This is a genomic window from Pseudomonas sp. SDO5271_S396 (assembly GCF_054071795.1).
The window spans coordinates 1-56,070 of record NZ_JBSVWB010000035.1 but is presented as its reverse complement, the minus strand read 5'-3'; the positions used below and the strand labels follow the sequence as shown (position 1 = coordinate 56,070).

48 protein-coding genes and 1 pseudogene are annotated in these 56,070 nt (G+C 62.2%); 30 read left to right on the top strand and 19 right to left on the bottom strand.

Annotated features, from left to right (window positions below; genetic code table 11):
* Positions 1–204 precede the first annotated feature (204 nt).
* Entirely contained in the window at positions 205–1,254 is a 1,050-nt protein-coding gene (locus ACW9IN_RS21525; RefSeq protein WP_457367715.1) for a DUF6515 family protein, read from the top strand.
* On the opposite strand, the gene ACW9IN_RS21520 is transcribed toward ACW9IN_RS21525, so the two are convergent.
* Both ACW9IN_RS21520 and ACW9IN_RS21515 read right to left on the bottom strand, forming a co-directional pair.
* Positions 1,251–2,144 carry a cation diffusion facilitator family transporter gene (locus ACW9IN_RS21520; RefSeq protein WP_457367714.1) on the bottom strand — a complete coding sequence of 298 codons (894 nt, stop codon included), beginning with the start codon at positions 2,142–2,144 and terminating at the stop codon, positions 1,251–1,253. The two genes, ACW9IN_RS21525 and ACW9IN_RS21520, sit on opposite strands and share 4 nt — an antisense overlap.
* Before the next feature lie 15 nt (positions 2,145–2,159).
* A complete protein-coding gene (locus ACW9IN_RS21515) occupies positions 2,160–2,579 on the bottom strand; it encodes a polyribonucleotide nucleotidyltransferase (protein WP_457367713.1) in 420 nt (139 codons plus the stop codon).
* 174 nt (positions 2,580–2,753) lie between these two features.
* Between ACW9IN_RS21515 and hrpB the strand changes: the two genes are divergently transcribed.
* Positions 2,754–5,261: an ATP-dependent helicase HrpB gene (gene hrpB, locus ACW9IN_RS21510; protein WP_457367712.1), complete on the top strand. Its 2,508-nt coding sequence runs from the start codon at positions 2,754–2,756 to the stop codon at positions 5,259–5,261.
* A 120-nt stretch (positions 5,262–5,381) separates the two neighbouring features.
* On the opposite strand, the gene ACW9IN_RS21505 is transcribed toward hrpB, so the two are convergent.
* Both ACW9IN_RS21505 and ACW9IN_RS21500 read right to left on the bottom strand, forming a co-directional pair.
* Positions 5,382–6,470 (bottom strand): endonuclease/exonuclease/phosphatase family protein, encoded by a 1,089-nt coding sequence (locus tag ACW9IN_RS21505; RefSeq protein WP_457367711.1) that lies wholly within the window; start codon positions 6,468–6,470, stop codon positions 5,382–5,384.
* A 40-nt stretch (positions 6,471–6,510) separates the two neighbouring features.
* Positions 6,511–7,173 carry a YciC family protein gene (locus tag ACW9IN_RS21500; RefSeq protein WP_457367710.1) on the bottom strand — a complete coding sequence of 221 codons (663 nt, stop codon included), beginning with the start codon at positions 7,171–7,173 and terminating at the stop codon, positions 6,511–6,513.
* 191 nt (positions 7,174–7,364) lie between these two features.
* Here ACW9IN_RS21500 and ACW9IN_RS21495 point away from each other — a divergent pair, with 191 nt between their 5' ends.
* The 3 genes from ACW9IN_RS21495 to ACW9IN_RS21485 all read left to right on the top strand — a co-directional run bounded on the left by ACW9IN_RS21495 (position 7,365) and on the right by ACW9IN_RS21485 (position 9,349).
* The gene (locus ACW9IN_RS21495) at positions 7,365–8,108 is read left to right on the top strand and encodes a DUF2076 domain-containing protein (RefSeq protein WP_457367709.1); all 744 of its coding nucleotides are present in this window, start codon (positions 7,365–7,367) and stop codon (positions 8,106–8,108) included.
* Positions 8,109–8,236: 128 nt separating this feature from the next.
* On the top strand, positions 8,237–8,713 hold the full coding sequence (locus ACW9IN_RS21490) for a LabA-like NYN domain-containing protein (protein ID WP_457367708.1): 477 nt from the start codon (positions 8,237–8,239) through the stop codon (positions 8,711–8,713).
* A gap of 24 nt (positions 8,714–8,737) precedes the next feature.
* The gene (locus ACW9IN_RS21485; protein WP_457367707.1) at positions 8,738–9,349 is read left to right on the top strand and encodes a 3'-5' exonuclease; all 612 of its coding nucleotides are present in this window, start codon (positions 8,738–8,740) and stop codon (positions 9,347–9,349) included.
* Between the two features lie 155 nt (positions 9,350–9,504).
* Here ACW9IN_RS21485 and ACW9IN_RS21480 read toward each other — a convergent pair whose 3' ends face one another.
* On the bottom strand, positions 9,505–10,197 hold the full coding sequence (locus tag ACW9IN_RS21480; RefSeq protein WP_457367706.1) for a cyclase family protein: 693 nt from the start codon (positions 10,195–10,197) through the stop codon (positions 9,505–9,507).
* Positions 10,187–10,642, bottom strand: a complete 456-nt coding sequence (locus ACW9IN_RS21475; RefSeq protein WP_457367705.1) for an Lrp/AsnC family transcriptional regulator — start codon at positions 10,640–10,642, stop codon at positions 10,187–10,189. The genes ACW9IN_RS21480 and ACW9IN_RS21475 overlap by 11 nt, the downstream gene beginning before the upstream one ends.
* Positions 10,643–10,802: 160 nt before the next feature.
* Here ACW9IN_RS21475 and yedA point away from each other — a divergent pair, with 160 nt between their 5' ends.
* From yedA to ACW9IN_RS21460, 3 genes are all read left to right on the top strand, one after another.
* Entirely contained in the window at positions 10,803–11,699 is an 897-nt protein-coding gene (yedA, locus tag ACW9IN_RS21470) for a drug/metabolite exporter YedA (RefSeq protein WP_457367704.1), read from the top strand.
* A gap of 48 nt (positions 11,700–11,747) precedes the next feature.
* The gene (locus ACW9IN_RS21465; protein ID WP_457367703.1) at positions 11,748–13,082 is read left to right on the top strand and encodes a DEAD/DEAH box helicase; all 1,335 of its coding nucleotides are present in this window, start codon (positions 11,748–11,750) and stop codon (positions 13,080–13,082) included.
* 317 nt (positions 13,083–13,399) lie between these two features.
* The gene (locus tag ACW9IN_RS21460; protein ID WP_457367702.1) at positions 13,400–13,975 is read left to right on the top strand and encodes a hypothetical protein; all 576 of its coding nucleotides are present in this window, start codon (positions 13,400–13,402) and stop codon (positions 13,973–13,975) included.
* Positions 13,976–13,997: 22 nt separating this feature from the next.
* Here ACW9IN_RS21460 and ACW9IN_RS21455 read toward each other — a convergent pair whose 3' ends face one another.
* From ACW9IN_RS21455 to ACW9IN_RS21445, 3 genes are all read right to left on the bottom strand, one after another.
* Positions 13,998–15,251, bottom strand: a complete 1,254-nt coding sequence (locus tag ACW9IN_RS21455; RefSeq protein ID WP_457367701.1) for a TIGR03862 family flavoprotein — start codon at positions 15,249–15,251, stop codon at positions 13,998–14,000.
* Positions 15,252–15,413: 162 nt separating this feature from the next.
* On the bottom strand, positions 15,414–18,773 hold the full coding sequence (locus ACW9IN_RS21450; RefSeq protein ID WP_457367700.1) for a type III effector HrpK domain-containing protein: 3,360 nt from the start codon (positions 18,771–18,773) through the stop codon (positions 15,414–15,416).
* Between the two features lie 229 nt (positions 18,774–19,002).
* The gene (locus tag ACW9IN_RS21445) at positions 19,003–19,923 is read right to left on the bottom strand and encodes a histone deacetylase family protein (RefSeq protein WP_457367699.1); all 921 of its coding nucleotides are present in this window, start codon (positions 19,921–19,923) and stop codon (positions 19,003–19,005) included.
* 76 nt (positions 19,924–19,999) lie between these two features.
* On the opposite strand from ACW9IN_RS21445, the gene ACW9IN_RS21440 reads away from it, so the two are divergent.
* Genes ACW9IN_RS21440 through ACW9IN_RS21430 form a run of 3 tightly spaced genes read left to right on the top strand, consistent with a single transcriptional unit; the run spans position 20,000 to position 22,061 of the window.
* Positions 20,000–20,569, top strand: coding sequence for a GNAT family N-acetyltransferase (locus ACW9IN_RS21440; RefSeq protein WP_457367698.1), 570 nt, complete (start codon positions 20,000–20,002; stop codon positions 20,567–20,569).
* A 38-nt stretch (positions 20,570–20,607) separates the two neighbouring features.
* Positions 20,608–21,477: an acyl-CoA thioesterase II gene (tesB, locus tag ACW9IN_RS21435; RefSeq protein ID WP_457367697.1), complete on the top strand. Its 870-nt coding sequence runs from the start codon at positions 20,608–20,610 to the stop codon at positions 21,475–21,477.
* Complete coding sequence (locus tag ACW9IN_RS21430) at positions 21,474–22,061, top strand: HAD family hydrolase (RefSeq protein WP_457367696.1); 588 nt, start codon at positions 21,474–21,476, stop codon at positions 22,059–22,061. The genes tesB and ACW9IN_RS21430 overlap by 4 nt, the downstream gene beginning before the upstream one ends.
* A 148-nt stretch (positions 22,062–22,209) precedes the next feature.
* Here ACW9IN_RS21430 and ACW9IN_RS21425 read toward each other — a convergent pair whose 3' ends face one another.
* From ACW9IN_RS21425 to ACW9IN_RS21415, 3 genes are all read right to left on the bottom strand, one after another.
* Positions 22,210–23,196, bottom strand: a complete 987-nt coding sequence (locus ACW9IN_RS21425) for an alpha/beta hydrolase (RefSeq protein ID WP_457367695.1) — start codon at positions 23,194–23,196, stop codon at positions 22,210–22,212.
* Complete coding sequence (gene ypfJ / locus ACW9IN_RS21420; protein ID WP_457367694.1) at positions 23,197–24,078, bottom strand: KPN_02809 family neutral zinc metallopeptidase; 882 nt, start codon at positions 24,076–24,078, stop codon at positions 23,197–23,199.
* 170 nt (positions 24,079–24,248) lie between these two features.
* Positions 24,249–24,662 (bottom strand): hypothetical protein, encoded by a 414-nt coding sequence (locus ACW9IN_RS21415; protein ID WP_457367693.1) that lies wholly within the window; start codon positions 24,660–24,662, stop codon positions 24,249–24,251.
* A 183-nt stretch (positions 24,663–24,845) separates the two neighbouring features.
* On the opposite strand from ACW9IN_RS21415, the gene ACW9IN_RS21410 reads away from it, so the two are divergent.
* Positions 24,846–25,724, top strand: a complete 879-nt coding sequence (locus ACW9IN_RS21410; protein WP_457367692.1) for a DMT family transporter — start codon at positions 24,846–24,848, stop codon at positions 25,722–25,724.
* 1 nt (position 25,725) lies between these two features.
* Here the strand turns inward: ACW9IN_RS21410 and ACW9IN_RS21405 are convergent, their stop codons facing one another.
* Complete coding sequence (locus ACW9IN_RS21405; protein ID WP_457367691.1) at positions 25,726–27,060, bottom strand: MFS transporter; 1,335 nt, start codon at positions 27,058–27,060, stop codon at positions 25,726–25,728.
* 211 nt (positions 27,061–27,271) lie between these two features.
* On the opposite strand from ACW9IN_RS21405, the gene quiC reads away from it, so the two are divergent.
* Complete coding sequence (quiC, locus tag ACW9IN_RS21400) at positions 27,272–29,173, top strand: 3-dehydroshikimate dehydratase QuiC (protein WP_457367690.1); 1,902 nt, start codon at positions 27,272–27,274, stop codon at positions 29,171–29,173.
* Between the two features lie 77 nt (positions 29,174–29,250).
* The gene (locus ACW9IN_RS21395) at positions 29,251–29,892 is read left to right on the top strand and encodes a TetR/AcrR family transcriptional regulator (protein ID WP_457367689.1); all 642 of its coding nucleotides are present in this window, start codon (positions 29,251–29,253) and stop codon (positions 29,890–29,892) included.
* 135 nt (positions 29,893–30,027) lie between these two features.
* Here the strand turns inward: ACW9IN_RS21395 and ACW9IN_RS21390 are convergent, their stop codons facing one another.
* Together ACW9IN_RS21390 and aroQ are read right to left on the bottom strand one after the other, a co-directional pair.
* The gene (locus ACW9IN_RS21390; protein WP_457367688.1) at positions 30,028–30,876 is read right to left on the bottom strand and encodes a shikimate dehydrogenase; all 849 of its coding nucleotides are present in this window, start codon (positions 30,874–30,876) and stop codon (positions 30,028–30,030) included.
* A gap of 5 nt (positions 30,877–30,881) precedes the next feature.
* Positions 30,882–31,322 (bottom strand): type II 3-dehydroquinate dehydratase, encoded by a 441-nt coding sequence (aroQ, locus tag ACW9IN_RS21385; protein WP_457367687.1) that lies wholly within the window; start codon positions 31,320–31,322, stop codon positions 30,882–30,884.
* Positions 31,323–31,538: 216 nt separating this feature from the next.
* Here aroQ and ACW9IN_RS21380 point away from each other — a divergent pair, with 216 nt between their 5' ends.
* The 9 genes from ACW9IN_RS21380 (at position 31,539) to ACW9IN_RS21340 (ending at position 42,357) form a co-directional block, all read left to right on the top strand.
* The gene (locus ACW9IN_RS21380; protein ID WP_457367686.1) at positions 31,539–32,060 is read left to right on the top strand and encodes an RNA polymerase sigma factor; all 522 of its coding nucleotides are present in this window, start codon (positions 31,539–31,541) and stop codon (positions 32,058–32,060) included.
* A gap of 63 nt (positions 32,061–32,123) precedes the next feature.
* Entirely contained in the window at positions 32,124–33,122 is a 999-nt protein-coding gene (locus ACW9IN_RS21375; protein ID WP_457367685.1) for a FecR family protein, read from the top strand.
* A gap of 159 nt (positions 33,123–33,281) precedes the next feature.
* Positions 33,282–36,038: a TonB-dependent hemoglobin/transferrin/lactoferrin family receptor gene (locus tag ACW9IN_RS21370; RefSeq protein WP_457367684.1), complete on the top strand. Its 2,757-nt coding sequence runs from the start codon at positions 33,282–33,284 to the stop codon at positions 36,036–36,038.
* 103 nt (positions 36,039–36,141) lie between these two features.
* Positions 36,142–36,771, top strand: a complete 630-nt coding sequence (locus tag ACW9IN_RS21365) for a heme acquisition protein HasA (RefSeq protein ID WP_457367683.1) — start codon at positions 36,142–36,144, stop codon at positions 36,769–36,771.
* A gap of 168 nt (positions 36,772–36,939) precedes the next feature.
* Complete coding sequence (locus tag ACW9IN_RS21360) at positions 36,940–38,682, top strand: type I secretion system permease/ATPase (protein WP_457367682.1); 1,743 nt, start codon at positions 36,940–36,942, stop codon at positions 38,680–38,682.
* Positions 38,679–40,004, top strand: coding sequence for an HlyD family type I secretion periplasmic adaptor subunit (locus ACW9IN_RS21355; protein WP_457367681.1), 1,326 nt, complete (start codon positions 38,679–38,681; stop codon positions 40,002–40,004). Before ACW9IN_RS21360 ends, ACW9IN_RS21355 begins: the two co-directional genes overlap by 4 nt.
* The gene (locus ACW9IN_RS21350) at positions 40,001–41,329 is read left to right on the top strand and encodes a TolC family outer membrane protein (protein WP_457367680.1); all 1,329 of its coding nucleotides are present in this window, start codon (positions 40,001–40,003) and stop codon (positions 41,327–41,329) included. Before ACW9IN_RS21355 ends, ACW9IN_RS21350 begins: the two co-directional genes overlap by 4 nt.
* Before the next feature lie 135 nt (positions 41,330–41,464).
* On the top strand, positions 41,465–41,893 hold the full coding sequence (locus ACW9IN_RS21345; RefSeq protein ID WP_457367679.1) for a DUF4160 domain-containing protein: 429 nt from the start codon (positions 41,465–41,467) through the stop codon (positions 41,891–41,893).
* Complete coding sequence (locus tag ACW9IN_RS21340) at positions 41,890–42,357, top strand: DUF2442 domain-containing protein (protein ID WP_457367678.1); 468 nt, start codon at positions 41,890–41,892, stop codon at positions 42,355–42,357. Before ACW9IN_RS21345 ends, ACW9IN_RS21340 begins: the two co-directional genes overlap by 4 nt.
* Here the strand turns inward: ACW9IN_RS21340 and trmA are convergent.
* Both trmA and ACW9IN_RS21330 read right to left on the bottom strand, forming a co-directional pair.
* Complete coding sequence (trmA, locus tag ACW9IN_RS21335; protein WP_457367677.1) at positions 42,340–43,419, bottom strand: tRNA (uridine(54)-C5)-methyltransferase TrmA; 1,080 nt, start codon at positions 43,417–43,419, stop codon at positions 42,340–42,342. The genes ACW9IN_RS21340 and trmA overlap by 18 nt on opposite strands.
* Complete coding sequence (locus tag ACW9IN_RS21330; protein WP_457367676.1) at positions 43,416–44,711, bottom strand: NCS2 family permease; 1,296 nt, start codon at positions 44,709–44,711, stop codon at positions 43,416–43,418. Before ACW9IN_RS21330 ends, trmA begins: the two co-directional genes overlap by 4 nt.
* A gap of 173 nt (positions 44,712–44,884) precedes the next feature.
* On the opposite strand from ACW9IN_RS21330, the gene ACW9IN_RS21325 reads away from it, so the two are divergent.
* The 4 genes and pseudogenes from ACW9IN_RS21325 (at position 44,885) to ACW9IN_RS21310 (ending at position 49,099) form a co-directional block, all read left to right on the top strand.
* Positions 44,885–45,331, top strand: a complete 447-nt coding sequence (locus ACW9IN_RS21325) for a DUF4879 domain-containing protein (RefSeq protein WP_457367675.1) — start codon at positions 44,885–44,887, stop codon at positions 45,329–45,331.
* A gap of 96 nt (positions 45,332–45,427) precedes the next feature.
* Positions 45,428–45,934, top strand: a complete 507-nt coding sequence (locus tag ACW9IN_RS21320; RefSeq protein WP_457367674.1) for a (2Fe-2S)-binding protein — start codon at positions 45,428–45,430, stop codon at positions 45,932–45,934.
* Positions 45,931–46,919, top strand: a pseudogene (locus ACW9IN_RS21315) (FAD binding domain-containing protein). Before ACW9IN_RS21320 ends, ACW9IN_RS21315 begins: the two are co-directional and overlap by 4 nt.
* On the top strand, positions 46,916–49,099 hold the full coding sequence (locus ACW9IN_RS21310) for a xanthine dehydrogenase family protein molybdopterin-binding subunit (protein WP_457367673.1): 2,184 nt from the start codon (positions 46,916–46,918) through the stop codon (positions 49,097–49,099). Before ACW9IN_RS21315 ends, ACW9IN_RS21310 begins: the two are co-directional and overlap by 4 nt.
* 77 nt (positions 49,100–49,176) lie before the next feature.
* Here the strand turns inward: ACW9IN_RS21310 and ACW9IN_RS21305 are convergent, their stop codons facing one another.
* Positions 49,177–51,648 (bottom strand): dermonecrotic toxin domain-containing protein, encoded by a 2,472-nt coding sequence (locus ACW9IN_RS21305; RefSeq protein WP_457367672.1) that lies wholly within the window; start codon positions 51,646–51,648, stop codon positions 49,177–49,179.
* Positions 51,649–51,785: 137 nt separating this feature from the next.
* On the bottom strand, positions 51,786–53,024 hold the full coding sequence (locus ACW9IN_RS21300; protein ID WP_457367671.1) for an MFS transporter: 1,239 nt from the start codon (positions 53,022–53,024) through the stop codon (positions 51,786–51,788).
* Between the two features lie 318 nt (positions 53,025–53,342).
* On the opposite strand from ACW9IN_RS21300, the gene ACW9IN_RS21295 reads away from it, so the two are divergent.
* From ACW9IN_RS21295 to ACW9IN_RS21285, 3 genes are read left to right on the top strand one after another with little or no spacing between them, the layout of a single operon-like run.
* Positions 53,343–54,776, top strand: coding sequence for a cytochrome ubiquinol oxidase subunit I (locus ACW9IN_RS21295; protein ID WP_457367670.1), 1,434 nt, complete (start codon positions 53,343–53,345; stop codon positions 54,774–54,776).
* 1 nt (position 54,777) lies between these two features.
* Positions 54,778–55,785, top strand: coding sequence for a cytochrome d ubiquinol oxidase subunit II (gene cydB / locus ACW9IN_RS21290; RefSeq protein ID WP_457367669.1), 1,008 nt, complete (start codon positions 54,778–54,780; stop codon positions 55,783–55,785).
* 12 nt (positions 55,786–55,797) lie between these two features.
* On the top strand, positions 55,798–55,965 hold the full coding sequence (locus tag ACW9IN_RS21285) for a DUF2474 domain-containing protein (RefSeq protein WP_457367668.1): 168 nt from the start codon (positions 55,798–55,800) through the stop codon (positions 55,963–55,965).
* Positions 55,966–56,070 lie beyond the last annotated feature (105 nt).

The window sequence follows — 56,070 nt, the reverse complement described above, 5'->3', positions numbered from 1 at the left end:
CAGGGTCGAGCCGGCCTCCAGGCTGCACACTGTCTATCCGACGGCGTGAGGTGAGCCAACGTCAAAAGCGTTGAGCCAGGACGAAGTTCTCAAGGGGCGGCCGACGGGTCGCCCCTTTTCTTTTGCTGGCTGATAACCTGTCCGAGAACCGGGCCGCGCTTTCCCAGTCTCATGGACAGGCCCTAATCCGCAGTGAGGAATAGCATGAAGCGCATCTGGCGTTTGGCAGGTGTAGGTGTGTTGATGGTGGCCGTGGGCGCCCAGGCCGTGGCCGATGAGCGGGATAACTCCCCGCGCCCTGACGGCGGTGGTCAGCATGAACGAGGGCCGGAGGGCGGACGGCCCGGTGGCAATGAACAACCGCGCCCGCAGAACCCGCATTTCGAGAATAACCAGCCGCGTCCGCAGAACCCGCATTTCGAGCGCACCGACCAGCCGCCACGCGGCCAGTGGCAGGGGCGCCCGCAGAACGCCGAGCAACCACGCCCGGCCCCGGCCCCGCAACCTGCGAACAACCTGCCGATCCAGAGCCGCCCCGACACCGTGCGCCAGACCCAGGAACCGCGCCAGGGTTATTACCGCGACATTCCCCGACGCAACGACGGCAACCCGCACTGGGACGCCGGCGGCCCGGGCCCGCGTCCCGGCAACAACGGCGGCTACAACAATCACCCCGGTGATACCCGCTGGCCGGGGCGTCCCGATGGGCACGGCAACGGCTGGGGCCCCGGCCCGCAGCACCGCCCCGGGTACGTGATCGACCGCTTCCCCGACCGTAATTACCGGGTGCCTTACCGGGGCCAGGATTACTTCTTTTCCGGCGGCTACTGGTACCGCCCGCAAGGCCCGCGCTATGTGGTGGTGACGCCACCGTACGGCATCCGTGTGCATTACCTGCCGGACTACGCGCGGGAAGTGTGGGTGGGCAGCGCGTTGTTCTTCCTCGCGGCGGGGGCGTATTACACCTACGAAAGCAGTTCCCAGCAGTATGTGGTGGTGGCCCCGCCGACTGCCGTCCCGGCGCCGCAGCCTGCGCCCCAGGGCAACGGTTATGACGTAGTGGCCTATCCCGCCAACGGTCAGTCCCCGGCCCAGGTGCAGCAGGACGGTTATGACTGTTATCGCTGGGCGGTGCAGCAAAGCGGTTTCGATCCGCAGCAAGTGACCTACGCCCCTGACCCGGCAGTGGTGCAAACCTACCGCCAGGCCCAGGGCAACTGCCTGAGCAGTCGCGGCTATCAGGTGCAGTACTAGGCCTTGTTGCCCGTGACCACTTCCTGCGGGTCGGCGTGCACCAGCACTTCGGCGCGCGGGTACGCCTGGTGAATGGCATCGGCGGCCTGGTCGCTGATGCCGTGGGCAACTGACAGCGTCAACTCTCCCGGCAGTTCCAGGTGCAATTGCACGAACCAGTGACTGCCGGAAATCCGCGTGCGCAAATCATGGGCGCCCAATACGCCCGGCACACCTCGGGCCAGTTCGAGCATGTGCTGGCTGACGTCGGCAGGCAGTTCCTCATCCATCAGCACCGCAAAGCTCTCCCGGGCGATCTGGATCGCGCTCCACAAAATGTACGCGGCGATCCCCAGGCCGAACCAGGCGTCGACCTGATTGAAGCCGAAGCCTGCGAGCACCAGCGCCACCAGGATACTGGCGTTGAGCATCAGGTCCGAGCGGTAGTGCAAGGAGTCCGCGCGCACCGCGTTGGAGCCGGTTTCGCGGATCACCCGGTGTTGCAGCATCAGCAGCGCCGCGGTCAGCGCCAGGGAAAACACGATCACGCCAATGCTCAGCCAAGGTGCACCCACGGGCTCGGGGTGTTTCAGCCGGTCATAGGCCTGGAGCGCAATCAGCACCGCACTGCCGCCGATAAACAGCGCCTGGGCCATGCCGGCCAGGGATTCCGCCTTGCCATGCCCGTAACGGTGGTCATCATCGGCCGGGCGCAGGGCGTAATGCACCGCCAGCAGGTTCAGCAGCGAGGTCACGCCATCGAGCAGCGAGTCGGTCAGGCCGGCGAGCATGCTCACCGAGCCGCTGAGCCACCATGCGATGGCCTTGGTGATAATCAGCACACAGGCCACGCCCACCGAGGCGCGGGTGGCCAGGCGCAGGAGCCTGGCGTGTTCGGGGCTGCTGGTCATAGGCGCATCGAATCCTCAGGCGGCGGGTTTCAAGCCCAGGCTGGCGAGCTGCTGCACGCTGCCTTTGAACTGGATCAGGCGCGGGTCGTCCAGCGGCAGGCTGCGGCCGGTTTCTTTCTGGATGATGGTCTGCAGCTTGGCGTTGTCGACCTTGCCGTCGGCGCCAATCGCCTCATGGAGTTTTTCCGGCGCCACGTGGGCGGTCTTGCCAGGCTCGAAGTAGATGGCGCCGGTGGCGAAGTCCACCCCAAAGGCGATCAGGCCCGGGATGATGTAGAACAGCAGGCCGATGGCGTCGAGCGCGGCGATGGCCGGGTCGATCTTGCCGTCGATCTGGCCACGGCGGTCGGGGTAGAAAATCGAACCGCAGGCCGTCAACTGGCTCAGCAAGCTGATGGCGAGGACACCGCCGATGACACGGGAAGCGATACGCATGGACTATCTCCTGAACACAATCAATACGGGACTATAAGCGACGAAAATCCAATGTGGGAGCGGGCTTGCTCCCACATTTGACCATGTTGCCAAGTCAATCGGGTGGTGCGTGTGAGACCACCATCGGCACACGGCAGTTCGCCGTTATACTCGCCGCTCTGCTTTGGAGCCAGTATGAATTCGTTGCCGATCGATGATGTTTTACCTGCCCTGCGTGACGCCTTGGCGAAACGCCATGAAGCCGTGCTGGAAGCGCCGCCCGGCGCCGGTAAAACCACCCGCGTGCCGTTGGCGTTGTTGCACGAGCCATGGCTGGCTGGGCAGACCATCCTGATGCTCGAACCGCGCCGTCTCGCCGCCCGCGCCGCCGCCGAGCGGTTGGCCAGCGAGTTGGGCGAAAAGGTCGGTGAAACCGTCGGCTATCGCATCCGCCTCGACAGCAAAGTGGGGCCCAATACCCGCATCGAAGTGGTCACTGAAGGCATCCTGACGCGCCGCTTGCAGGACGACCCGGCGCTGGACGGCGTGGGACTGCTGATCTTCGACGAGTTCCACGAGCGCAGCCTCGACGCCGACCTGGCGCTGGCCCTGAGCCTCAATGGCCGCGAGCTGTTCCGGGATGAGCAGCCGCTGAAAATCCTGCTGATGTCCGCCACCCTTGAAGGCGAGCGCCTGTCGGGCCTGCTGGACGACGCGCCGGTCCTGCGCAGCGAAGGGCGCATGTTCCCGGTGCAGACGCGCTGGGGACGGCCTTGCCAGCCGGGTGAATTCATCGAGCCGCGCGTGGTGCAAACCGTCCTCGAAGCCCTGCATGACGAAACCGGCAGCGTGCTGGTGTTTCTACCGGGGCAGGCGGAGATTCGTCGGGTTAACCAACAACTGGCCGATGCCTTGGGGGAACACAGTGATGTGCTGCTCTGCCCGCTGCACGGCGAGCTGGACCTGAGCGCCCAACGCGCCGCCATCGACCCGGCACCTGCCGGTAAACGCAAAGTGGTGCTGGCCACCAACATTGCCGAGACCAGCCTGACCATCGACGGCGTGCGCGTGGTGATCGACGCCGGGCTGGCGCGGGTGCCGCGTTTCGACCCGGGCAGCGGCATGACACGCCTCGACACCCAGCGTATCTCCCGCGCCAGCGCCACCCAGCGCGCCGGTCGCGCCGGGCGCCTGGAGCCGGGGGTGTGTTACCGCTTGTGGTCCGAGGACCAGCACGAAGGGCTGGCCGCCTATGGCAGCGCGGAGATCCTCGCCGCCGACCTCGCGGGCCTGGCCTTGCAACTGGCGCGCTGGGGTGTCACACCGGCGCAACTGGTATGGCTGGACGTGCCGCCGACCGCCGCCTATGCCCAGGCTCAGGATCTGTTGCAGCGCCTCGGTGCACTGAATGACGACACACTTACCGCCCACGGCCAGAAAATGGCCGAATTGCCGGCGCATCCGCGTATCGCCCACTTGCTGTTGCGCGGGCAGGACCTGGGGCTGGCGGCGACGGCATGCGATGTGGCTGCGTTACTGGGCGAGCGCGATATCTTGCGCGGCGGCGGTGCGGACTTGCACAGCCGCCTGGCCTTGCTCAGCGGCGAAGAGCGCGCGCGCGGCACCCAAGGTGGTGTGCAACGGGCCAAACAGTTGGCCCGACAATACCGTGGCTACCTGCGAGGCCAGGCCACCCAAGCGGTGGCCGACCCCGAGCACCCGCGCTGGCTCGGCGCCCTGCTGGCCCTGGCCTATCCAGACCGTGTGGCCCAGCAACGTCGCCCCGGCGGCGCCGAATATCGCCTGGCCAATGGCCGCGCAGCCTTGTTCGCCGAAGCCGACAGCCTGATGAAACAGCCCTGGCTGGTGATCGCCGACCTGGGTAGCCGCCAGGGCCAGCGTGAAGAGCGCATCTATCTGGCCGCGGATTTCGATCCGATGCTGTTCGACAGCGTATTGGCCGAGCAAGTGCGCAACGTCGACCAGCTGGATTGGGATGAACGCGAAGGCGTGCTGCGCGCCGAGCGTCAACGCAAGGTCGGCGAGTTGGTGCTCAGCCGCGAGCCGCTGACGGGCCTGGATGAGTCAGCGCGCAACCAGGCGCTGGTCAACCTGGTGCGCCGCAAAGGTCTGGAACTGTTGCCCTGGACCCCGGAATTGCGCCAATGGCAGGCTCGCGTCCTGCTGCTGCGTCAGCTGGATGCGGGCAAAACCAGCGAATGGCCCGACGTCAGCGACAGCGCCTTGCTCGCCAGCCTCGAACATTGGCTGATGCCGTACTTGGGCAAGGTCTCGCGCCTGAGCCACTTCGCCAACCTGGATATTTCCAGCTTTCTGCACAACCTGCTGCCCTGGCCGCTGCCCCAGCGCCTGGACGAGCTGGCGCCGCACCACTTGACGGTGCCGTCGGGCTCCTCGGTGCGCCTGGACTACAGCGAACATCCGCCGATTCTGGCGGTGCGCCTGCAGGAACTGTTCGGCCTGGCCGACACCCCGCGCATCGCCGGCGGGCGCCAGGTGGTCAAGTTGCACCTGCTGTCGCCCGCGCGCCGACCGGTGCAGGTGACCCAGGACCTGGCGAACTTCTGGCGCAGCACCTATGCCGAGGTGAAGAAGGACTTGAAAGGGCGGTACCCGAAGCACTATTGGCCGGATGATCCACTGATTGCCGAGCCGACTGCGCGGGTCAAACCCCGCAAGTAGGTCATGTGGAGATCAAATGTGGGAGCTGGCTTGCCTGCGAGCGGTGGGTCAGTTGAAGAATGTTTCACTGGTCCAACGCTATCGCAGGCAAGCCAGCTCCCACAGGTTTTTGTGGGGCTGTTACTGCGCGGCGGGCAGCAGGAATCGCGCAATTACTGGCAAATGGTTGGAGATACGCAACGTATCCTCCTGCCGCACCTTGGCCTCTACCCGTTTGAGCCGCGGGCTGTAGAACAGGTAGTCCAGCGTGCGATCCGGCCCGTCCACGCTCGGGTCGTTGGGGAAGTGGGTCAGCCATTTTTCCCGGTCGATGCCGCTGGATTGGCTGTTGCTCGGGATCATCGGGTATTTGTCCCACAGCAGGTGCAGTTCGCTGTCCGGGGAATACTGCCCGCGTTTGGCGGCGTCCAGGCGCAGGAATTGTCCCAGTGGCAGCAGGTTGAAATCCCCGCCGATCAACCAGGGCGTGCCCCGGCCTTCGAATTTATCCAGCAGCTTGACCGTGGTTTTCACCTGGTCTTGCACCGCTGTTCGCCCGGGGCTGTCGCCGTCGAGGCGGGTGTTGAGCACGGCCAGTTGGCCGCCGTCGCTCAAGGGCAGGTAGGTCAGCAGCAGGGCGGGCTTGGGCTGGAACTGACGGCTGATGAAGTCGGCCGGGCGAGCCGGCAATTGCAGACGTTCGGCGTGTTCGATCTGGTAGCGGCTCAGGGTCACGAGTTTGCGGCCGACGCTGCCGAAGATATGCAGGTTGGGCACGAAGTCGGCTTTCCAATCGAAGGCCTGGGCGCTGCACGGATAGAGGTCGACCAGGCGTTCCTGCAACAAGGCGAATTGGTCTTGGTAGTGTGAGGGCTTGGCGTTTTCGTCGAGTTCCTGCAACAGCAGGAGGTCGGGTTGTTCGTCGCGGATTACCCGGGCGACTTCGTCGAGGCTGTAGGCCATGTCTTCGACGGTGGGGCTGTCATCCGGGCCTGTGCCGTCGGCGGTGTCGTACCAGAACACGTAGTTCTTGCCGGCCAGGTATTGCACGTTCCAGGTCATGACCTTGAGCGCCTGCCCGGGCAGCAACGTGGGCGCACGGGGGGCGACGCAGCTTACGGGCAGGGTTTCCTTGTTGGCTGGGCGCCAGGTCAGGCTGTAGATCAGGGCCGTCAGCAGGCCCGCGATGATCAGCAGGCTCAGCAGGGTGATGCGCAATAAACGGGTCATCGGCTCGGCTTATAGCGTTTCGGGAATGGCACGGAGCATATCACCGCGCGTCGGCATCGCCACCGATCAGCATGAATAAACGGAACAGCACCACACTGGTGAACAGTTGCAGGAAGCTGTGGGCGCTGTCGATCACGATGCCCAGCAGCGGGTTTTGCGGGTCAGGGTAGGCCGCGACGCTGGCGCCCTTGAGCAGCCACAGCGGCGTCATCACGCACAGCAGGCACACCAGGATTCGCCAGAAATGCCCGCGGGTCAGGCGGAAGCTTTCCTTCATCGCGTCCAACGCCGGCATGCCGCGCAACACCAGCAGGTATTCGGCGAAAGCCAGCACCACCATCAGCCACAGGCCCGGCAGGAAATACAGCGACAAGCCCAGCAGAATCAGCAGCGTGCTCATCGCCGTCAGCAGCGCGAAGCGCGGCCACAGGGTCAGGGCCATGGCCCACACATCCCGGGTGCGCGGCGAGTCACCACGGGTGCGGGCGTCGAGAAACAGGATCAGCGCACCGGTATACAACGGGTACACCAACAGACCCACCACCACGCTGTAACCGGGGAAGGCGTCCGCGCCAAGCGTGTGGTCGAGCACCTGTTGCAGCACGGCCTCGAGGATCACCAGCGGCAGGCACAACTGGACGATGGCACCCAGGTTGCGCTGGGTGAAACGGAAGGAGTCGCGCAGTACGTCTAACGGATTCATCAGGTTCATCACAGGCCTAAAAGCAAGGGCGACACTTTAACCGATCATTACCTGAGGTAAGCAAACGTAAACCTTGAGTAAAGACCATTGAAACGTCTGGTAACAGCCCCATAACAGAGACGTGCTAACCAGTACACACGCCTGATGATAGGCGGCGCCACGATTTTTACCGGCAATCTAACGAGGTCGCCATGAATAGCGAAGAGCAAACCCTGATCGATGGACTGTTTTCACGGTTGCAACAAGCCGAAACGGACTCAGCCCCGCGCGACGCCCTGGCGGAAGCGCGGATCAAGGAGCACATGACTCGCCAACCGGCGGCCGGGTATTACATGACCCAGTCCATCCTGGTGCAGGAGCACGCGCTCAAGAGCCTTGACGCGCAGAACAAGCAACAGGCGCAGCAGATCCAGCAATTGCAGGACGAACTGCAGCGCGCCAAGTCTGCCCAGCCGGCACCGAGCAGCGGCGGTTTCCTGTCGAGCATCTTTGGCGGCGGCTCCCGCGACCCGCAACCGGCCCAGAGTGCTCCAGCGTCTTCGGGGGGTGGCTGGCGTGAGCCGGCGCGGCCCGCCTTTGGCCAACCCGCGCCGCAGCAGAACTATGCCGCTCCGCCACAGAACTACCAGCAACCGCCGGCGGCTCCGGTGGGGAGCGGGTTTCTCGGTGGGGCGATGAAAACCGCCGCCGGCGTGGCCGGTGGTGTGTTGCTGGCCGAAGGTATCAGCAGCCTGTTCCATCACAACCAGCAGCCGCAGATCGTTGAAGAAATCATCGAGCAACCGGCGCCCGCCAGTGATCCGGGTGGCTGGGGCAATGACGACCAGCGCTATGCCGGCAATGACAATTGGGGTAGCAACAACTCGGACAGCTTCGCGGATAACGATTATTCCGACGATTCGTCCTCCTTCGGTGACGACGATTCCTTCGTCTGACCTACCTCGGCCCGGGTCGCTTCGTCGGCCCGGGCGGATTTTTCTCGGAAACCTCCTCGTGGCTGGCATACTGGCATCTTTGCGACCCCGCGCAGTCGGGGTTTTGGTGGTTGCCATGGGGAAGTGCGGTGAAAAGAATTGCGGTGTTCGCCGATGTGCAAAACCTCTATTACACCGTACGCCAGGCGTATGGCTGCCACTTCAACTACGCCGCGCTGTGGGCTGACATCAGTGCGCGCGGGCAGATCGTCGAGGCGTACGCGTATGCCATCGACCGGGGCGACAGCAAGCAGCAGCAGTTTCAGCAGATCCTGCGCAACCTGGGCTTTACGGTAAAACTCAAACCCTACATCCAGCGCAGCGACGGTTCGGCCAAAGGTGACTGGGACGTGGGCATCACCCTCGACATCATGGACGCCGCCGACCACGTCGACGAAATCGTACTGGCCTCCGGTGACGGTGATTTCGACATGTTGCTCGAACGTGTCATCCACAAGCATGGCATTGATGCCGTGGCCTACGGCGTACCGGGGCTGACGGCCAATTCATTGATACGCGCGGCCAGCCGCTACGTGCCCATCGAAGGCGCGTTGTTGCTTAAATAGATATTTAACGGAGTTGGAACAGGTTTGGAACGTATAGCGGTCATCGACTTTGAAACCACCGGCATCACCCCCAGCAGCCACTGCCGGGCCACGGAAATCGCGGTGGTCATCCTCGAACGTGGCCAGATCGTGGACCGCTACCAGAGCCTGATGAACGCCGGCGTGCGCGTGCCGGGTTTTATCGAACAGCTCACCGGCATCAGCAACGCCATGCTGCGCAGCGCGCCACCGGCCGAGCGGGTGATGAACGAAGTCAACGAGTTCGTCGGCACCACGCCGTTGCTGGCGCATAACGCCGCATTCGACCAGAAGTTCTGGGATTACGAACTGGGCCTGATCCGCCGTACCCGCCTGCAAAAGTTCGCCTGTTCCCTGCTGTTGGCCCGCCGTTTGATGCCGGCGGCGCCGAACCACAAACTCGGCACCCTGACCACATTCGCCCAACTGCCCCACACCGGCAAGGCCCACCGCGCGATGGCGGATGCGGAGATGGCGGCCAACCTCACGGCACACCTGGCCCAGGAACTGCGCGGTACCCATGGCTTGCGCGAACTGTCCCACGACCTGCTGTGCAGCTTGCAGAAAGTGCCGGCGGCGAAGATCACTGAGCACCTGAAGAGACATCGCGGGGTCTGAACCCACCACAACCTCAAGCACACCGAAGATCCAAAATGTGGGGCTTGTGTGGGAGCGAGCCAGCTCCCACAGTTGACCGAGTTGCCAAGCCTGAATGCAATCTTCTGTGGGAGCCGGGCTTGCCCGCGATGGCGTCAGCCCGAGCGGCAACGCACTCAAGGGATAAACGCCATGACCGAAATCGGTGACCCCGACCCGCCTTCCAGCGCCAAAACGCCGATTACTACCGTCGCGCCCTTGGCCGGCAACCGATCAAGGTTCGTCAGGCACTCCAACACGATCCCGTTCCCCGCCAGCACCGCATGGTTCGTCGCGAAGGTGGTGCTTTGCCCCGGATCGACCCCATGGGTGTCGATGCCCACCCCGGCGACCTGTCGTTGTGAAAGCAAAAACACAATCGCGGCCTCGCCAATCCCGGGAAAATGAGAGCCGTGGGCGTCGTGCCCGAAAAACGCAGCCGGGTCATTCCACAGGTGCTGCCAGCCGGTGTACATCAGCACCACACAGCCCGGTTCGATGATGCCGTGCTGGCGCTCCCAGTCTTGAATGTCTTGCGCGCTGATTTCGTAGTCCGCCGTGCAACGGGCGCGCACATCAATCACCACTGCGTGCCGCACCAGGTCTTGCGGCGCGTAGCCATCAATCCCCATTCCATCGGCATAGAAACTGTTCGGCGCATTCATGTGGGTGGCGCTGTGTTCGCCCATGCTGAAACGCCGCAGGAAATAGCCGTCCTTTTCCAATGAGGCAACGTCTGCGAATTGCACCGGTGGGTCCCCCGGCCACAGCGGGATACGTGGCGTGATCGGGTGGCTGAGGCTCACGACCTTGCTGTAGTCAGCCACCATTTTTCCCCTCCAGTTGCCCCAGCGGCACCCGCCGCTCTATCGCACTCGACAAGATGATCGAGGTCTTGCTGAACCCGAACTTCGCCACCCGGTTGATCAGGTTCTCCAGCTCCGGCATCGAGCCCACCGCAGCCTGCATGATCACGCACGGGTCACCGGTCACCCGATGGCATTCGGTCAGTTCAGGGATTTCCGCCAGTGCGTCGTATACCTTCTGGTTGCCATGGTTGGTCAGGCGCAGCTCAATCACACACTGAATCGGTAAGCCCACTTTGGACAGGTCCACTTTGGCCTGGTAGCCGGTGATCACACCGCTGGCCTCCAGCTTGGCCACGCGCTCGGCCACGGCGGGGGCAGAGAGGTTTACCGTGCGCGCCAGTTGCGCGTAGGAAGCGCGGCCATCTTCGAGCAGGGCGCTGAGGAGCATGCGGTCGTATTTGTCCATGATAAGGCTCCGGTTGCGCGTGGCTTTCGAAAGCACGGTTTATAGCCTTCGAAACCATGCTTTGAAAAGTGTATGGGCGCTTTAAACAGGTTTTGTAACTTATTTTTAAGCGGTGGCCTTTCTAGAATAAGCCTCCCTTTCCTGACTTTAGAGCCACCCAATGCCAGGCCCACGTCGCTTTCCCTTGCCGCTGATCGCCGCTTTTTTTGCGCTGTATGTGATCTGGGGGTCTACCTACCTGGTGATCCGCATCGGGGTGGAGTACTGGCCGCCGCTGATGCTCGGCGGGATTCGTTTCGTGCTGGCCGGCTTGGCGATGTATGGCTTCTTGCGCTGGCGCGGGGCGCCGGCGCCGACCTGGGCGCAGTGGAAGGCTGCCGGCAAGATCGGCGTTCTGCTGCTGACTTTCGGCAATGGCGCGGTGACGGTGGCCGAGCACACGGGGGTTGCTTCCGGCGTGGCCGCGCTGGCGGTGGCGACGGTGCCGCTGTTCACCTTGCTGTGCGGCTATTTCTGGGGCGCGCGTAATACGCGTCTGGAATGGGCCGGGGTGGTGCTGGGCATCATCGGGATCGCCATGCTCAACATGGGTTCCAACCTGCAATCGAGCCCGACCGGTGCCATGTTGCTCCTGTTCGCAGCCGCTTCCTGGGCCTTCGGTTCGGTGTGGAGCAAGCATTTGCCGTTGCCGGCGGGCGCGATGGCCAGTGCTGCGGAGATGATCATCGCCGGGGTCTTGTTGTTGGTGGGCAGCGCGCTGACGGGCGAACGCCTGCACGCCGTGCCGCCGATCGAGGGCTGGCTGGCGCTGGCGTATTTGGCGGTGTTCGGCTCGATCATCGCGTTCAATGCCTACATGTACTTGCTCAAGCATGTGCGCCCGGCGGCGGCGACCAGCTATGCCTACGTGAACCCGGCGGTGGCCGTGTTGCTGGGGATCGTATTCGTGGGTGAGACCATTGGCATGGAAGAGGCCCTGGCCATGCTGGTGATCATCAGCGCGGTGGTGCTGATCGGTCTGCCCCAGTGGCGCAAGCCCAAGCCGGAAATAAGGTAAACTGCCGCGCATTGCGACCTTGCGCTGAATTTTTCCTACGGTAAACACATGACTTTCGCCACCCTTGGCCTGATCGAACCCTTGCTGCGCGCCCTTGAGACGCTTGGCTACCAGACCCCGACGCCGGTGCAGGCGCAAGCCATTCCGGCGGTACTGGCCGGTCGCGACCTGATGGCCGCCGCCCAGACCGGTACCGGTAAGACTGCCGGTTTCGCCGTGCCATTGTTGCAACGGCTGACGATGGAAGGGCCGAAAGTCGCCGCCAACTCGGCGCGCGCGCTGATCCTGTGCCCTACTCGCGAACTGGCCGAGCAGGTGCACGCCAGTGTCGCCGAGTACGCGCAAAATCTGCCGCTGACCACCTACGCGGTATACGGCGGCGTGAGCATCAACCCGCAGATGATGAAGCTGCGCAAGGGTGTCGACATTCTGGTCGCCACCCCGGGTCGACTGATCGACCTGTTCCGCCAGAACGCGCTGAAACTCAACCAGCTGCAAACCCTGGTGCTGGACGAAGCCGACCGCATGCTCGACCTGGGCTTCTCCGAAGAGTTGGCGAACATCTACCGCATGCTGCCGAAAAAGCGCCAGACCCTGCTGTTCTCCGCGACCTTTTCCGATGACATTCGCCTGTTGGCCGGGCAGATGCTCAACGACCCGCTGAGCATCGAGGTCAGCCCGCGCAACGTGGCCGCCAACACGGTCAAGCAGTGGATCGTGCCGGTGGACAAGAAGCGCAAGCCGGAGCTGTTTGTGCACTTGATGCGCAAGGGCCACTGGAAGCAGGTGCTGGTGTTCGCCAAGACCCGCAATGGTGTGGACGCGCTGGTGGACAAGTTGCAGGGCTTGGGCGTAAACGCCGACGGCATTCATGGCGACAAGCCACAAGCCACGCGGCAACGCGCACTGGATCGTTTCAAGGCCAGCGACGTGCAGATCCTGGTGGCCACCGATGTGGCGGCCCGTGGCCTGGATATCGAAGACCTGCCGTTGGTGGTCAACTTTGACCTGCCGATCGTGGCCGAAGATTACATCCACCGGATTGGCCGTACCGGTCGCGCAGGCAACACGGGCGAGGCGATCTCCCTGGTGTGCGCCGATGAGGTGAACATGTTGTCGGCCATTGAGGTGCTGACCCGTCAGACCCTGACCCGCAAGATGGAACCCGACTTCGAACCGGAGCACCGCGTGCCCGAGACCGATGCCAGCGGCCAGGTGGTGAAAAAACCGAAGAAACCGAAAAAGCCCAAGGCGTCGGGTGGTGGCGGCAAGCGCAACCTGGGCAAGTGGGTGGACAGCGGTGAAGTGGCGCCGGCTGAGCCGTCGATCAAACCGGTGCGCAAGGTGCCGGTGTTCAATACCGGGCCGCGCAAGAAGAAGTGATTTTGCGGGGCTGCTGATAACCTCTTCGCAGGCAAGCCAGCTCCCACTTCTGACCGAGTTCCAACATTGGAATGCAGTCAAATGTGGGAGCGGGCTTGCCCGCGAAGGCGATTATGAACTCGCAAAAAAATGCCAACTCTGAAGCCCCCTTACAATCGAAGACGAAACGCCTTTCCTGATGACGCCTGCGAGTTTTCCACGAATTAATCGGTTACTGATGCCGCTGCCAATATTGGGAACTGAAGGCTTTCAATAGCCACTGAAAACCAAGTCAAATAACTGACTTCTGAAGTTTATTTTGAATTGGAGAGGTGGATATGGCAGCTTTATTGTTTCCTTTTATTCCGGTCGTTTTGGCCGGATTGGGGATTATTGGTGGATCGATTGCCGGGCGGGAAGTTAGGAAAAACAACGCGGCGGAAGAAAAGAAGGCTCGGGAAGAGCTGGAGTCTCGGGTGAGCGATTTGAATGCCAAGATTCATGAGCATTCGGCGAAAGGTGAGTACGCGCCAGCGATCAAGTCGTTTCGAGAGTTGATTTCACTTTATAAGGAAAACTACAACTTGACGCCTGATGCGATGGCGCAGTTGAATAAATCACTGCAAAACATGATCTTTGAGAGCCAAGAGAAGGCAATAGAGATTACGCACGAATTCAAGAAAAAATGGGCGAGCCTTGAAAAACTCAACCCTTTGGATGCTCGTATGACGGTCAGAAGTTTTGAAGCCATGCAAAACAACTCTAAGTCCCTTTGTATGGAACACAAACTCTACATCGACAAGTTGAAAGTTGTCTTACCGGACGACGATGCGTTTCTGAAGAAAGAAATGTCAACGTTTGATGAGGGCAAACCTCCATTTGGAGGTTCGAGTTACAAATTATGCCAAAGTTGAAGTCATTTCGCCCGGTCGATGGCTACCGGCCCAAGTGATCATCCAAGATGCGCGGGGTCAACCATTTCAGAATTCCGAGCCCCGCCATCCGTCCACTGGCAAAACACCCCGTCAGCAAATACCCGCCCGTCGGTGCTTCCCAGTCCAGCATCTCCCCTGCACAAAACACCCCCGGCAGCTGCTTGAGCATCAGGCGCTCATCCAGCGCCTCGAACGGCACGCCGCCGGCGGTGCTGATCGCCTCGTCCATGGGCCGGGTTTTCACCAGTGTCAGCGGCAGTGCCTTGATATCCACCGCCAACTGCGCGGGGTGGTTGAAGTGTTCAGCCGGTGCCAGCTCTCGCAGTAACGCGGCTTTGACGCCGTCCAGCCCTAACTGACTGTGCAAATGCTTGCTCATCGAGCGTGAGCCACGAGGTTTGCCCAGCGCGGCCTGTACCTTGTCCAGTGCTTTGCTCGGCAGCAGGTCGATATGCACGGTGGCCGCGCCGTCACGGTTGATCGCTTCGCGGATCGGCGCCGACAGCGCGTAGATCAGGCTGCCCTCAATACCGGTGGCCGTGACCACGCATTCACCGAGGCGCGGTTTGTCATCGCCCAGGCCGATGGCGACGTTTTTCAACGGCGCGCCAGCGAATTTGCTGATCATCAGGTCGCTCCAGGCCGACACCTCGAAGCCACAATTGCTCGGTTGCAGCGCCGCGAAGGGAACGCCTTTCTCTTCCAGCAGCTTGAGCCAGGCGCCGTCGGAGCCCAGGCGTGACCAACTGCCGCCGCCAAGGGCCAGCAGCACGGCATCGCTGTGGACTGTTTTTTCGCCGTCGGGGCTGTGGATAAGTAAATCGCCTTCGACCGTCCAGCCCACCCAGCGATGCCGGGTGTGGATAACCACACCCTGATCGCGCAGGCGCTTGAGCCAGGCGCGCAGCAGGGGCGCGGCTTTCATATCCGTGGGAAATACACGGCCGGAGGTGCCGACAAAGGTTTCGATGCCCAACCCATGGATCCATTCGCACAAGGCGTCGGCGCCAAACGCCCGTAGTAGTGGCGCCATGTGCGGTGCGCGTTCGGCGTAACGCGAAAGGAACGCCGGGTAGGCTTCGGAGTGGGTGATGTTCATTCCGCCCACGCCCGCCAGCAGGAACTTGCGTCCCACCGAGGGCATGCCGTCGTACAGGTCCACCCGCACGCCCGCCAGGCTCAAGACTTCGGCAGCCATCAGCCCGGCAGGGCCACCGCCGATAATGGCAACGCGGGAAGGGGGAGTGGCGGGCATCGGCGGGCCTGGGCAAAAGAAAAGGGCGCCCATTGTAAGCAATTGTGGTGGTTATGCAGGGGGCGTTTTTGTGGTGAGCGGGCTTGTCGAAGCATCGCACCGCCCGCGCCCCAGCGCGGGACAAGCCCGCTCACTACAGAAGCATGGTTGCCATAGATGGAATCACGCAAACCCGGTGTTGGTGTAGGGCGGGTATTCGTCGGCGCGGTCGGCGTCGGTGATCGGGCCGCCGGTGAGGCCGTATTTGTCCAGGGTTGGCACCAGGTTGCCGAAGAACGCGTCCTGTTGTTTTTCCCGCTTCACCACTTCGATGATCGGGAACACAAAGGCGGTGACGATGCCCACGCCCGCTGCCGCCCAGCCCAGCACACCGGCGAAAGTCCCGGCGATGGCCGCAGCATCGGCGATACCGAACAACCCCGCGCCACCTTCGATGATCGATGCCACCGCCGCGCCGGTACCGAGGGCTCCGCTGGTGAGAGAGAAGCCGGCGTTGAGCTTGTCACCGGAGAACGCGCTGTTGACCCCGCTGATCAGGCCGAACACGCCGCCGATGAAGCTGCCTGTACCCCCGACGATTTTGCCCAGGTTGCCGAGTTTGTTGATGCCGTCGGTGTTCTGCACCATTTTGCCGGTGGGGAAATCGCCGATGCCCTGGGGTTTGCTCGGGTCGATCGGCGTGGGTTTCCAGGCCATGCCGTAGCCGGCTTCCTTGGCGTACTTGGTGCCGCCTTCGGTGATCAGACCGGCGAACTGCATGCCCGCCGCGACACGCCCGGCGTTATCCGACGCGCTGTTGCCGCCAGTGGCCGAGCGCGCCGCCAATACGCCACCGGCCAGCAGGGCACTGCCGATATGCAGCAGGCCTTGCTTGTAGGAGTCGCTGACGTTGAGCTTGAGCCCGTCCACTGCCTTGGGCAGCACGTCGCTGATCTTCTCGCCCTGACGGTTCACGTCCCACATCGAACGGATCAGCGAGATCACGTCCTGCGGTTTGATCTGCGCACCGCTGGCATCCTTGAACATGTCCGGGTCATCGGCCATGGCCTTGTCGATGATGGCCTTGGTCTTGGCCTCGTCGAAGTTGCCGTTGCTGTCGCCGAACGCGCCCTTGAGCACGTCGTCATTGGCGCCGTTGACCAGGCTGTCGGACACCGCCTGGTTGACGTATTGCTGCACCGTCGAGGAGTCCTGGGCCGAAACCTTGTCGCCCAGGAACTCCTTGAGCAATTCCGCGTGGGCGGCGTACTGGCCGATGGCTGTCATTGGGTCGGCGTTCGGCTGGGCGAGGGCGTCCTGCAAGTCCTTGCCATTGAGAATGTGGTCCTTGAAGTACTGCTCGATGTCGCCGGACTTGCCGGACTTGTCGGCCACGGCGCTCAAGTCCACATGCCCGTCGCCGCCCAGGGCCAGGTCGGTGAGGGTGGCGTCGGTGCCGGCCAGGCTCAGGGCGTCCATCATCGACAGCGGGTTGCCGTTGCTGTCCTTGGTGGCCAGTGCGGTGTTGATCACGTTGCCGCTGTTGATCTGGCTGTCCTGGTAGGCTTGCAGCTCGCGCTTGATCGCCGGGTCGCTGGCGACGATATCGCGCATGCCCGAGGCCTGGTTCTGCGCCAGGAATGTTTTCACGTCCGGATCGCTGGACAGTTGGCCGATGGCCGCATCCAACTGGTCGGTGACTTTGGATTTGGTCGGGTTGAGGTGGTATTCGCTGTCGGCGGTGATCCCCGCGTACAGGTCGCCGTCGCCGACCTTGTCGCTGGCGGCCATGCGGGCGCGGGCGTCGCTGATTTCCATCATCACGGCGGCTTTGGTCTTGCCGTCGTAGTTTTCCGGGTGTTCGAGCACATCCTTGGTCAGCTTGGAGGTGTCGACATCGGCCACCGAGCTGCGCACCGAGGCGTTGCTGAGCATCATCAGCACGCCGTGGTCGTCCTTGGGTGCCTGGTTTTCCAGCCAGGCGCCGAGGTTTTTCTGTTGGGTGATGCCGTCGGCCTTGGCGGTGGCGGGCAGGTCGCCCGCCATGTCGAGGGTGCGCATCATGCCGGGCGTCGACCAGTAGCCGGCGGCGCCGGTCAATTCGGGGCTCAGGCCCGTGTCATCCTTGATCGCCTTGAGGTTGGTGGTGTTGAGGCTGCCGTTGTTGGCGCGCTGGTTGGGCCCCTGCATTTCCGGGCCGGCGCTGCTCACCAGGGAAATATTGGCCATGACGATGGCGGCGGACTTGGCGTTTTCCTTGGCCAGGCCGCTGGCGCCGGGGTTCTTGCTGAGGAAGGTGCCGTAGGACTTCGACGCGGCCGACAGATCCTTGTTCGACTGGCTGATGAACTTGTCCACATCGGCGTGGGTGATCACCCCATCGCTCTTGCCCAGGCCGCCACTGTCCAGGGCGTTCATCAGGCTCGGGCTGCCGGCCAGGTATTTGAGGCAGGCCTGGGCTTCGGGCGGCAGGTCGGTGGGCGGGTTGGAGAAGTCGATCGGGCGGTCGTGCAGGCCCCACTTGTCCCAGTTGTCGCTGAGCATTTTCGAGGCCGCGCGCGGGCGGTCGAGGTCGCGTTCTTCCTGGGTGGGCGTGCCGCTGGTGTTGCCGACGATCTTGTCCCAGTCCTTGGCGCTGGAGTATTTGGAGTTGTCGATCCAGTTGGTGTCCACCGCGCCGTTCACGCCGAAAATGCCGTCGGATTCCTTGACCACCGAGGCATACAGGTCGGGGCTGATGGCCTGGGAGACGATGATCTTGTCGCCGGACGCGGTTTCGTAGCGGATCAGGCCGTGGCCAAGTTCTTCCGGTGTGCCCACCTGGCTCACGCCGCCGGCTTCGTTGGCGCTGGCCAGGCGATAGCCTTCATTTTTGCTGTCGTTGATCAGGCCCCAGGTTTCACCGTCGGACTTCACTTTTTCGTACAGGTCGCTGTTGGTTTCCTTACTGACGACGACTTTGTCGCCCGACACGGTTTCATAGCGAATCATGCCCGGGCCCACTTCATCGGCCGGGCCGATGCCTTTGTAGGTCTCCAGGCCCGGCGCGGTGTCACCGGCCTGGGCGATGCGGTAGCCGTCGGCCTTGCTCTTGTTCAACGCGTCCACGGCGTCGGCCTTGCCGGCCATGCCGTCGAACAGGTACGGGGTCATCTGTTTGATGATGATGATGTCCCTGCCGTCGCGGGTTTTCAGCTCCAGGACGTTGTCGGAAAGCTTGGTGACACTGGCGATGTTGGCCAGGGGAATGCCGGTGTTGCTGATGTCGGCCAGGTTCGGGTCGTTGAGGTGGCTGATCGCTACCTGGTCACCGCTGGCTTTGACGTCGGCAATCTTCTTGTCCTTGGTGTTGTCGGTGACACCGGTGCCGTCGGTGAAAAACGGTTTGTCGTTGCTGGCCAGCACCTTGAAATTGCCGGGGTGGGCGGCTTCCTTGAAGCCGGAAAGGGCACGGGACATCGCCACGTCGAAGGTGGCCGCGACCTTTTTCAAGGCGTCGTCATTGCCGGGTGTCGAGCTACTGCCGATCTTGTACGTTGCCATCGCTGAATACTCTGAAGGCGGAGGAGGCTTTCAGGGTGACGACGGGTTGCGGCAGTTTTGTTGCAAAACCTGCGCAGGCCGGATCTTCCACAACGTTTCACGGCTGTGCAAAAGTGTCTGATCAGAAAATGTACAGTTTCACACAGGCCATGTGGCTATTCGCTTTCAGCCCCTTACGCTCAAGTTATCCACAGGCCGTTCCACAGGCATTGTGGGTAACGCCCACAGTTCAGTGACAACCTGATGACGTCCACACCCGCTGGGCGCTGTGGTGCAGGATGCCGTGGCGCCGGGCCAGGGCCGGGCGGTCCTTGCTGTAACCGCCTCCGATCACGCCCATCACCGGGATGTCACGGCCCAGGCAGTGGCGCATCACGCTTTCATCGCGGGCGGCCACGCCGGCGTCGGTCAGCTTGAGGTAGCCGAGGGCATCATCTTTATGCACATCGACGCCGGCGTCGTACAGCACCAGGTCGGGTTGATACAGCGGCAGCAGGTAGTTGAGCGCATCGTCCACCACCTTGAGGTAGTCGGCGTCACCCATGCCCATGGGCAGCGGGATGTCCCAGTCGCTCTGGGCCTTGCGCGCCGGGAAGTTCTTTTCGCAGTGCAGCGATACGGTGATCGCTTCCGGGGTGTCGTGCAGGATGCGCGCGGTGCCGTCGCCCTGGTGCACGTCGCAGTCGAAGATCAGCACGCGGTTGACCCGGCCGCTGGCCAGCAGGTAATGGCTGATCACCGCCAGGTCATTGAAGATGCAGAAACCTGCCGGGTAATCGTAATGGGCATGATGAGTACCGCCCGCCAGGTGGCAGGCCAGGCCGTGTTCCAGGGCCTGTTCGGCGGCGAGTATCGAACCGCCGACCGCGCGCACGGTACGCCGGGCCAGGGCTTCGTTCCACGGCAGGCCGAGGCGGCGCTGGTCTTCGCGGGACAGTTCGCCGCCCATGTAGCGTTCGATATAGGCGGGGTCATGGGCCAGGGCCAGGACATCCGGAGGGCACAGTTGCGGGCGCAGCAGTTGGCGGTCCTCGGTCAGCCCGCTGGCCACCAGGTGGTCGCGCAGCAGGCGAAACTTGTCCATGGGGAACCGGTGGTCCGCCGGGAACTCGGGGCTGTAGTCATCGTGGTAAATCAATGGCAAAGGCATGGCATTTTCTGACGAGAATCTGCGACGCATCTTACCCGCGTTGTACACTCACGCACATGGCAAGGGAGGGGGACCCATGGAGCCGATACTGGAGTTGGAAAGCGCACGCCTGGTGCTGCGCCAATGGCGCGACAGCGACCTGCCGGACTTTGCGCGCATGTGCGCCGACCCGCAGGTGATGCGGTATTTCCCGGCCAGGTTGAGCCATCTGGAAAGTGCCGCGCTGATTGGCCGGATTCGCGGGCATTTCGCCGAGTACGGCTTTGGCCTGTGGGCCTTGCAGCGCAAGGACACCGGCGAGTTCATCGGCCTGACCGGGCTGCAGAATGTCAGCTTTGAAGGCGCCTTCACCCCGGCGGTGGAGATCGGCTGGCGCCTGGCCCGTGAACACTGGGGGCTGGGGTATGCCAGCGAGGCGGCGTGGACCGCGGTGCGCTGTGGTTTCGACCGCGTGCAACTGGAGGAAATCGTCGCTTTCACCACTGAAGCCAATTTGCCATCACAAAAAGTCATGCAGGCCATCGGTATGCATTACGATCCCCAGGCAGATTTCGAACACCCCAAGGTCGCGGCCGATGACCCGCTGCGCCATCATGTTTTGTATCGCATCACCCGCGCCCAATGGTTGGACACGCTGCACGGATAGGCAGCCCGGAATGCACCAACGTTTGTAGGAGTTGCTCTATGAGCCAAGTATTGGAAGATCTGGTGGACTTGCTGACCCTGGAGCCGATTGAGGAAAACCTTTTTCGTGGCCGCAGCCAGGACCTGGGTTTTCGTCAACTGTTCGGCGGCCAGGTCCTCGGCCAGTCGCTGTCGGCGGCCAGCCAGACCGTAGAAGAAGCGCGGCACGTGCATTCGCTGCACGGTTATTTCTTGCGCCCTGGCGATGCGGCGTTGCCGGTGGTGTATTCGGTGGACCGTGTACGTGATGGCGGCAGTTTCAGCACGCGCCGTGTCACGGCGATCCAGAAGGGCCATCCGATCTTCACCTGCAGTGCGTCGTTCCAGTACGACGAACAAGGCTTCGAGCACCAGACCACCATGCCCGTGGTGGTCGGACCGGAAAACCTGCCGTCGGAGCTGGAATTGACCCAGCAGCGTGCGCACCTGATCCCCGAGCACATGCGTGACAAACTGCTGTGCCCCAAGCCGATCGAAGTGCGCCCGGTCACCGAAAAGGACCCGTACAACCCGCAGCCGTCCGATCCGGTCAAGTATGTGTGGTTCCGGGCCGACGGCGCCCTGGCCGATGCGCCGGCGCTGCACAAATACCTGCTGGCCTATGCCTCGGATTTCGGCCTGCTGACGACTTCGTTGCTGCCCCATGGCAAGACCGTGTGGCAGAAAGACATGCAGGTCGCCAGTCTCGACCACGCGCTGTGGTTCCACGCCGACCTGCGTGCCGATGACTGGTTGCTCTATGCCATGGACAGCCCGTGGGCCGGTAATTCCCGTGGGTTTTCCCGGGGCAGCGTGTACAACCGCGCCGGCCAGTTGGTGGCCTCGGTGACCCAGGAAGGCTTGATTCGCCATCGCAAGGACTGGGCATGAGCCTGTCGGATATCAAGCACTGGGTGTTCGACATGGACGGCACCCTCACGGTGGCCGTGCATGACTTTGCGGCCATTCGCGTGGCGCTGGAGATCCCGCCCGAAGACGACATCCTCACGCACCTGGCGGCGCTGCCGGCGGAAATCGCGGCGGCCAAGCATGCCTGGTTGCTGGAACACGAGCGGGAGCTGGCCCTCGGTTCGGTCGCTGCGACCGGTGCCGTGGCGCTGGTGCGCGAACTGGCGGGGCGTGGTTATCGCCTGGGCATCCTGACTCGCAATGCGCGGGAGCTGGCGCACATCACCCTCGAAGCGATTGGCCTGGCCGACTGCTTTGCCATCGAGGACGTGCTGGGACGTGACGATGCACCGCCCAAGCCGGACCCCGGTGGTTTGCTGAAGCTGGCCGCGGCGTGGGACGTGGCGCCGAGCGAGATGGTGATGGTGGGGGATTACCGCTTCGACCTGGATTGCGGGCGGGCGGCGGGGGCGCGGACGGTGTTGGTCAACCTGCCGGAGAACCCGTGGCCGGCGTTGGTGGATTGGCATGCCGAAGATTGCGCCGCCTTGCGCCGGATGATCTAGCCCAGGCACCAAAAATCAACGGTGGTACGCGGCTTGTGTGGGAGCCGGGCTTGCCCGCGATGGCATCACCTTGGTAGGAGTGATAGACCGCGGTGCCTGCATCGCAGGCAAGCCAGCTCCCACATTTTTGATCCGGTTTCTTCAGGTGTTACTGGGTAAACAACACTTTCTCGCCTTCAGGCGATGTGAACATCCCATCCCCGTTATGCCCCACGCCCGGCACTTCCACCAGGGTGTGGCTCAACTGTGGATGGCGCTGCTTGAGGTAGTCGAAGTAGTTGTGTCCGCGAATCAGGCGGTACGCGCCCTGGGCTTCGGCACCGCAGTTCTTGTCCAGCGCCGGGTGGTTCGGGTCGGTGTCTTGCTGGCCCAGCAGGTAGGTGATGTTGCGCGCGACGTAAGTCTGTTCAAGCTGCTCGGCACTCTGGCCTTTGGCGTAGGCCGGCAGGTTCTGCATGCCGTATTTCCAGTCGTTGAAGCCCGGGCAGCTCGCCACGTCGAACTTCACCGGGCGCTGGGGCGTGAAGTAGGCGTAGGACGATGGGTTCGCCACCACGTAGCGCAGGCGAATGCCTTCGGTTTGCAGGGTCGGGTGGTCGTGGCCGGTCAGGGCAAAGCGCTGCACCACCTGGCCGCCGCCGGAATGGCCGGCGACCACGATTTCTTTCAGGCCCGGGAACAGCTTGCGATTGCCCAGGTGCTTGATGATCTGGTCGAGGGCGCCGTAGGAACTGACCTGGCCCGGGCCGAGCGACGGCTCGCCGGCCATCCAGTCATTGCCATGCCAGCGCAGGACCTGGTTGTCCAAGTGGTTGCGCTTCACGTCCGACTCATTGAGAAACTGCGGTGCGATGACCAGGGTGTTGCTGGCCTGGCCCGCATGTTCGGCGGCGTCTTCGCCGCTTTGCAGATAGGTTTGCGCATTGCGCAGGCGACCATGCACGATGATCAGCGCGCGGGTGACGTTGGGCAGGGGCTGGCGCCAGTCCTGGCTCAAGCCCAGGCTGAGGTCGCCGGCATCCAGGTGAAAACGATCGGGACTGATCACCTTGACGCCGTGGTCTGCTCCGGCGGCCCAGGTGAGGGAGGAACAGGTGATCAACAAGCCCAGCAGCAATCCCGATCGTTTATTCATTTAAAGACTCTTGGCTGAAAAAGTGTCGCATTGAGTTATCTGGCCCTGGGCAAAGCCGGTCTTGAACCAGCGAACCCGCTGTGCCGAGGTGCCGTGGGTAAACGAGTCGGGGACTACGCGGCCCTGACCCTGTTGTTGCAAGCGGTCATCGCCAATGGCGTTGGCCGCGTTCAGTGCTTCTTCAACATCGCCGGGCTCCAGCCAGTTCAGGCGTTTCTGTGCCCGGTTGGCCCACACGCCGGCAAAACAGTCGGCTTGCAGCTCCTGGCGCACCAGCAGCCCACCGTCGCCCTGCATCGGCCGGCCCTGTTGGCGCGCGGCCTGGATCTTCGCCGAGATGCCCAGCAGCGTCTGCACGTGATGCCCTACCTCGTGGGCAATCACGTAGGCCTGGGCGAAGTCGCCGGCGGCCTTGAAGCGTTGCGACATTTCCCGGAAGAAATCCAGGTCCAGGTACACCTGTTGGTCAGCCGGGCAATAGAACGGGCCGCTGGCCGAAGTGGCGCCCCCGCAGGCGGAATTGACCCGGCCGCGGAACAGAATCAGCTTCGGGTTCTTGTACGCCAGCCCGTTTTCCTGGAACACCTGCGCCCAGGTGTCTTCGGTGTCGCCCAGTACCGCCCGCACGAAATCGGCTTGTTCATCGTTGGCCGGTGGCGCCTGGCGCGACGGCGTACTCACCGATGGCGCCTGTTCCATCTGGCCGGTCAACTGGCCAAGGATCTGCAACGGGTCCTGGCCGGTCAGCCAGCCAATGCCGACGATCAGCACGATGGCCGTCAGGCTCAGGCCTTTGCCGCCGCCGAAGCGCATGCCGCCGCCGCCGCCGCCATCGCGGGCGTCCACCACGTTGTCGCTGCGTCGGCCTTTTCTCCATAACATGGGGCAATCCTCTCGATAAACCGTCAAACCACTGTGTTGAGTGCAGTGTTGTTGCTGCGCGGGAATGGCGCCAGCCCGGCTGTCCGACAGGATCGATCGCGGCTTAGTATCGCCGCTCCCGGGGCAGGCCGGCAGGGGCGCCAGATGAAACTTGTGTCAGTTTTGCCAGGTCAGTCGCGGCAATAGCCTTCGCCGGCGTTCACGACCAGGCAGTCTTTTTTACCGGCCAGCCATTTGAGGCCGGTGGCTTCGCCGTCGCCGGCACGCATCAGCTGTGGGCCGTCGGGGCGGGTGAAGGCGATGCCGTCTTCGGCGGCTTCACCCTTGAAGGTGCCTGAGTCATCGGCGTCGAGGCCGTATTGCATGGTCAGGAGGTAGTGGCCACGGCCAACGGCGTCGTCCTTGGCGATGGTCAGGTTGAGGCCTTCGACGCCGATCCAGCGGCCAACCCATTGGTCGGTGGGCGGGGTTTGCGGGACCAGTGTCGCTTGTACGGAAGCCGGTGCAGGCTTGGCGGGGGCTTGTTCCTGGTTGCAGGCGGCGAGCAGGGCAAGGGCAGGAAGCAGGAGAAGGGCTTTTTTCATGACGGATAGGCCTTGGTTGAAAGTGTGCAACTTGGGTTTCAGGGTGCTGCGTTGGACTGGCATCCCGCGATTTAGTGCGCTGTTCGCACGGTGTTTGGTTATGCTCTTGGGGCAGACGCATGCCCGGCTGCTAGATTACCGGGTTGAGTGCCCCCGCGTTCAGCCGCCACGCAAGAGAATTCAATGACCCTCAGTACCCCGCTTTCCGGCGTCAACCACCCCTTCAAAGGCATTGTGCTGATTGTGGTGGCGACGTTTCTGTTCTCCAGCCACGACGCACTTTCCAAGTACCTGGCCGGGTTCTATCCGATCGTGATGGTGGTGTGGGCGCGGTACCTGGTGCATACCTTGTTGATGGCCGGCATCTTCCTGCCGCAATCGGGTTTGCGCGTGCTGCGCAGCAAGCGCCCGCTGCTTCAGGTGATCAGGGCGTTGTGCCTGTTGGGCACCAGCCTGTTTTTCACCTCGGCGCTGCATTACATCCCCCTGGCGGAAGCCACTGCGGTGAACTTCCTGGCACCGATCCTCGTCACCGCCCTTTCCGTACCGCTGCTGGGCGAGCGTGTCACCCGTGGCCAATGGCTGGCGGTGATCTGTGGTTTCATCGGCGTGCTGGTGATCATCCATCCCGGCGGTGAGCTCTTCACCCCGGCGGTGCTGCTGCCGCTGTGTTCGGCGCTGTTTTTCTGCTTCTACCAACTGCTCACGCGTATCCTCAGCCAATACGACACCCCCACCACCAGCAACTTTTTCGCCGGCCTGTGCAATACCCTGGTGATGAGTGCGCTGGTGCCGTTCTTCTGGCAAGTGCCGAGCCTGTGGCACGCGGTGATGATGCTGGCGCTGGGCACCTGCGGGATGACCGCGCACCTGCTGCTGACCCAGGCGTTCCGCTTTGCGGCACCGGCGTTGCTGGCACCGTTCGGCTATTGCCAGATTGTGTTCGCGGGGTTGCTGGGCTGGTTGGTATTTGCCCATACCCCCGACGTGACCACGGTGGTCGGCATCGGGGTGATCTGCATGAGCGGGCTCGCCGCTGCGTGGCAGCAGCGGCGGCGTTGACTCAGACCTCGACGGTAGGAATCTTGCGCGGCGCCATGAAATACATCCAGGTCAGCGCAATGAAGTACATCGCCGGAATCAGGGTGAACAGCACGGTGTAGTTGTTGTTCGTCACCGTGAGAATGTGGCCGACGAGTTGGGTCATGAACATGCCGCCGATGGCCGCGCACATCCCGCCGAAACCGAACACGGTGCTCATCATGTGCTTGGGCGTGTAGTCCATCACCAGGCTCCAGATGTTGGCGGTCCAGGCCTGGTGCGCACCGATGGCCAGGGAGATGGCGAACACCGCGACCCACAGCTGGCTGGAGCCGGCGGCCATGATCACGCCGACGATGCAGCAGGCGAACAGCAGCATCGACAGCAGCCGGGCCTTGATCGGGTTCATGCCGCGACCGATCAGGAACGACGACAGAATGCCCCCGCCGATGCTGCCGAAGTCGGCGGTCAGGTAGATGATGATCAGCGGGATGCCCATCTGCGTCACGTTGATGCCCAGGTTGTATTGCTGGTTCAGGAACGGCGGCAGCCAGTACAGGTAGAACCAGAACACCGGCGCGGTCATCGAATAGGCGAGGGCGAAGGCCCAGGTGCCGCGCATGCGCAGGATACGGCTGAATGGCACGCGGGGTTGTTCCGGCTCGGCCTGTTGCTGCACGTAGGCCAGCTCTGACGGTTTGACGTGGGGATGGTCTTCCGGGTTGAAGTACTTCAGACCCCAGAACAGCAACCAGATGCCGCCGAGTGCCGACATGCACAGAAACGCCGCCTGCCAGCCCCACACGTGGAGGATCAGCGGCAGCAGCATCGGCGTCATCATCGCGCCGACGTTGGTACCGGCGTTGAAGATGCCGGTGGCCACTGCGCGCTCTCCGGCGGGGAACCACAGGCGAGTGGTCTTCACGCAGGCCGGGTAGTTGGCCGCCTCGGTCAGCCCGAGAATGAAACGGCAGACCATAAAGCCGACCGCCGACGTGGCCAGGCCGTGGGCGCCGGTGGCCAGGCTCCACAACAGCACCGCGCAGAAGAACACGCGTTTCACGCCGATGCGGTCGATCAAGCGGCCTTGCAGCACAAAGCCAATCGCGTAGCCCACCTGGAACCAGAAATTGATGTTGGCGTAGTCCATGGCCGTCCAGCTCATTTCCTTGGCCAGGATCGGTTGCATCACGCCCAGGGCGGCGCGGTCGATGTAGTTCAGGGTGGTGGCGAAAAACACCAGGGCCAGCATGCCCCAGCGGGTTTTGCCCACGGCCAGGGCGCCGCGGATCTTGTCGCCGATGCCGGCGTGCGGGTTGCCCGGGCGTGCGGCCAGGACGGAGTTTTGCAGAGGCATGAGGTCGTACCCGTTTTTTGAAATTTTTATGGTGTGTTCTGGGTCTTGTTGCTGCGTCGATGGTGCGTAGCGGTTAAAAAATCGTCAATTCGCCAAAGGGGCATAGTGTTCGATAATCGCACCAAAAACTAACCGGTTCGTACATTTTAATTGCTGCGGGTAGGCAAGGGGCCAATAATTTGCCGCAAACAACTATTGCCGGGAGTCGCCCATGCAACGTTCCATTGCCACCGTTTCCTTGAGCGGCACCCTGCCGGAAAAACTCGAAGCCATCGCCGCCGCCGGATTCGACGGCGTCGAGATCTTCGAAAACGACCTGTTGTATTACGACGGCAGCCCAAGGGAAGTTAGGCAAATGTGCGCTGACCTGGGCATCGCCATTACCTTGTTCCAGCCGTTTCGCGACTTCGAAGGCTGCCGCCGCGACCGCCTGGCCCGCAACCTGGAACGCGCCGAACGCAAGTTCGACTTGATGCAGGAACTGGGCACCGACCTGGTGCTGGTGTGCAGCAATGCGTCGGCCGATTGCGTGGGCGATGAGCGCATTCTGCTGGATGACTTGAGCCTGTTGGCCGAGCGCGCCGGGCGGCGTGGCATGCGGATCGGTTATGAGGCGCTGGCCTGGGGCAAGCATGTGAACACCTGGCAGCAGGTGTGGAACCTGGTGCGTCAGGTGGACCATCCCAGCCTTGGCGTGTTGCTGGACAGTTTTCATACCTTGTCGCTCAAGGGCGACCCCAGCGCCATCGCCGAGATTCCCGGTGACAAGATCTTCTTTGTGCAAATGGCCGACGCACCGATCCTGGCCATGGACGTGCTGGAGTGGAGCCGGCATTTCCGTTGCTTCCCGGGGCAGGGCGAATTCGACCTGGCGGGGTTTCTCGCGCCGATCCTCCAGAGTGGCTATACCGGGCCGTTGTCCCTGGAAATTTTCAACGATGGTTTCCGCGCCGCGCCGACCCGCGCGAATGCAGCGGATGGCTTGCGCTCGTTGCTGTACCTGGAAGAGAAAACCCGCGAGCGCTTGCAGCAGAACGCGCCAGCGCAACCGCTCGAGATGCTGTTTGATACCCCGGCGGCCAGCGCCTATGACGGTATCGAGTTCCTGGAGTTTGCCGTGGACGAAAGCCTCGGCGCCAAGCTGACTCACTGGCTGGAGCGCCTGGGGTTCGTCAAGGCCGGGCAGCACCGCTCCAAGAGTGTGAGTCTGCTGCGCCAGGGTGATATCAACCTGATCCTCAATTGCGAACCCTATTCCTTTGCCCACAACTTTTTCGAAGCCCATGGGCCGTCGCTGTGCGCCACCGCGCTGCGGGTCAAGGACAGTGCCAAGGCGCTGGAGCGTGCGGTGGCTTACAAGGGCCAACCGTATCGCGGGCTGGTCGGGCCGAACGAGTTGGAACTGGCGGCGGTGCGTGCGCCGGACGGCAGCCTGATCTACCTGGTGGACCCCGGTGAAAGCGGGCTGTACGACACGGATTTCAACCTGCAACCGGCAGCATCGTCCGGCGGTGGATTGTTGCGCATCGACCATATGGCCATGGCCTTGCCGGCGGACAGCCTCGACAGCTGGGTGCTGTTCTACAAGAGCCTGCTGGATTTCGAAGCGGATGACGAAGTGGTGTTGCCCGACCCTTACGGCCTGGTGAAAAGCCGCGCGTTGCGCAGCCGGTGCAGTTCCATTCGACTGCCGCTGAACATCTCCGAGAACCGCAACACCGCCATTTCCCACGCGTTATCCAGCTATCGCGGTTCGGGCGTGCACCATATTGCCTTCGATTGCGGGGATATTTTCGCCGAGGTGCGCCGGGCCAAGGAGGTGGGGGTACCGCTGCTGGATATCCCGCTCAACTATTACGACGACCTGGCGGCGCGCTTCGATTTCGACGACGAATTCCTCAGCGAGTTGGCGTACTACAACGTGCTGTACGACCGTGACGCCCAGGGTGGTGAGCTGTTTCATGTGTACACCGAGGCCTTCGAAGGACGGTTTTTCTTCGAGATCCTCCAGCGCAAGAACGGCTATGCGGGCTACGGGGCGGCCAACGTGGCGGTGCGCCTGGCGGCGATGGCCAAGTCCCGCAGTGGCGCGGCACGCCAGGCGCGGTTGTAACGACTGGCCAGGTGCTTCCTTCGGCGGGCGCCGCGGCCCATAATCACCGCCTGCACAACACTGGCCGTGAGCGCACCATGACCTCCGAGGCACCCCGCAAGAGTCGTAAGAACAATCCGGAAAAGACCCGCGAAAACATACTCCAGGAAGCCATTGTCGAGTTTGTCCAGCAGGGCCTGTCCGGCGCCCGGGTGGATGCCATCGCCGAGCGCATCCACACGTCCAAGCGCATGATCTATTACTACTTCGGCAGCAAGGAGCAGTTGTACGTCGAGGTGCTGGAAAAACTCTACGGAGATATCCGCAACACCGAAACACGCATGAACCTCACCGCGCTGGAGCCCCGCGAGGCGATCCGCCGGCTGGTGGAATTCACCTTCGATCACCACGACCAGAACGTGGATTTCGTGCGCATCGTCAGCATCGAAAATATCCACAATGCCGAGTACGTGAAGCGCTCTGATGCGATCAAGGCGATGAACAGCAACATCCTCGAAGCGCTGGGCGCGACGTTGCGCCGGGGCGCCGAGCTGGGTGTGTTCCGCGAGGGGCTGGAACCGTTGGACGTGCATTTGCTGATCAACTCGTTCAGCTTTTACCGGGTCTCCAACCGCCACACGTTCAGTGAGATTTTTCAGATCGAGTTGTCGGATGAGGTGGTCAAGCAGCGCCATCGCGACATGATCTGCGAGTCGGTGATGCGTTACTTGCAGGCCTGAAAATCTCGGCTTGAAATACACTCAATGTGGGAGCTGGCTTGCCTGCGATTGCGGTGTCTCAGTCAACGATGATGTGACTGACAGATCGCTATCGCAGGCAAGCCAGCTCCCACATTTTTAATTGGGTTCACATTCCTAGGTATTTATGCTCTGAAAATGCGCAAGCATCCTGTCGGCATCCGGCACCTCGCCACTGAACAATTCAAACGCTTTCACCGCCTGGAACACCGCCATGTTGCCGCCATCCAGCGTGCGGCAACCCAGGGCGCGGGCGTCGCGCAGCAGTTCGGTTTCCAGTGGGAAATACACGATTTCCGCCACCCATAACGCTGGCCGCAACAGCGTAGCCGACACGGGGGTGCCGGGCAGCTTGGCCATGCCCATCGGGGTGGTATTGACCAGGCCGTCGGCTTCGGCCATGGCGTGTTCAAGGTGATGGCCGACCTGGGCGCGCCCGGTACCAAAACGCTTGGCCAGGTTATCCACAAGGTCGTGGGCGCGGGTGCTGTCCACGTCGAAAAGACTCAAGTGCTCCACGCCCTCCGCCAGCAGTGCATGGGCCACCGCCGCACCCGCACCACCCGCGCCCATCTGCACGACATTCCGGCGCGCAACGTCATTCAGATGGCGACGGAACCCTTCGGCAAAACCCAGGCAATCGGTGTTGTGGCCAATGCGCTTGCCGCCTTTGAACACCACGGTGTTGACCGCGCCGATGCCCCGGGCTTCGTCAGACAGTTCATCGAGCAGGGGCAGGATCGCTTGCTTGCACGGGTAGGTAATGTTCAGTCCGGTGAAGTGCATCAGCTCGGCGGCGTCCAGCAGGTCGGGCAGGGCGTTGACCTCCAGGCGCAGCGGTTCCAGGTCGATCAGGCGATACAGGTAGCGCAGGCCCTGGGCATCGCCTTCCTGTTCATGCAGGGCCGGGGTACGTGAGGCCTGGATGCCGGCACCGATCAGGCCGGCGAGAATGCGTGGCTTCATCGGGCTCATGCCTTCAGCAACTGGCTGAAATGGCTCAGGGCCAGGTGGTAACCGTGGCTGCCGAAGCCGGCCAGCACCGCCTTGGCAATGGGCGACACAAAGGAATGATGACGAAACGCCTCGCGCGCATGCACGTTGGACAGGTGCACTTCGATCACCGGCACTTCACTGGCCACCAGCGCGTCGCGAATCGCCACCGAGGTGTGGGTCCAGGCCGCCGGGTTGATCACGATACCGGCGCAACGGGCGCGGGCACCGTGGATCCAGTCGAGCAGTTCGCCTTCGTGGTTGGTCTGGCGAAATTCGATCTTCAGCCCAAGTTGCTCGGCGCTGCGACCACACAGGGCGGCGATGTCGGCCAGGGTTTCATGACCGTAGGTGGTGGGCTCGCGGGTGCCGAGCAGGTTGAGGTTGGGGCCGTTGAGTACCAGCACGATCGGCGGCATAGGGGGTGTCCACAGTTATTGTTGGTTGTGGAAGTAAAATGTACTGAATGGTTAGTTTGGTCAATTGATCCACAGGTTTCCGAGCGGGATCTGTTCGATTACCGAACGCTCAATCAGAGCTTTCCCACGGACGAATCAGATTAGATATCAATTGAAAATCATTCTCGACAACGCTTAAGATGCCCGCCTGTTTCCTAAACATTCCAGGGAGTCGGTTTGTCGGACGTGGATCTCAAAGGCCTGTTTCTCAAGCATGCCGATACCCTGCGCGGGTATCTGGCGCGCAAGGTGCGGGACCCGCAGTTGGCCGCAGACCTGGTGCAGGAGAGTTTCCTGCGCCTGGCCGAAAAGCCGGCCGGTGAGCGCATCGACAACTCCCAGGGCTATCTCTATCGAACGGCGAGCAATCTTCTGATCGACCATATTCGCCAGGAAGCACGGCGCAAGACAGATTCCGTGCCCCATGAGGCGCTGGCCGAGATTGAAGATGAAGTGGCCGGGTTGGAGGCTCAGGCAATGGCGCAGCAACAGCGACAGGCATTGAAGCAGGCACTGGCGGAGTTGCCGGAACGCACCCAGCAGATCTTCCGTCTGAACCGCATGGAAGGTATGACCCACGCCCAGGTTGCCCGGCACCTGGACATCTCCGACAGCTCCGTGCAAAAGCACCTGGCCAAGGCCCTGGCCTATGTGATGCAGCGCTTGCAGGACGGCGAAGTGGCGCCTCCCGACGAATGAGTTACCGAAATGCGCCACCTCAGACGTCACAGCGTTACATAACGAAAAATTCGAGATGCACACGTGAATAGCCAGGGTCCGCAACAGCACAGCATTACCGAGGCGGCGGCCGAGTGGGCGGTGCGCCTGCACGCCGGTGCCCTGACCGAACAGGAGCAGGCCGAGCTGCAGCACTGGATCGCCTGCGACAGTCGTCACGAGGCGGCATTGCGGTTCGCCGAACAGACTTGGTCGGCGCTGGGTGACGTATACAAGGATGAACCGCTACATCGCCAGCGCCCGACCTCGGCGCCGTTGCCCGCGCGCCGCGCCAGGCGACGCAGGCCCTGGCAACGTGCAGCGGCTGTCGCGCTGGTGGTGGTGCTCACGGGGGTTGGCTGGCTGCGCGGGCCGGACGCGCTGTTGCAGTGGCAGGCCGATTACGTCACGCAGAAAGGCGAAGTACGCACGGTGCACCTGGCCGATGGCAGCAAGGTGGAGCTGGATTCCGCCAGTGCAATCCGGCTGGATTTCGACGGCGCACAGCGGCGCATCAGTCTGTTGCAAGGCTCGGCGATCTTTGACGTGGCGCCGAGGGCGGGTGAGGAAACCCGCCCGTTCGTGGTGCAGAGTGCCGGCGGGCAAACGCGAGCTTTGGGCACGCGCTTTGTGGTGGAGCGTGAAGAGGATCGCCAGGCCTGGGTCGGCGTGCTGCAACACAGTGTTGAAGTCACGATGCAGGCGCCGGCAAAAAAAGGCCCTTCCGAGCGGGTACTCAAAGAGGGCCAGGCCGCGCGCTACAGCCCTCAGGAAGGTGTGGTGCCGATGGATCAGTTCGACGTGGAGCGTGCCACCAGTTGGCGGCGCGGCGTGTTGATCTTCGATCGCCAGCCACTGGCCAAAGTCATCGAACAACTCAATCGCTATCGTCCCGGACGCGTGGTGCTGGCCGACTCGGCGCTGGGTGATCGTGAGGTCAGCGGTGTGTTCCGCCTCGACATGCTCGACAGCGCACTCGTGACACTAACCCGCGAGCTTCAGGTGCAACGCCTGGATCTTGCGGGCCTCAGCCTGATTTATTGATCTGCTGACGGGAGCCGCATGCCGGCTCCTGTCATCGCCAATCTCCCCTTATTTTAAAAACCTTGAAAAAAGTCTTACTGACTTCCCGCGCCTCGTACGTCTTGCTAGGTGAGAAGCATTCGCATAAACAAAAACCGCTTGGCGCAGGGAAAATCAGAAATGTCAGCACTCACCAAGGGGCGTATCACCGGTAGCCGGTTAGCCCTGGCCATTCACCTGGGTCTGTTCGTCGCAACGACCCCGGTGTATGCCGCGCAGCCTCAGGTCGGTGCTGCCCAGCCCGCCATGCTGATGTTCGATATCCCTGCGCAAGCCCTGGGCAGTGCCGTGCTGGCGTTCGCCGATCAGGCAGGCCTGCAAGTGTTGTTCGACAGCCAGCGTCTGCAAGGATTGAGCAGCACCCCGCTCAAGGGGCGTTTCAGCGTGCAGGAAGGTCTTGGCCGATTGCTCGGCGGGGCGCCGGTGGAGTTCCGCTTCACCGGCGAGCGTCAGGTTACCCTCAATCGGGTCAACGCCGAGCATGACGACGCCATGACCGTGGGCACCACAACCATCACCGGCAGCAGCAACGGCCAGGCCAGTGACTGGGTGTACCAGAGCCCAAAGTCGGTGGCGGTGATCAGCCGTGACATGATCGATAAACGCCCGCCCCGTCACGCCGCCGATATGCTGGAGGAAACCGCGGGCGTCTACACCGCCGTCGATCAACGCGACCCCGGCCTGTCCGTGAACATTCGCGGGGTGCAGGACTATGGCCGCGTGAACATGAACATCGACGGCATGCGCCAGAACTTCAACGTCAACGGCCACCAGCAACGCAACGGCACGATGCTGATCGACCCGGAGTTCATCTCCAGCATCGAGATCGACAAGGGCAGCCAGTCGGGGCAGGGCGGCGCGGCGGTGTTGGGCGGTATCGCGTCGTTCAAGACCCTCGACGCCAGCGAGTTTCTCAAGGACGGCAAACCCTACGGCGGACGGGTTCGTGCCGGCAGCGGCATCGGTGAGCTGGGCAACGGCACAAACTTCAACGGCAGCGGCGTGTTCGCCTTTGGCGATGAACGTGGTGATGTATTGCTGGGCTACAGCGAGCGGCATTTCGGCAACTATCGCGGCGGCACCCACAATGACAAAAACCTCGGCACCAATCTGCGCGCCAGGAAATACGCCCCGGCGGCCTTCGACGACTGGTTGAACAGCGAAGTCGGTGACACCGGCAGCGTGACCCGCTCGCAGATCGTCAAGTTCGGCCTGAACCTGCCCAACGACCAGCGCGTGCAGTTGAGCTACCTGGAAAGCGACACCGACAGCAACGATTCCTGGGGCTACATCGCCGATGACCTGCTGAGCACCTATTACCTGCGCACCAGCAAAAACAATCTCAACGCAAAAAACGTCGCGCTGGACTACAGCTACAGCCCGGACAACCCGCTGATCGACTTCAAGGCCAAGCTCTATTACGTCACCACCCAGCTGGACCGGGCCAATGCGCCCAATGTGGCGTCGCTGAGTTCGGGCAACTACTTCGCGCCCTACACCGACCATTTCCAGACCGACACCTGGGGCCTGCAAGGGGAAAACACCGCGCGCTTCGACATGGGCGCAGGGGGCCACTTGAGCTGGAACTATGGCCTGGAGATGTATCAGGACACCTTCAAGCCCAGAACCAATAAAGTTGAGTCGAGCAATGTCCTCGCGACCGGATCATTGCCCTACACCCCCAGTGCCGACCCGGAAGGCAAGCGCACCATCGCCAGTCTCTTCAACAATCTGCAATACGAATACGACGATTGGCTGACCGTGGATGCAGGGCTGCGTTACGACCGCTACCGACTGGAAGGCGTTACGGGAATGACGCTCTACAAGCGCGATCGTTTTTACACCAGCAGCACGCCGGCCCGGCGCGTCGAGGACATTTTCGACATCGACCGTGAGGAAGGGCGCTTTTCGCCAACCTTTGGTGTGGGCATCAAGCCCGGCGTCGACTGGCTGCAACTCTATACCCGCTGGGGCAAGGGCTGGCGTCCGCCGGCCGTCACCGAAACCTTCATGACCGGCCGACCCCATGGTGGTGGCACGGGCGAGCGGGTATTCCCCAACCCTTACCTCAAGCCTGAAGAGTCCCGTGATTGGGAAGTGGGGATGAATGTGTTCAAGGAATCGTTGTTCTTCAACGATGACCGGCTGGGCATCAAGGTGGCGTATTTCGATACGAAGATTAAGAACTTCACCTTTCTCAACACCAGCGTGAGCCTGCCGGAGACGTCCGTGGGCGGCTTCAACGGGATCATGGCGTACACCAACAACCTCAATGACACGCGGTTCAGGGGGCTTGAGTATCAACTGAACTACGACATGGGGCGGGCGTATACCAACCTCAGCTACACCCACATGATCGGCAGCAACGAGTTCTGCTCGAAGAACTACTACCTGGGCGGCGCCAAGAAGGCCGGTCCTACCACCACCGTTATCGAACAGTTCACCCGCCCCAACGGCACCATCGGGTTCCGTCCGGTCACTCGGTATGAAGTGCTGGATGACGATGTCGCCAATGCCAAGGAAAGCTGCGGCCGCATCATGGGGAATGCCACCTACACCCCGGCTGATCGCGGGTCGCTGACGCTGGGCGCGCGCTTTCTGGACAAGCGCCTGGATACCGGTGTGCGTGTTCGCTACAGCTCCGGTAATGGGGAAAACCTGAACAACCAGGGCTATCAGTTCATCGACCAGGCCGTGTGGCCCAAATACACCGTCTATGACGTCTACGCCAGTTACTGGATGACCGATCAATTGAACATCGCCCTGGCACTGGAGAACGCCACCGACGAGGCCTACTTCGTGGCCATGGGCGATGCCAACAACCTCAGCCTGGCTCGCGGGCGGACGTTGAGCGGGATGCTCGAATACAAATTCTGATACCGAGGCCGAGGCCCCGGATCAATCACGGTTTTGCCCAGGGTTGGGCAAAAAGTGCGCATCTGCGTACTGATACTAGCGCTGTTTATAACGAGGTTTAGTGATGACTATTTCTGTTAGCTACGAGTCGTACCTGGGCACTACTTCGCTGTCTGACTACCTGTCGGACTGGGCTCTGGGTTTTGCCACGGCAGGCCATGGCACCGGTAATACTGGCGGTTTCAGCAATGGCACCTTCAGTGGCGATCAGTATTCGACCCATGGCGCCAACAATTCCGACTACGCGTTCATCGCCGACAGCAACACCAGCAACGGCCTGCACTATGTGTTCAATCCACTGTTGCCTGCCAGCAGCAACCTGAACCACTACCTGTGGGGCAACCTGGATAACGTCGAGCTGGGCACCGGCCTTAGCGGCGGCAACGGCAGTGATTTTGACCTGAGCGCCTACAAGGTGGCCTTCAACGGTCTCGACCTGTTCGCCGCGGAAGGCGCGGGCCGCACCGGCAACGAAGTTCAAAGCGTGATCTACGGCTTGATGCAAGGCAACACCAGCGCACTGGAAGGCGTGCTCAACGAACTGCTGGGCGCCATCGACTCCAGCCTCTCCACCGCCAGCACCTTCGACGAAATCTCTGCGGGTCTTGCGGCTCACGCAGCGTCCTCGACCACCGCCGATGTGGCGCTGGTGGGTGTGCAGGATGTAGCGCAGGACTTCGCACTCGCGGCCTGACGCAGCATGAAAAAAGCGAATGGAAGATCACTCTCCCATTCGCCGTATTACACCGTCGTCGCTCAAGCCTTCTAACTCTTCAAGCGACGGCGGTGCCGAATTCTGAGCAGCGTCGTTTCACCTGTCAACGCAACGACACTGCACGCTCAACCCTTTGAGAATCCCCAGATGCGCCACGCCGGCAACGAAACCCTGGCCGCCCTCACGGCCTATAAAAGTGGCTTCTTCAACATCGGCCTGTTCTCGGCGGTGATCAACCTGCTGATGCTGGCCCCGGCGTTGTACATGCTGCAGGTGTACGACCGGGTGCTGGCCTCGGGCAATCAGATGACCCTGCTGATGCTGACGCTGATGATCCTCGGCCTGTTCGGCCTGATGGGCGCGCTGGAATGGGTGCGCAGCCAGGTGGTGATCCGCCTCGGCACGCAGATGGACATGCGCCTGAACCAGCGGGTGTACGACGCCGCGTTCGAGGCGCAACTCAAAGGCGGCACCCAGGCCGCCGGCCAGGCGTTGCACGACCTGACCACCTTGCGCCAGTTCGCCACCGGGCAGGCGCTGTTCGCGTTTTTCGATGCGCCGTGGTTTCCGGTGTACCTGCTGGTGATCTTCCTGTTCCACCCCTGGCTCGGTCTGCTCGCCCTGGGTGGCGCGGTGGTACTGATCGCGTTGGCGTGGGTCAACCATCACGTCAGTCAGGCGCCGATGGCCCAGGCCAGCCAGCTGTCCATCAGCGCCAGTCAGCAGGCCACGGCTAACCTGCGCAATGCCGATACCATCGAAGCCATGGGCATGCTCGGCACCTTGCGTGCGCGTTGGTTCGGCCAGCACCAGGCATTTCTTGCGCAGCAGAACCTGGCCAGTGAAAAGACCGCGGCGGTCACCGCCTGGTCCAAAGGCGTGCGTCTGGCGTTGCAGTCGCTGGTGCTGGGGCTGGGCGCGTTGCTGGCGGTGCAGGGGGATATCACCCCGGGCATGATGATCGCCGGTTCGATCCTGATGGGCCGCGTGCTCACGCCCATCGACCAGTTGATCGGCGTATGGAAGCAATGGGGCTCGGCGCGCCTGGCCTACGAGCGTTTGTCGGAGTTGCTGGCGGTGAACCCGGCACGCCCGCTGCGCATGAGCTTGCCCACGCCCAAGGGCCAGTTGAGTGTCGAGCAGGTCAGCGCCTGCGCGCCCGGCAGCCGCCGACCGGCGTTGGCCAACCTGGGTTTCAGTCTGCCGGCCGGCGATGTGCTGGGAGTGATCGGCCCGTCGGGCTGCGGCAAATCCACGTTGGCCCGCGTGCTGGTGGGCGCCTGGGCACCACTGGCCGGCAAGGTGCGACTGGACGGCGCGGACCTTGCCCAGTGGGACAAACAGCAACTCGGCCCGCATATCGGCTACCTGCCTCAGGACATCCAACTGTTTGCCGGCAGCATCGCGCAAAACATCGCGCGCTTTGCCGAAGTGGAGGCGGACAAAGTCCTCGCCGCCGCGCAAATGGCCGGTGTGCACGAACTGATCCTGCAACTGCCCCAGGGCTACGACACCCAACTGGGGGAGGGCGGGGCGGGACTGTCCGGTGGCCAGAAACAACGCGTGGCGCTGGCGCGTGCGCTGTACGGCCTGCCCGCGCTGATCGTGCTGGACGAGCCCAACGCCAACCTTGACGAGGCGGGCGAGCAAGCGCTGCTCCAGGCCATCGCCCAACTCAAGCAGCAGCGCCGCACCCTGATCCTGATCACGCACAAACCCAATGTGCTGACCTTGACCGACCAGTTGCTGATCCTCAAGGACGGCCAGTTGCAGGCGTTCGGCCCGACGGCGCGGGTGCTTGAAGTGCGGCAGAAACCCGCTGCACCGGCGACCAAACCGGTGTCGACCCTGAGCATGAGCTATCGCCTTGGTGAGGGAAAACAGGCATGAATCCGAGCAGACCGGTGTTGATCAGCGAAGCGTCGAACAACGTGCTGGCGCTGGATGACAAAAAGTATTCGCGCCTGGGCTGGCTGCTGGTACTCGGCGGTTTTGCCGGGTTCCTCGGCTGGGCGGCGCTGGCGCCTCTGGACAAGGGCGTGGCGGTGTCGGGCAAGGTCATGGTGTCGGGCCATCGCAAGACCGTGCAGCACCCGGCCGGCGGGATCGTCGAACGCATCGAGGTACGTGATGGTGAGGCGGTCAAGGCTGGTCAAGTGTTGCTGCGCCTGAAGGAAACCCCGTTGCGTGGGCAGATGCAATCCTTGCGCAGTCAGTACCTGGCGTCACTGGCCAGCGAAGCGCGCTTGAGTGCGGAAAGCGAAGGCTTGTCGGCGATCGCGTTCGGGCCCGAACTGCTCAACGATCCGGAGGCGGCGAGCACCCTGAACCTGCAACGCCAGCTGTTCAGCAGCCGCGCCCAGGCACTGGCCACCGAGCAACAAGGCCTGCGCGAAACCATCGCCGGCGCCGAGGCGCAGTTGCGTGGCACGCGGGACTCCCAGGCCAGCAAGGTCCAGCAGCGCGCGGCCTTGAGCGAGCAATTGCAAGGTCTGCGCGAGTTGGCGCGCGATGGCTACATCCCGCGCAATCGCTTGCTCGACAGCGAGCGGCTGTACGCCCAGGTCGACGGCACCATCGCCGAGGATTTTGGCCGCATCGGCCAATTGCAGCGCCAGGTGCTGGAGCTGCGCCTGCGCATCCGCCAGCTTGGCGAAGACTTCCAGAAAGACCTGCGCAGCCAGTTGGCCGAGACCCGCACGCGCAGCGATGACCTGCGCAATCGCCTGGCCTCGGCCGAGTTCGAACTGGCCAACAGCCTGGTACGCGCGCCGGCGTCCGGGGTCGTCGTGGGGCTGGATGTGTACACCGAAGGCGGGGTGATCAAGCCCGGCCAGGCGCTGATGGACATCGTGCCCCAGGGCGAACCGCTGTTGGTGGAAGCGCGGGTGCCGGTGCAGTTGGTCGACAAGGTTCACCCGGGCCTGCCGGTGGAACTGCTGTTCTCCGCGTTCAACCAGGCCACCACGCCCCGGGTGGCGGGTGAGGTCACGCTGGTGTCGGCGGACCGCCAGGTGGATGAGCGCACCGAAGAGCCTTATTACATGCTGCGCGCCCAGGTCAGCGTGGCGGGCATGCAGCAACTCGACGGCGTGCAGATCCGCCCGGGCATGCCGGTGGAAACCTTCGTCAAGACGGGGGAGCGCTCGATGCTCAACTACTTGTTCAAACCGTTGCTGGATCGTACCCACATGGCGCTGGTGGAAGAATGAAGGCGTTGTTTTTTACCCTGTGTCTGGGTGTGGCACCGACCGCAAGCGCCTTGGGATTGATGGACGCCTATGACCTTGCCCTGCGCAATGATCCGACGTTTCAGGCGGCGATTCAGGAGCGTGAGGCCGGCGAAGAGAACCGCGTGATCGGTCGTTCGGCGTTGTTGCCGAACCTGTCTTGGAGCTACAACAACTCGCGCAACGAGTCCGAGGTGACCCAGAGTACCGCCGTGGGCAATGTCAGCACTGACCGCGATTACCGCAGCTATGCCTCGACCCTGACCCTGCAACAGCCCCTGCTGGATTACGAGGCGTACGCACGTTTTCGTCAGGGCACTGCCCAGGCGCTGATGGCCGATGAGCGTTTTCGCGGCAAGAGCCAGGAACTGGCGGTGCGGGTGCTCAGTGCCTACAGCCAGGCGCTGCTGGCCCAGGAACGCATCGAACTGAGCCGTGCGCAGAAACGCGCCCTGGCCGAGCGCCTGCAACTCAACGATCGCTTGCTCAAGGGGGGTGAAGGCACACGCACCGACGTGCTGGAAACCCAGGCGCGCTTGAGCCTGGCCCAGGCAGAAGAAATCGAGTCGCTGGATGCCCAGGACAGCGCCTTGCGCGAGCTGGAAGCCATCGTCGGTCAACCCTTGCAGATCGAAGCGCTGGTGCCGCTGACCCGTCAGTTCGACGTCGCGCCGCTGCAACCCAACCGTTTCGAAGCCTGGCGCGAACTGGCCATGGCCAATAACCCGGAGCTGAAATCCCAGCACCACGCGCTGGACGTGGCGTCCTATGAAGTGGAGCGCAAACGCGCCGGCCATTTACCCAAGGTCAGCCTCTACGCCAGCAGTCGCCAGACCAGCTCCGACTCGGAAAGCAGCTACAACCAGAAGTACGACACCAACAGCGTGGGCATTCAAGTAAGCCTGCCGCTGTTCGCCGGTGGCTCGGTGTCGGCGTCCACGCGCCAGGCGGCGAACCAGCTGTCCCAGGCCCAATACGAGTTGGACGCGCAAACCTCGGCCACGCTGGTGGAGTTGCGCAAACAGTTCAACCTCAACACCAGTGGCGCGGCCAAAGTACGCGCCTATGAAATGGCTGTCAGTTCGGCGACGGCGCTGGTGGCCGCCACCCGCAAGAGCGTCACCGGCGGTGAGCGCGTCAACCTCGACGTGCTGGACGCCGAGCAACAACTGTTCACCGCCCGCCGCGACCTGGCGAATGCGCGGCATGCATATTTGCTGGCGCGCATTCAGCTGAAGTATTACGCGGGGTTGCTGAGCGAGCAGGACCTGCGGGCGCTGGCAGGGTATTTCCAGCCCTCGGCATGAGTGGTTACAACCCGGCATTCGCCGGGTTTTTTGTGCTGACTAATCTGTGAAACAGCTTCGGGAAGCAGGAGCCGGTTGTCGGGTGACTGGGGAAAATTGTTACCTGGCGGAAAATAACCTAACGGATGGGTTACGATGAGAGTAGGCGCTTACAAGGGATATGTGATTTCGGTGTTTATCAGGGATGAGCATTGCCCGCCCCATGTGCATGTCAGGGGGAACGATTGGGATGCCCGTTTTCGTTTCAGTTTCCTGGATGGGGACGTGGAGTTGTGGGACGTGGCGCCCGAGCGGAGGTCGCCACCCATGGCGGTGTTGAAAGACATACGCGGGGCCATCATGCAGCGGCATTACCTGGCGCGGGCACGCAGGATCTGGTGGGACTACTTGCAAACGGTCTGCCTGGAGAATCATTCCTGGGATTGGGAGGCCAGTGAGTTGGTACCAGGGTTGGTTATCCGACGTGGAGTCCATGTCATCGCAAGCGCCAGGCACGATGTTGTAGCGCAACGGACAATTTTGAATCTGGTGAGAGCACCAGACTCCGTGGGGATTGATTTATGAAAATCGTAAAAGCCAAAGCCGTACCCGATAAACCGCTCACTGAGGCCGACGTCGAAAAGGCGATAGCCCGAGGGCGCAAGACACGGCACCTTTATGCCCGCGCCAGCTCGGTGCGTTATGAAGACAACTGTATTTCCATCGGCTTCAGCGACGGCAGTCGCGTGGTACTGCCGGTGACTGGCCTGCCCGAGTTCGATGGGTTTTCCTTGGAGGATTTTGAGCAACTGGAAGTCGGCTTTGGCGGCAAGGCGCTGTGCTGTGAACCCCAGGACCTGGATGTTTCGGTCACGGGTCTGATTGCCACAAGCAAGCCTCTGATGGACTTGGCCGTGAGCCTGGTCGCCTCGCGCAACGGCCGCAAGCGCAGCGCCGCCAAAGCCGCCGCCGCCCGCGCCAATGGCAAGAAGGGTGGACGGCCGCGCAAGAAGGAGCCGGAGGACGCTGAGTTACCGCCGAGTCAGTAACACGCCGGATTCCATATGGTGCGTCCACGGGAATTGATCAAACATCGCACACTTGGTGATTGTGTGCGTGTCATGCAATTGCGCAATGTTCGCCGCCAATGTCTCCGGGTTGCAGGAGATGTACAGGATGTTGTCGAAGCGCCGGGTCAGTTCGCAGGTGTCCGGGTCCATGCCGGCGCGGGGCGGGTCGACGAACACGCTGCCGAATTCGTAGCTCTTCAGGTCGATGCCGTGCAGGCGGCGGAACGGTCGCACTTCATTCAGCGCTTCGGTGAGTTCTTCGGCAGACAGGCGCACCAGCGTGACGTTTTCCACCGCGTTTTCATCGAGATTGCTGAGGGCCGCATTGACTGACGTCTTGCTGATTTCAGTGGCCAGCACCCTGCGCACCCGAGTGGCCAGAGGCAGGGTGAAATTGCCATTGCCGCAGTACAGCTCCAGCAAGTCATCCGGGCGATCGCCCAGTGCTTCATATGCCCAGTTGAGCATCTTCTGGTTCACCGTGCCGTTGGGCTGGGTGAAGGCGCCTTCGGGTTGGCGATAGCTGAACGTGCGGCCACCGACTTCGAGCTTTTCCACGACGTAGTCGTGGCCGATCACATCGCGCTTGCCCTTGGAGCGGCCGATGATGCTCACGTTCAAGTCAGTCGCCAGCTGGTTAGCGGCGACGTGCCAATGCTCGTCCAGTGGGCGGTGATAGCACAGGGTGATCATCGCGTCGCCCGCCAGGGTAGTCAGAAACTCCACCTGGAACAGCTTGTGACTCAGGGCGGCACTGGCTTGCCAGGCAGCTTTGAGTCGCGGCATCAACTGGTTGATGCGGGTGCTTGCGATGGGGAAGTCTTCGATCAGGATCGGCGTGCGTTTGTCGTCCTGGGAGAACATCGCGTAATGGCGCTCACCGCCCTCGCGCCACAGGCGGAACTCCGCGCGCAGGCGAAAGTGCTGCAGCGGCGAGTCGAACACTTGCGGCTCGGGGGCATCGAACGGTGCCAGCAGGTCACGCAGGCGCGTGACCTTGTCTTGCAGTTGTGCGGTGTAGCGTGCGGCGTCAAAAGTCATGCGTTGAACCAGCCCAGCTTGATCACGAACAGAATCGACAGAATCACCAGCGCCGGGTTCAGCTCACGGTAGCGGCCCGAAAGCAGCTTGATGGCGGTCCAGGCGATGAAACCGAAGGCGATGCCGTTGGCGATGGAGTAAGTGAAGGGCATCGCCAGGGCGGTGATCACCACCGGCGCTGCAACGGTGATGTCATCCCAGTCAATTTCTGCCAGGCCCGAAGTCATCAGCACTGCTACAAACAGCAGTGCCGGAGCGGTGGCAAAAGCCGGAACGCTGGCGGCCAGCGGCGAGAAGAACAGCGCCAGCAGGAACAGGATCGCGACCACGATGGCGGTGAGGCCGGTACGGCCACCGGCGCTTACGCCAGCAGCCGATTCGATGTAGCTGGTGGTGGTCGAGGTGCCCAGCAGGGAACCGGCCATGGCGGCGGTGCTGTCGGCGATCAGTGCACGGCCCATTTTCGGCATGTGCCCGTCCTTGCCCATCAGGCCGGCGCGCTTGGCCACGCCGATCAGGGTGCCGGAGTTGTCGAACAAATCAACGAACAGGAAGGCGAAGATCACGCTGACCAGGCCGATATCCAGCGCGCCTTTGATATCCAGTTGCAAGAAGGTCGGCGCCAGGGACGGTGGCATCGAGGTCACGCCGCCGAACGGGGTGAAGCCCAGGGCGATGGAGACGATAGTCACCGCGAGGATGCCGATCAGCACTGCGCCGCGCACGGCCAGGGCTTCCAGCGCGACGATCAGCGCGAAACCGAGGGTGGCGAGGATCGGCGCCGGTTGTTTCAGGTCCCCCAGGCCCACCATGGTGGCCGGGTTGCTGACCACGATACCGGCGTTGTGCAGTGCGATCAGCGCCAGGAACAGGCCGATACCGGCGGCAATCGCCGAGCGCAGGGGCAGGGGGATGCTGTTGATGATCCACTCACGGATGCGGAAGATCGACAGCAGGAAGAACAGCACGGCCGAAATGAACACCGCACCCAGCGCCACCTGCCAGGTGTGGCCCATGTGCAGCACCACGGTGTAGGTAAAGAAGGCGTTGAGACCCATGCCCGGCGCGAGGGCGATCGGGTAGTTGGCGATCAGGCCCATCACGGTCGAACCAATGGCCGCTGCCAGGCAGGTGGCGACAAACACCGCGCCCTTGTCCATGCCGGTCTCGCCGAGGATGCTCGGGTTCACGAACAGGATGTAGGCCATGGCCAGGAAGGTGGTGACGCCCGCGAGAATCTCGGTGCGCACGTTGGTGTTGTGTGCCTTGAGTTGAAACAGCTTTTCCAGCATGCCTGCTCCCTGTGACGCTCTGTGGCGTCGTTATTTGTTGACCTCTAAGTCAAAGCACAAACTGCGCCAAGCGCCTGTGGTTTCAGAGAGGTTCGGAAAAAGCGGCGCATCATACCAGCAGCAGAGACCATGAGGCATACTGCGCCGACGTTTAAACGAAGGTCGACTGCAACATGAAAAACGCCAGCCCGTGGAGTCTAGCTCTGATCCCCTGTATCAGCCTGTTGCTCGGGGCAGCACCGGCCTGGGGCGCGACTGCACCGCCCTTGAGCGAGGTGCGCGTGGTCAAGGTCGAGTCGGCAGTGTGCAAGGAAATTATCCCCGAGCGTGCGCAAAGCACGCAGATGTGCACACACCGTGGGCCCACCCAGGTTTCGGTGATGGAAGTCGGCCTGGGCAACAACCCGATGGGGCGCTTCGACGGCGCCGAGCTGGACGGCACGCGCACCCCTGTGTGCCAGGTGGGCAACATCAGCCAGGTGTGCAACGGCGCAGGCACCCTGATGGGCTACATCTATGTGTTCAGTCTGAATGTCGAAGCCCCGGGGTGGTTCGAATACAGCAATTCGTCGATCAACCCTCCGCGCAACACGCTCAGCACCCAGTTCAACATCCGCTGATCAATCCCTTTGAACGCTCGATACCCCGGGAAGTCGTACCCCTGAGACGGCGACTTTCCTGAACGCCGCGGACGTACACCAACCCGTGAGGTGTTTATGAGCGCGACCCCCAATGGCGCGGCGGTCCAGCCGTTCGTCAGTCACTCGATCCACCTGACCCTCAACGGTCAGGCCCGCCATCTGAAGGTATTGCCCTGGACTACCTTGCTGGACCTGTTGCGTGAACAGCTTGACCTGGTCGGCAGCAAAAAAGGTTGCGACCACGGCCAGTGCGGCGCCTGTACCGTGTTGCGCGACGGCAAACGGGTCAATGCCTGCCTGACCCTGGCGGTGATGTGCGATGGCGCGGAGCTGACCACCATCGAAGGCCTGGCCAACGGTGATGCGCTCCACCCCATGCAGCAAGCCTTTATCCGGCACGACGCGTTCCAGTGCGGTTATTGCACCCCCGGTCAAATCTGCTCCGCCGTCGGCCTGATCAATGAAGGGCGTACCGATGACGTCGCGCAGCTCCGGGAGCGCATGAGCGGTAACCTGTGTCGGTGCGGGGCCTACAGCAATATTCGCGATGCCATCGAGGATGTGCTGGGAGGCGAGCAATGAACCCGTTCCATTACAGCAAGCCCGCTGACGTGAATGAGGCCGTGCACCTGAGCAGCGCGACATCGCGTTTTATCGCCGGCGGCACCAACCTGTTGGACCTGATGAAAGAAAACATCAGCCGCCCTGAACATCTCATCGACATCACCGGCCTGCCGCTGCATGACCTTCGGGAAACCGCCGAGGGCGGCCTGTTGATTGGCGCGTTGGTGAGCAACGCCGATCTGGCCTGGCACCCGCTTATCGAACAGCGCTACCCATTGCTGTCCCAGGCGATTCTCGCCGGGGCGTCACCGCAACTGCGCAATATGGCCAGTACCGGCGGCAACCTGTTGCAGCGCACCCGTTGTTACTACTTCTACGATGCCAGCGTGCCATGCAACAAGCGCGAGCCCGGCAGTGGTTGCCCGGCGCGCAGCGGTCTGAACCGCATTCACGCAATCTTCGGCGCCAGTGACCAGTGCGTCGCTACCCACCCTTCGGACATGTGTGTCGCCTTGGCGGCGCTGGACGCGCGAGTGCATGTCGAGGGGCGAGGCGGGGCCAGGGTCATTGAGTTCGCCGACTTCCATCGCCTGCCGGGCGATGCGCCGCAACGCGATAACCTGCTGGCTGATGATGAGCTGATCACCGCCATCGAATTGCCCGCCGACCATCTGGCGCGTCACAGCCACTACCTGAAAATTCGCGATCGCGCCTCTTACGCCTTTGCGCTGGTGTCCGTTCCGCCGCCCTTGAATTGGAGGGCGACCGCATCGTCGACGCGCGCCTGGCCCTTGGCGGTGTGGCCCACAAACCCTGGCGTGATCGTGCGGTGGAAGCCGCGCTGATTGGCCAGGCGGTGAGCCGAGAAACCTTCAGCCACGCCGCCGACAGCCTGTTACAAGACGCCGAACCCTTGGCGCACAACGGGTTCAAGATCAAATTGGCACGCCGCGCGGTCATCCGTGCGCTGAGCGACGCGGCGGTCGCAGGAGAACGCCCATGACCACCCTTGGCAAGCCTCTGGACCGGGTGGACGGTCTGCTCAAGGTCACCGGCCGCGCACGCTACGCCGGTGAGTTTCCCGATGCGCAACTGCTGCATGGCAGTGTGGTATCCAGCACCATCGCCAAAGGACGGGTGCTCAGGATCGACGCTTCCAAGGCCCTGGCGCTGCCGGGCGTGGTCACGGTGCTCGATCATCTCAACCACCCGAATATCGCCAGCTACGATGATGCCTTCGCTGATGCCGATGCGGCGGACGGCTCGCCGTTTCGCCCGTTGTACAACGACCGCGTGCTGTACAGCGGCCAGCCTCTGGCGCTGGTGGTCGCCGATAATCTGGAGTTGGCGCGGCATGCCGGCTCCCTGGTGACCATCGAGTACGCCCCCGAAACCTTCGACACCGACCTGGCGGCGCAGCAGGAACACGCCCATGCCTCGCCGCAGACGCCGCCCGCGCCGCGCGGCAACTTTCAGGCTCAATGGGCTGATGCCGCCGTTCGCCTGGACTTGCACTACAGCACCCCCAGTGAGCATCACAACCCGATGGAGCCCCATGCCAGCACGGTGTTGTATCAACCGGACGGCACGCTGCATATCCATGACAAGACCCAGGGCCCGCAGAACTGTCAGGCGTATGTGCAAAAAGTGTTCGGCCTGGATAAACACCAAGTGCGTATTTTTGCCGCGTTTGTCGGCGGGGCCTTTGGCTCCGGCCTGCGCCCGCAGTATCAACTGCCATTGGCGGTGATGGCCGCGCTGGCACTCAAGCGTTCGGTGCGCGTCACGCTGACGCGCCAGCAAATGTTCACCTTCGGTTATCGCCCGCGCACCTTGCAGCGCTTGCAGATGGGCGCGGCGGCGAACGGTCGGCTGCTGGCCTTGGGACACACGGCCATCGGCCAGACCTCACGCTTCGAGGATTTCAGCGAGCATGTGGTGGAATGGAGCGGCATGCTCTATCACTGCGACAACGTGCAACTGACCTACAACCTGGTGCCGCTGGATGTCTTTACCCCGTTGGACATGCGCGCACCGGGCGCCGCCCTCGGCGTGATCGGCCTGGAGTGCGCCATGGACGAATTGGCGTGCGCGCTGGGCATGGACCCGGTGCAACTGCGCCTGATCAATTACGCCGAACGCAACCAGAACGAAGACAAACCCTGGTCGAGCAAAGCCCTGCGCGAGTGTTACCGCGAAGGTGCCGAGCGTTTCGGCTGGGACCAGCGCAACCCCGAACCACGCAGCATGCGCGACGGTCGCCACCTGATCGGCTGGGGCATGGCCGGCGGTGTGTGGGAAGCCATGCAAATGAAGGCCAGCGCCAGGGCCAGCCTCGACGCAGAGGGCAAGCTGACCGTCAGCAGCGCCACCACCGACATCGGCACCGGCACGTACACGGTCATGACCCAGATTGCTGCGCAGGCCAGTGGCGTGCCCGTTGAGGACGTGGTGTTTGTGCTAGGCGACTCGTCCTTGCCGACCGCGCCGTTGCAGGGCGGCTCGTTTACCGTCTCATCCGTCGGCACCGCCGTGCAGCAAGCATGCGAAGCGTTGACCGCCCAACTGCTGGCCATCGCCCGCGAGACTTACCCGGTCTTCAAGGACGCCCAATCGGTGCGTTTCGAAGACGGCCAACTGCATGCCGGTGATGTCCGGGTGTCGTTGGCGCAACTGGTCAAGGACGGCGGCAAGGGCGCGGTGGAAGTACAGGTCGATAGCAAACCGGACAAAAAACGCAAGGCATACTCCACGGCCACTCATTCAGCCGTGTTTGTCGAAGTGCGGGTGGATGAAGACCTGGGCACTGTCGAGGTCAGCCGGGTGGTCAGCGCGATTGCCGCCGGGCGCGTGGTCAACCCCAAGATGGCGCGCAGCCAGATCCTCGGCGGCGTGGTGTGGGGCATCGGCATGGCCCTGCACGAAGAAACCCAGACCGACCATCAACTGGGACGTGTCATGAACCACAGCCTGGCTGAATATCACATCCCGGTGAATGCCGATATCGGCGACATAGATGTGGTTTTCGTCGAGGAACATGACGAGATCGTCAACGCCCTCGGTTCAAAGGGCGTGGGCGAAATCGGCATCGTCGGCGTGGCAGCCGCGGTGGCGAATGCGGTGTATCACGCCACTGGCAAACGGGTGCGGGATTTTCCCATTACCCTGGATAAGGTGCTGTGAAAACGTCGCGCTGATGTGCGTCGGAAGGGGACCATCGAATTTCTGGCTTCGCCAGATTCGGTGATTCCCACCTGCTATTAAGGCTGTTTCAGGTCGATGTAGAGTTCTGTTTTGTCTCGAGACTGTGTCACAGCGGTCTCCTTGGTTGGCGGCGCTTCATCGATGGAGACGCCCGTTGCGCCCGTCAGTTGAGACATACCTCGAACAGGTGGCTCGTTGTCGTAGTTGAACACATGATCGCTGCCAACCCTTGCAACCCATTTGCCCTGTGGTTGGTTGGCCTGGTCAGCATTAATGACATTGCTTGCGTAATAGTTCATGTTTTTAAGGCGGGTGGTCTTGGGCTCCACGGAGGGCACATCGATAGCTTTGACCCGTATGCCATGTTTTCGCATCGTCAACAGCAGTTCTCTGTTGGTGTAGCGACCGTGGCCGGCATGAGCGCGGTCAATGAGCTTCAGATTGTTACTCAGGGCGGGCGAAAACTTGCCTGTTTCGAAAAAGTGGTCCAGGTCGGGTTGAAGCGAGTGATCGAACCCTTCCGAATACAAGGTGGTCACCTTGTTCCTCTCGAACTCGCCTGCGTTATCAATCAAAAACTGCACGCCAGCGGGCTGGGAATGATCCTCGCCAAGGATCATGCCGGAGGATTTCCCGTAGACAGTGTCAATCACCTCTTTGGGCGAGGCATTTTTAGGCAGATCGGCAAGAACAGGCCTTGGCTTGGTTTTCGCGGATTTGTGATAGGCGTTGGCATCCGCTTTCAGCTTTTTATCAATCTGGTCCTTTATTTTCGATGACGAAGGCTCTCCGGGGGCGGGATAGTCATAGGCACCGGGCTCAAAGGATGGCTTGGCCGACTGCCAAGGCAGTTTTATGCCGCCGTTGCCTTTGGCCGGCTGCCAGCCTCCTTGGCCATCAGAGTGGACGGTCATGAGCGGTTTTTTGGTCGAAGGGTCGATAACCTGAACGTAGCCATCACGCAGTTTGAACCGGCCGTCTATTTCATGGACGTGCCCGGTACTTTGTTCGTCGGTGAGTCGAATGAACCAGCGGCTTTCGCCGGAGCTGCCGTTGACTTGGTAGATGCCATGGGCGTTTGGAGTGACGCCTGTGATCAATTGCTCGCCGCCTTCCACCGCAAATTGGCTGATCCGGCCCCATTGTGAGGGGCGCAGACGATTGACTTCCGGTTCGGGCTGGTTGGGCGTCTCTGACGGCGGGGCGGCAGGGGCTGTTTCAACCGGACGGGTGTCGAGGGCAGGTTTTTCGGCGGCAGCCTTGGGTGTGAGTGCCGGAACAGCCTTCGGCTTGACCAGATTTCTACGGGCTGGACTGTCGGGTTTCAAGGCAAGATTGTCGGCCAGGCTGCTGATCTCATCGTCCGAAAGTGGCTCATTGCGAAGAGCCTTCGCCAGCAAAGTACCCAAGCCCCTGGCTTGCCCATAGACGGGAACAAATCCCTGGCCTGAATCACCGATCGTACCAAGCACAGAGTCCATGGTCGTTTTGTCGACCCCGAAGACCTTGCCAATGTGATTATTCTGATTGAGATCCAGCAACAGCGCGCTCAAAGGGTTATCGAAGTAGCGCTCCACGGTGTTGGCCGTGTTTTTATCCACACCGAACACTTGCAACGCTTCGCCCAGCCCGGAAAAAGGGTGTTCAAGGTGCTTGAGCAGTTCTTCGTAGAACCCTCGGATGTCGTCCGCTTCGACATTGCTCGCCGCTTCATTCTGAACCTTGCTTTTGAATTCGCTGGCCGTCATCGGCACCAGCGGCAGGTGCTGGTTCAAGCCGTTCTTAACGAAGTAAAACTGCTGCTTTTTATCTTGGCCCAGCAGATTGCCGTAGGCGTCGTATTCAAACAGTACCTTTTCGCCATCTGCGCGTCGCCCGGAGTAAAGCTCCCGCCCATCCGGGGAAGTGCTTTCGTGCTTGAGATCGGTCAAGCCATTGACCGATGTGGGGGGCGCGGAGTTGCCCTGATCCAGTCGCGCAAAAATATCGTTGCCTTCAGTGGCATACGGGCCTGCGACAGCGTTGATGTCGTTGTTTTTGAACCGGGTCAGGGTATCTGTGACCCGTTGGGTCCTGGCAGGTGAGCCACCCTCGGCAAAGTGCTGGCTGAAGGACTCGAGTTGCTTGGGGTCACCGGCCTGCGCTTTCAGCCAGGCATTCATTTCTGCAAGGGAATTGAACGACTGAAACGAGCGCCCATCGTCCTGTGGAACATACAGCACGATATTGGGGCCGGCGGGCACTGAGGGTACACGCTGTATGAAGATGATGTCCGTGGCCTGGACCCCGTCGACGGCAAATGTCTTGACCTGCACGGAAGGCAGGCCTCGGGTGCGCGGCCACCGCACGGCGTCGACCATGTCGTTGACGCCGGGGGGCATGTTCCCGGCGTTCAGGTCGGTGGTGATGCTCTGCGTGAATCGATCGAGAGAGGTCTTCAGTGTGTAGCTACTGTTGGGCCTGTCCCAAGACGAGGCTGGAGAGAGTGGAGGGGATACGGTTTGCCTGGAAACACCGGGGATGCTCATCTTCATCTGCCGAAAGTAGGTCGAAGGGGTTCGCCAATCGCAGGAAGGTTCCAGCGTTGGTGTAACCCTTGAGTGATTTCGACGTGAGAATTCGTTCCATTGATAGGTGGGAAAAACTGATTCGGCGGGCGCGCTGCTTAAGCGCGCGCCTCCTCGGCCGGCACATGCATCCGGTCCCGATTGGCCAGGGTCGGAAACAGTTTGATCCAGACCCCGGTGACCACCAGCGTACCGATCCCGCCCATGACCACGGCGGGCACGGTGCCGAACCAGTGGGCGGTGATGCCGGATTCGAACTCGCCCAACTGGTTGGACGCGCCGATGAACAGGCCGTTGACGGCACTGACCCGCCCGCGCATTTCATCCGGCGTTTCCAACTGCACGAAGGACGCACGGATGACCATGCTGATCATGTCTGCGGCGCCCAGCACCACCAGTACGGCGAGGGAAAACCAGAACGAGGTGGACAGGCCGAACGCGATGGTCGCGACGCCGAACACCCCGACGGCGGTGAACATCACACGGCCCACATGACGGTCGACCGAGAACCGTGCCAGCCACAACGACATCAGCAACGCGCCCACCGCCGGTGCCGAACGCAGCAGGCCCAGGCCCCAGGCGCCGGTCAGCAGAATGTCCTTGGCAAATACCGGCAACAGCGCGGTGGCACCGCCCAGCAGCACAGCGAACAGGTCCAGGGAGATGGCACCGAGAATATCCGGGCGGCTGCGGATGAAACGAATGCCGGCCAGCAGCGAATCCAGAGTGGCTTTGCCTTTGTTGAGCGGGGTCTGGCGCGCAGGCAGGTTGAGCGTCAGCACGCAGGCGATAAGGTACAACGCCACCGTCGGGCCATACACCCACACGCTGCCGAACGCATAGAGCAAGCCGCCCAGGGCCGGGGCGACGATGGTTGCCAGTTGTTGCGCCGATTGGGACGATGCCACCGCGCGCGGGAACAACGCACTGGGCACGATGCTCGGGAGCAGGGCCTGGGTGGTGGGCATTTCGAAGGAGCGTGCGGCACCCAGCAGGAAGGCGAGGATGAAGATCATCTCGCGGGTCACGCTGCCGGTCAGGCCGCCGATGGCCAGTGACAGGGCGATCAAGGCCTGCACGGTCTGGCAGATGGCCGCGACCTTGCGTCGTTCATAGCGGTCGGCCACATGCCCGGTGTGCAGCATGAACAAGACGCGCGGCACGAACTCCACCAGGCCGACCAGGCCCAGGTCCAGCACGTTGCCGGTCAACTGGTAGAGGTTCCAGCCAATCGCCACGGTGAGCATCTGGAAACCGCTGGCGGTGAAGATGCGTGCCAGCCAGAACGCGATGAAAGGGCGGTGGTGACGCAACAGCAACGCGGGTTCACTAGGCATCGGAAGTTCGGGTCAGGGCCGGAGGGAGCGCCGAGATTATCATTAAGTTGTAACAGATGGTTGCAACAACTGAGCTGAGGCAGCCTGTCACGCGGCAAAAGACCACACAGTCCTGCGTTCAAAATGGGACTACTCTTTCAGCAATGCTTGATCCAGATCAACACCTTCACGGGCGTTGCCCTGGCGGCCCTAAGGCCTGATTCCCTACGTGGTTGGCAAAAAAAGAAACGAATTGAAATTCGCCACACTCCATATCCGTGGGGGCAGTGGGTGCAGGCTCCCAGCCAGCAGCCGGTATTACCTGACAGAGGAAGACTTATGTTCGGTTTGGAGGCGCTAGATCTCGCCCGAATTCAATTCGCGTTCACCATCTCTTTCCACATCCTGTTCCCGGCGATCACCATCGGCCTGGCCAGTTACCTGGCGGTGCTGGAAGGCCTGTGGCTCAAGACCCACAACGACACCTACCGTGATCTCTACCATTTCTGGTCGAAGATCTTTGCCGTCAACTTCGGCATGGGCGTGGTCTCCGGCCTGGTCATGGCCTATCAGTTCGGCACCAACTGGAGCCGCTTTTCGGACTTCGCCGGCGCCGTCACCGGCCCGCTTCTTACGTATGAAGTACTCACGGCCTTCTTCCTCGAAGCCGGCTTCCTGGGGGTGATGCTGTTCGGGTGGAACAAGGTGGGGCGCAAGCTGCACTTCTTTTCTACGGTGATGGTGGCCGTGGGCACGTTGATCTCCACGTTCTGGATCCTGTCGTCCAACAGCTGGATGCAGACGCCACAAGGCTTCGAAATCATCGATGGGCGCGTGATTCCGACCGATTGGCTGGCAGTGGTCTTCAACCCCTCGTTCCCGTATCGCCTGGCCCACATGGCTACGGCGGCCTTCGTGGCCACGGCGTTCTTCGTCGGTTCCTCGGCGGCCTGGCATTTGCTGCGCGGCAAGGACAACCCGGCCATCCGCAAGATGCTGTCGATGGCGATGTGGATGGCCCTGATCGTTGCGCCCATCCAGGCGGTGATCGGTGACTTTCACGGGCTCAATACCTTGAAGCACCAGCCGGCGAAAATCGCCGCGATCGAAGGCCACTGGGAAAACATCGGCAACGAACCGACGCCGCTGATTCTGTTCGGCTGGCCTGACATGAAGGCTGAAAAAACCAAATACGCCGTGGAAATCCCCTACCTGGGCAGCCTGATCCTGACCCACTCCCTGGACAAACAGGTGCCTGCCCTCAAGGAGTTCCCGCCCGAAGACCGGCCCAATTCCACCATCGTGTTCTGGTCGTTCCGGGTCATGGTCGGCCTGGGTTTCCTGATGATCTTTACCGGTCTGTTCAGCCTGTGGCTGCGCAAGGGCGACAAGTTGTACACGTCCAGGCCGTTCCTGTACCTGGCACTGTGGATGGGCCCGTCCGGCCTGATCGCGATTCTCGCCGGCTGGTTCACTACCGAGATTGGCCGCCAACCGTGGGTGGTCTACGGCTTGATGCGCACGGCGGATGCGTCCTCCGGGCATAGCCTGGCGCAGATGACCATCACCCTGGTGCTGTTCGTGGTGGTGTACTTCGCGCTGTTCGGTGCGGGGCTGGGCTACATGATGCGCCTGGTACGCAAAGGCCCCGTGACCCACGAAGGCGCCGAGACGACCCACGGCGGTCCTGGCCAGAAACGTACACCGGCCCGTCCGTTGTCGGCCGCCGATGACGGCAGCGATGACGACCACATTCAGCACAAGGGGCATTGAGATGGGTATTGATCTTCCGCTGATCTGGGCCGTGATCATCATCTTCGGCATCATGATGTATGTGGTCATGGACGGCTTCGACTTGGGCATCGGCATTCTCTTCCCCTTTATCCCGGGCAAGACCGACCGCGATGTGATGATGAACACCGTGGCTCCCGTGTGGGACGGTAACGAAACCTGGCTGGTGCTGGGCGGTGCGGCGTTGTTCGGTGCGTTTCCGCTGGCCTATTCGGTGGTGCTGTCGGCCTTGTACCTGCCGCTGATCCTGATGCTGGTCGGGCTGATCTTTCGCGGCGTGGCCTTCGAGTTCCGCTTCAAGGCCAAGGACCACAAGCGTCACCTGTGGGACAAGGCGTTCATCGGCGGCTCCGTGGCGGCCACCTTCTTCCAGGGCGTGGCGCTGGGGGCCTTTATCGATGGCATTCCGGTGGTGGACCGCCAGTTCGCCGGCGGTTCGCTGGACTGGCTTACGCCATTCACGATGTTCTGTGGTGTGGCGCTGATCGTTGCCTATGCATTGCTGGGCTGCACCTGGCTGATCATGAAGACGGAAGGCCCCTTGCAGGAAAAAATGCACGACCTGGCGCGGCCGCTGGCCTTCGTGGTGCTGGCCGTGATTGGCATTGTCAGCATCTGGACGCCGCTCACGCACCCGGAAATCGCCTCGCGCTGGTTCACCTTGCCTAACCTGTTCTGGTTCCTGCCGGTGCCGATCCTGGTGCTGGTGACGATGTACGGGTTGATCCGCGCGGTGGCGCGCAATGCGCATTACACGCCGTTCCTGCTGACGCTGGTGCTGATCTTCCTGGGCTACAGCGGCCTGGGGATCAGCCTGTGGCCGAACATCATTCCGCCGTCGGTATCGATCTGGGACGCCGCCGCGCCGCCGCAAAGCCAAGGCTTCATGCTGGTGGGCACGCTGTTCATCATCCCGTTCATCCTGGGCTACACCTTCTGGAGCTACTACGTGTTCCGCGGCAAGGTGACCCACGAAGACGGCTATCACTAGGAGGGGTGTGACATGTCCGGCAAACCGTCGTTGCGCGAGATCGAGCAGGCCGAGAAACAACCGCTGTGGCGGCGCCTGGGGTGGCTGGCGATGATCTGGACTGGCAGCGTGCTGGCCCTGTTCATCGTGGCCAGCCTGATGCGCATGTTCATGAGCGCGGCGGGCCTGACCACCCACTGACATCCCATCCGGGCCTTGCGGCCCGGCTTTCAGCCCTTCTGTCGAAGGGCTTTTTTATGTGCGCCCAGCATGGGCGCAATCTTGTGGGTGAAAGTCCCGCCGTAA

What these genes read in the sequence shown, in the direction of transcription:
- ACW9IN_RS21525 (WP_457367715.1), top strand. Translation starts at nt 205, where the DNA reads ATGAAGCGCATCTGGCGTTTGGCAGGTGTAGGTGTGTTGATGGTGGCC.
- ACW9IN_RS21520 (WP_457367714.1), bottom strand. Translation starts at nt 2,144, where the DNA reads ATGACCAGCAGCCCCGAACACGCCAGGCTCCTGCGCCTGGCCACCCGC.
- ACW9IN_RS21515 (WP_457367713.1), bottom strand. Translation starts at nt 2,579, where the DNA reads ATGCGTATCGCTTCCCGTGTCATCGGCGGTGTCCTCGCCATCAGCTTG.
- hrpB (WP_457367712.1), top strand. Translation starts at nt 2,754, where the DNA reads ATGAATTCGTTGCCGATCGATGATGTTTTACCTGCCCTGCGTGACGCC.
- ACW9IN_RS21505 (WP_457367711.1), bottom strand. Translation starts at nt 6,470, where the DNA reads ATGACCCGTTTATTGCGCATCACCCTGCTGAGCCTGCTGATCATCGCG.
- ACW9IN_RS21500 (WP_457367710.1), bottom strand. Translation starts at nt 7,173, where the DNA reads ATGAATCCGTTAGACGTACTGCGCGACTCCTTCCGTTTCACCCAGCGC.
- ACW9IN_RS21495 (WP_457367709.1), top strand. Translation starts at nt 7,365, where the DNA reads ATGAATAGCGAAGAGCAAACCCTGATCGATGGACTGTTTTCACGGTTG.
- ACW9IN_RS21480 (WP_457367706.1), bottom strand. Translation starts at nt 10,197, where the DNA reads ATGGTGGCTGACTACAGCAAGGTCGTGAGCCTCAGCCACCCGATCACG.
- ACW9IN_RS21475 (WP_457367705.1), bottom strand. Translation starts at nt 10,642, where the DNA reads ATGGACAAATACGACCGCATGCTCCTCAGCGCCCTGCTCGAAGATGGC.
- yedA (WP_457367704.1), top strand. Translation starts at nt 10,803, where the DNA reads ATGCCAGGCCCACGTCGCTTTCCCTTGCCGCTGATCGCCGCTTTTTTT.
- ACW9IN_RS21465 (WP_457367703.1), top strand. Translation starts at nt 11,748, where the DNA reads ATGACTTTCGCCACCCTTGGCCTGATCGAACCCTTGCTGCGCGCCCTT.
- ACW9IN_RS21460 (WP_457367702.1), top strand. Translation starts at nt 13,400, where the DNA reads ATGGCAGCTTTATTGTTTCCTTTTATTCCGGTCGTTTTGGCCGGATTG.
- ACW9IN_RS21455 (WP_457367701.1), bottom strand. Translation starts at nt 15,251, where the DNA reads ATGCCCGCCACTCCCCCTTCCCGCGTTGCCATTATCGGCGGTGGCCCT.
- ACW9IN_RS21450 (WP_457367700.1), bottom strand. Translation starts at nt 18,773, where the DNA reads ATGGCAACGTACAAGATCGGCAGTAGCTCGACACCCGGCAATGACGAC.
- ACW9IN_RS21445 (WP_457367699.1), bottom strand. Translation starts at nt 19,923, where the DNA reads ATGCCTTTGCCATTGATTTACCACGATGACTACAGCCCCGAGTTCCCG.
- ACW9IN_RS21440 (WP_457367698.1), top strand. Translation starts at nt 20,000, where the DNA reads ATGGAGCCGATACTGGAGTTGGAAAGCGCACGCCTGGTGCTGCGCCAA.
- tesB (WP_457367697.1), top strand. Translation starts at nt 20,608, where the DNA reads ATGAGCCAAGTATTGGAAGATCTGGTGGACTTGCTGACCCTGGAGCCG.
- ACW9IN_RS21430 (WP_457367696.1), top strand. Translation starts at nt 21,474, where the DNA reads ATGAGCCTGTCGGATATCAAGCACTGGGTGTTCGACATGGACGGCACC.
- ACW9IN_RS21425 (WP_457367695.1), bottom strand. Translation starts at nt 23,196, where the DNA reads ATGAATAAACGATCGGGATTGCTGCTGGGCTTGTTGATCACCTGTTCC.
- ypfJ (WP_457367694.1), bottom strand. Translation starts at nt 24,078, where the DNA reads ATGTTATGGAGAAAAGGCCGACGCAGCGACAACGTGGTGGACGCCCGC.
- ACW9IN_RS21415 (WP_457367693.1), bottom strand. Translation starts at nt 24,662, where the DNA reads ATGAAAAAAGCCCTTCTCCTGCTTCCTGCCCTTGCCCTGCTCGCCGCC.
- ACW9IN_RS21410 (WP_457367692.1), top strand. Translation starts at nt 24,846, where the DNA reads ATGACCCTCAGTACCCCGCTTTCCGGCGTCAACCACCCCTTCAAAGGC.
- ACW9IN_RS21405 (WP_457367691.1), bottom strand. Translation starts at nt 27,060, where the DNA reads ATGCCTCTGCAAAACTCCGTCCTGGCCGCACGCCCGGGCAACCCGCAC.
- quiC (WP_457367690.1), top strand. Translation starts at nt 27,272, where the DNA reads ATGCAACGTTCCATTGCCACCGTTTCCTTGAGCGGCACCCTGCCGGAA.
- ACW9IN_RS21395 (WP_457367689.1), top strand. Translation starts at nt 29,251, where the DNA reads ATGACCTCCGAGGCACCCCGCAAGAGTCGTAAGAACAATCCGGAAAAG.
- ACW9IN_RS21390 (WP_457367688.1), bottom strand. Translation starts at nt 30,876, where the DNA reads ATGAAGCCACGCATTCTCGCCGGCCTGATCGGTGCCGGCATCCAGGCC.
- aroQ (WP_457367687.1), bottom strand. Translation starts at nt 31,322, where the DNA reads ATGCCGCCGATCGTGCTGGTACTCAACGGCCCCAACCTCAACCTGCTC.
- ACW9IN_RS21370 (WP_457367684.1), top strand. Translation starts at nt 33,282, where the DNA reads ATGTCAGCACTCACCAAGGGGCGTATCACCGGTAGCCGGTTAGCCCTG.
- ACW9IN_RS21365 (WP_457367683.1), top strand. Translation starts at nt 36,142, where the DNA reads ATGACTATTTCTGTTAGCTACGAGTCGTACCTGGGCACTACTTCGCTG.
- ACW9IN_RS21360 (WP_457367682.1), top strand. Translation starts at nt 36,940, where the DNA reads ATGCGCCACGCCGGCAACGAAACCCTGGCCGCCCTCACGGCCTATAAA.
- ACW9IN_RS21355 (WP_457367681.1), top strand. Translation starts at nt 38,679, where the DNA reads ATGAATCCGAGCAGACCGGTGTTGATCAGCGAAGCGTCGAACAACGTG.
- ACW9IN_RS21350 (WP_457367680.1), top strand. Translation starts at nt 40,001, where the DNA reads ATGAAGGCGTTGTTTTTTACCCTGTGTCTGGGTGTGGCACCGACCGCA.
- ACW9IN_RS21345 (WP_457367679.1), top strand. Translation starts at nt 41,465, where the DNA reads ATGAGAGTAGGCGCTTACAAGGGATATGTGATTTCGGTGTTTATCAGG.
- ACW9IN_RS21340 (WP_457367678.1), top strand. Translation starts at nt 41,890, where the DNA reads ATGAAAATCGTAAAAGCCAAAGCCGTACCCGATAAACCGCTCACTGAG.
- trmA (WP_457367677.1), bottom strand. Translation starts at nt 43,419, where the DNA reads ATGACTTTTGACGCCGCACGCTACACCGCACAACTGCAAGACAAGGTC.
- ACW9IN_RS21330 (WP_457367676.1), bottom strand. Translation starts at nt 44,711, where the DNA reads ATGCTGGAAAAGCTGTTTCAACTCAAGGCACACAACACCAACGTGCGC.
- ACW9IN_RS21325 (WP_457367675.1), top strand. Translation starts at nt 44,885, where the DNA reads ATGAAAAACGCCAGCCCGTGGAGTCTAGCTCTGATCCCCTGTATCAGC.
- ACW9IN_RS21320 (WP_457367674.1), top strand. Translation starts at nt 45,428, where the DNA reads ATGAGCGCGACCCCCAATGGCGCGGCGGTCCAGCCGTTCGTCAGTCAC.
- ACW9IN_RS21310 (WP_457367673.1), top strand. Translation starts at nt 46,916, where the DNA reads ATGACCACCCTTGGCAAGCCTCTGGACCGGGTGGACGGTCTGCTCAAG.
- ACW9IN_RS21305 (WP_457367672.1), bottom strand. Translation starts at nt 51,648, where the DNA reads ATGAGCATCCCCGGTGTTTCCAGGCAAACCGTATCCCCTCCACTCTCT.
- ACW9IN_RS21300 (WP_457367671.1), bottom strand. Translation starts at nt 53,024, where the DNA reads ATGCCTAGTGAACCCGCGTTGCTGTTGCGTCACCACCGCCCTTTCATC.
- ACW9IN_RS21295 (WP_457367670.1), top strand. Translation starts at nt 53,343, where the DNA reads ATGTTCGGTTTGGAGGCGCTAGATCTCGCCCGAATTCAATTCGCGTTC.
- cydB (WP_457367669.1), top strand. Translation starts at nt 54,778, where the DNA reads ATGGGTATTGATCTTCCGCTGATCTGGGCCGTGATCATCATCTTCGGC.
- ACW9IN_RS21285 (WP_457367668.1), top strand. Translation starts at nt 55,798, where the DNA reads ATGTCCGGCAAACCGTCGTTGCGCGAGATCGAGCAGGCCGAGAAACAA.